General features: G+C 58.8%; 53 protein-coding genes, 4 tRNA genes and 1 riboswitch (2 of these 58 cut by a window edge). Of the genes, 27 read left to right on the forward strand and 30 right to left on the reverse strand.

Annotation, left to right across the window (positions count from 1 at the left end):
* On the reverse strand, positions 1-378 hold the 5' portion of the coding sequence (locus FXO12_RS28375; protein WP_057977556.1) for a GNAT family N-acetyltransferase. It extends 165 nt beyond the left edge of the window; only the first 378 of its 543 coding nucleotides appear in the window; it begins with the start codon at positions 376-378; its stop codon lies off the left edge, out of view.
* A gap of 160 nt (positions 379-538) precedes the next feature.
* Here FXO12_RS28375 and FXO12_RS28380 point away from each other — a divergent pair, with 160 nt between their 5' ends.
* Positions 539-772: a hypothetical protein gene (locus tag FXO12_RS28380; protein WP_057977558.1), complete on the forward strand. Its 234-nt coding sequence runs from the start codon at positions 539-541 to the stop codon at positions 770-772.
* A 6-nt stretch (positions 773-778) separates the two neighbouring features.
* Here the strand turns inward: FXO12_RS28380 and FXO12_RS28385 are convergent, their stop codons facing one another.
* Positions 779-1,273, reverse strand: a complete 495-nt coding sequence (locus FXO12_RS28385; protein WP_057977561.1) for a GNAT family N-acetyltransferase — start codon at positions 1,271-1,273, stop codon at positions 779-781.
* A 118-nt stretch (positions 1,274-1,391) separates the two neighbouring features.
* Between FXO12_RS28385 and FXO12_RS28390 the strand changes: the two genes are divergently transcribed.
* On the forward strand, positions 1,392-1,907 hold the full coding sequence (locus FXO12_RS28390) for a GNAT family N-acetyltransferase (protein ID WP_057977563.1): 516 nt from the start codon (positions 1,392-1,394) through the stop codon (positions 1,905-1,907).
* Between the two features lie 217 nt (positions 1,908-2,124).
* Here FXO12_RS28390 and FXO12_RS28395 read toward each other — a convergent pair whose 3' ends face one another.
* From FXO12_RS28395 to FXO12_RS28410, 4 genes are all read right to left on the reverse strand, one after another.
* Positions 2,125-3,048, reverse strand: coding sequence for a hypothetical protein (locus tag FXO12_RS28395; RefSeq protein ID WP_057977565.1), 924 nt, complete (start codon positions 3,046-3,048; stop codon positions 2,125-2,127).
* A 5-nt stretch (positions 3,049-3,053) separates the two neighbouring features.
* The gene (locus tag FXO12_RS28400; protein ID WP_060773051.1) at positions 3,054-4,994 is read right to left on the reverse strand and encodes an RNA-directed DNA polymerase; all 1,941 of its coding nucleotides are present in this window, start codon (positions 4,992-4,994) and stop codon (positions 3,054-3,056) included.
* Positions 4,995-5,290: 296 nt separating this feature from the next.
* A complete protein-coding gene (locus FXO12_RS28405) occupies positions 5,291-6,553 on the reverse strand; it encodes a reverse transcriptase domain-containing protein (protein ID WP_057977569.1) in 1,263 nt (420 codons plus the stop codon).
* A gap of 1,562 nt (positions 6,554-8,115) precedes the next feature.
* Entirely contained in the window at positions 8,116-8,349 is a 234-nt protein-coding gene (locus FXO12_RS28410) for a DUF6124 family protein (protein ID WP_034126203.1), read from the reverse strand.
* Positions 8,350-8,786: 437 nt separating this feature from the next.
* On the opposite strand from FXO12_RS28410, the gene FXO12_RS28415 reads away from it, so the two are divergent.
* Positions 8,787-9,236 (forward strand): GNAT family N-acetyltransferase, encoded by a 450-nt coding sequence (locus FXO12_RS28415; protein WP_057977571.1) that lies wholly within the window; start codon positions 8,787-8,789, stop codon positions 9,234-9,236.
* A 129-nt stretch (positions 9,237-9,365) separates the two neighbouring features.
* On the opposite strand, the gene FXO12_RS28420 is transcribed toward FXO12_RS28415, so the two are convergent.
* The 5 genes from FXO12_RS28420 to FXO12_RS28440 form a co-directional block, all read right to left on the reverse strand.
* A complete protein-coding gene (locus FXO12_RS28420; RefSeq protein ID WP_057977573.1) occupies positions 9,366-11,603 on the reverse strand; it encodes a GMC oxidoreductase in 2,238 nt (745 codons plus the stop codon).
* On the reverse strand, positions 11,600-12,091 hold the full coding sequence (locus FXO12_RS28425) for a sorbitol dehydrogenase (protein WP_057977574.1): 492 nt from the start codon (positions 12,089-12,091) through the stop codon (positions 11,600-11,602). Before FXO12_RS28425 ends, FXO12_RS28420 begins: the two co-directional genes overlap by 4 nt.
* Positions 12,092-12,095: 4 nt before the next feature.
* Positions 12,096-13,436, reverse strand: a complete 1,341-nt coding sequence (locus FXO12_RS28430; RefSeq protein ID WP_057977576.1) for a hypothetical protein — start codon at positions 13,434-13,436, stop codon at positions 12,096-12,098.
* Positions 13,437-13,609: 173 nt separating this feature from the next.
* A complete protein-coding gene (locus FXO12_RS28435) occupies positions 13,610-14,443 on the reverse strand; it encodes a hypothetical protein (protein ID WP_057977578.1) in 834 nt (277 codons plus the stop codon).
* Between the two features lie 137 nt (positions 14,444-14,580).
* A complete protein-coding gene (locus FXO12_RS28440) occupies positions 14,581-14,982 on the reverse strand; it encodes a GFA family protein (protein ID WP_082631566.1) in 402 nt (133 codons plus the stop codon).
* Between the two features lie 529 nt (positions 14,983-15,511).
* Here FXO12_RS28440 and FXO12_RS28445 point away from each other — a divergent pair.
* Both FXO12_RS28445 and FXO12_RS28450 read left to right on the forward strand, forming a co-directional pair.
* Complete coding sequence (locus tag FXO12_RS28445; RefSeq protein WP_240521356.1) at positions 15,512-15,985, forward strand: hypothetical protein; 474 nt, start codon at positions 15,512-15,514, stop codon at positions 15,983-15,985.
* A gap of 63 nt (positions 15,986-16,048) precedes the next feature.
* On the forward strand, positions 16,049-16,570 hold the full coding sequence (locus FXO12_RS28450; protein ID WP_014719182.1) for a DUF2846 domain-containing protein: 522 nt from the start codon (positions 16,049-16,051) through the stop codon (positions 16,568-16,570).
* 215 nt (positions 16,571-16,785) lie between these two features.
* Here FXO12_RS28450 and FXO12_RS28455 read toward each other — a convergent pair whose 3' ends face one another.
* From FXO12_RS28455 to FXO12_RS28495, 9 genes are all read right to left on the reverse strand, one after another.
* Complete coding sequence (locus FXO12_RS28455) at positions 16,786-17,223, reverse strand: hypothetical protein (protein ID WP_057977582.1); 438 nt, start codon at positions 17,221-17,223, stop codon at positions 16,786-16,788.
* Entirely contained in the window at positions 17,204-17,971 is a 768-nt protein-coding gene (locus FXO12_RS28460) for an SDR family oxidoreductase (protein WP_057977583.1), read from the reverse strand. Before FXO12_RS28460 ends, FXO12_RS28455 begins: the two co-directional genes overlap by 20 nt.
* Before the next feature lie 8 nt (positions 17,972-17,979).
* Positions 17,980-18,750 (reverse strand): SDR family NAD(P)-dependent oxidoreductase, encoded by a 771-nt coding sequence (locus FXO12_RS28465; protein WP_057977585.1) that lies wholly within the window; start codon positions 18,748-18,750, stop codon positions 17,980-17,982.
* Between the two features lies 1 nt (position 18,751).
* Positions 18,752-19,897, reverse strand: a complete 1,146-nt coding sequence (locus FXO12_RS28470; protein WP_057977587.1) for an NADPH dehydrogenase — start codon at positions 19,895-19,897, stop codon at positions 18,752-18,754.
* Positions 19,898-19,910: 13 nt separating this feature from the next.
* Positions 19,911-21,110 carry an AfsA-related hotdog domain-containing protein gene (locus FXO12_RS28475; RefSeq protein WP_057977589.1) on the reverse strand — a complete coding sequence of 400 codons (1,200 nt, stop codon included), beginning with the start codon at positions 21,108-21,110 and terminating at the stop codon, positions 19,911-19,913.
* Positions 21,107-21,637 (reverse strand): DUF2867 domain-containing protein, encoded by a 531-nt coding sequence (locus FXO12_RS28480; protein ID WP_054898587.1) that lies wholly within the window; start codon positions 21,635-21,637, stop codon positions 21,107-21,109. Before FXO12_RS28480 ends, FXO12_RS28475 begins: the two co-directional genes overlap by 4 nt.
* A 13-nt stretch (positions 21,638-21,650) precedes the next feature.
* Positions 21,651-22,244 carry an NAD(P)H-dependent oxidoreductase gene (locus tag FXO12_RS28485; RefSeq protein ID WP_160049787.1) on the reverse strand — a complete coding sequence of 198 codons (594 nt, stop codon included), beginning with the start codon at positions 22,242-22,244 and terminating at the stop codon, positions 21,651-21,653.
* 139 nt (positions 22,245-22,383) lie between these two features.
* Positions 22,384-22,959 (reverse strand): acyl-homoserine-lactone synthase, encoded by a 576-nt coding sequence (locus tag FXO12_RS28490; protein WP_057977594.1) that lies wholly within the window; start codon positions 22,957-22,959, stop codon positions 22,384-22,386.
* A 159-nt stretch (positions 22,960-23,118) separates the two neighbouring features.
* Positions 23,119-23,835: a LuxR family transcriptional regulator gene (locus FXO12_RS28495; RefSeq protein ID WP_054898586.1), complete on the reverse strand. Its 717-nt coding sequence runs from the start codon at positions 23,833-23,835 to the stop codon at positions 23,119-23,121.
* A 472-nt stretch (positions 23,836-24,307) separates the two neighbouring features.
* Here FXO12_RS28495 and FXO12_RS28500 point away from each other — a divergent pair, with 472 nt between their 5' ends.
* Entirely contained in the window at positions 24,308-24,871 is a 564-nt protein-coding gene (locus tag FXO12_RS28500; protein ID WP_034126216.1) for a nucleotidyltransferase family protein, read from the forward strand.
* 105 nt (positions 24,872-24,976) lie between these two features.
* On the opposite strand, the gene chrA is transcribed toward FXO12_RS28500, so the two are convergent.
* The gene (gene chrA, locus FXO12_RS28505) at positions 24,977-26,170 is read right to left on the reverse strand and encodes a chromate efflux transporter (protein ID WP_060773050.1); all 1,194 of its coding nucleotides are present in this window, start codon (positions 26,168-26,170) and stop codon (positions 24,977-24,979) included.
* A 164-nt stretch (positions 26,171-26,334) separates the two neighbouring features.
* Here chrA and FXO12_RS28510 point away from each other — a divergent pair, with 164 nt between their 5' ends.
* The 3 genes from FXO12_RS28510 to FXO12_RS28520 are packed head-to-tail and all read left to right on the forward strand — an operon-like array spanning position 26,335 to position 28,185.
* Complete coding sequence (locus tag FXO12_RS28510) at positions 26,335-26,775, forward strand: TspO/MBR family protein (protein ID WP_054898584.1); 441 nt, start codon at positions 26,335-26,337, stop codon at positions 26,773-26,775.
* Positions 26,775-27,704, forward strand: a complete 930-nt coding sequence (locus FXO12_RS28515; protein ID WP_057977598.1) for an alpha/beta hydrolase — start codon at positions 26,775-26,777, stop codon at positions 27,702-27,704. The genes FXO12_RS28510 and FXO12_RS28515 overlap by 1 nt, the downstream gene beginning before the upstream one ends.
* Positions 27,694-28,185 (forward strand): GNAT family N-acetyltransferase, encoded by a 492-nt coding sequence (locus tag FXO12_RS28520; protein ID WP_057977600.1) that lies wholly within the window; start codon positions 27,694-27,696, stop codon positions 28,183-28,185. The genes FXO12_RS28515 and FXO12_RS28520 overlap by 11 nt, the downstream gene beginning before the upstream one ends.
* Positions 28,186-28,629: 444 nt before the next feature.
* Here the strand turns inward: FXO12_RS28520 and FXO12_RS28525 are convergent, their stop codons facing one another.
* The 4 genes from FXO12_RS28525 to FXO12_RS28540 form a co-directional block, all read right to left on the reverse strand.
* Positions 28,630-29,394 (reverse strand): ABC transporter ATP-binding protein, encoded by a 765-nt coding sequence (locus FXO12_RS28525; protein WP_054898581.1) that lies wholly within the window; start codon positions 29,392-29,394, stop codon positions 28,630-28,632.
* Positions 29,391-30,395, reverse strand: coding sequence for an iron ABC transporter permease (locus FXO12_RS28530; protein WP_034126222.1), 1,005 nt, complete (start codon positions 30,393-30,395; stop codon positions 29,391-29,393). Before FXO12_RS28530 ends, FXO12_RS28525 begins: the two co-directional genes overlap by 4 nt.
* The gene (locus FXO12_RS28535) at positions 30,392-31,402 is read right to left on the reverse strand and encodes an ABC transporter substrate-binding protein (RefSeq protein WP_034126223.1); all 1,011 of its coding nucleotides are present in this window, start codon (positions 31,400-31,402) and stop codon (positions 30,392-30,394) included. The genes FXO12_RS28530 and FXO12_RS28535 overlap by 4 nt, the downstream gene beginning before the upstream one ends.
* A gap of 114 nt (positions 31,403-31,516) precedes the next feature.
* A riboswitch (cobalamin riboswitch) is annotated at positions 31,517-31,710 on the reverse strand.
* Between the two features lie 119 nt (positions 31,711-31,829).
* Positions 31,830-32,759 (reverse strand): DNA/RNA non-specific endonuclease, encoded by a 930-nt coding sequence (locus FXO12_RS28540; RefSeq protein ID WP_057977602.1) that lies wholly within the window; start codon positions 32,757-32,759, stop codon positions 31,830-31,832.
* 136 nt (positions 32,760-32,895) lie between these two features.
* On the opposite strand from FXO12_RS28540, the gene FXO12_RS28545 reads away from it, so the two are divergent.
* Positions 32,896-33,957, forward strand: coding sequence for a M4 family metallopeptidase (locus FXO12_RS28545; protein ID WP_054898578.1), 1,062 nt, complete (start codon positions 32,896-32,898; stop codon positions 33,955-33,957).
* Between the two features lie 29 nt (positions 33,958-33,986).
* Positions 33,987-34,292, forward strand: a complete 306-nt coding sequence (locus FXO12_RS28550; protein ID WP_034126226.1) for a protealysin inhibitor emfourin — start codon at positions 33,987-33,989, stop codon at positions 34,290-34,292.
* A gap of 18 nt (positions 34,293-34,310) precedes the next feature.
* Here FXO12_RS28550 and FXO12_RS28555 read toward each other — a convergent pair whose 3' ends face one another.
* Entirely contained in the window at positions 34,311-35,705 is a 1,395-nt protein-coding gene (locus tag FXO12_RS28555; protein ID WP_057977604.1) for an aldehyde dehydrogenase family protein, read from the reverse strand.
* A 247-nt stretch (positions 35,706-35,952) separates the two neighbouring features.
* On the opposite strand from FXO12_RS28555, the gene FXO12_RS28560 reads away from it, so the two are divergent.
* On the forward strand, positions 35,953-36,846 hold the full coding sequence (locus tag FXO12_RS28560) for a LysR family transcriptional regulator (RefSeq protein WP_057977606.1): 894 nt from the start codon (positions 35,953-35,955) through the stop codon (positions 36,844-36,846).
* Positions 36,847-36,923: 77 nt separating this feature from the next.
* Here the strand turns inward: FXO12_RS28560 and FXO12_RS28565 are convergent, their stop codons facing one another.
* Together FXO12_RS28565 and FXO12_RS28570 are read right to left on the reverse strand one after the other, a co-directional pair.
* Positions 36,924-37,133, reverse strand: a complete 210-nt coding sequence (locus FXO12_RS28565; protein WP_005789784.1) for a hypothetical protein — start codon at positions 37,131-37,133, stop codon at positions 36,924-36,926.
* A gap of 100 nt (positions 37,134-37,233) precedes the next feature.
* Complete coding sequence (locus FXO12_RS28570; protein WP_034116881.1) at positions 37,234-38,430, reverse strand: amino acid aminotransferase; 1,197 nt, start codon at positions 38,428-38,430, stop codon at positions 37,234-37,236.
* A 343-nt stretch (positions 38,431-38,773) separates the two neighbouring features.
* Between FXO12_RS28570 and uvrB the strand changes: the two genes are divergently transcribed.
* From uvrB to FXO12_RS28630, 12 genes are all read left to right on the forward strand, one after another.
* Positions 38,774-40,789, forward strand: a complete 2,016-nt coding sequence (gene uvrB, locus FXO12_RS28575) for an excinuclease ABC subunit UvrB (protein ID WP_057977608.1) — start codon at positions 38,774-38,776, stop codon at positions 40,787-40,789.
* Positions 40,790-40,975: 186 nt separating this feature from the next.
* Positions 40,976-42,457, forward strand: a complete 1,482-nt coding sequence (gene gltX / locus FXO12_RS28580) for a glutamate--tRNA ligase (RefSeq protein WP_032896132.1) — start codon at positions 40,976-40,978, stop codon at positions 42,455-42,457.
* Positions 42,458-42,604: 147 nt separating this feature from the next.
* Positions 42,605-42,680: transfer RNA gene (locus FXO12_RS28585), tRNA-Ala, on the forward strand.
* Between the two features lie 79 nt (positions 42,681-42,759).
* Positions 42,760-42,835: transfer RNA gene (locus tag FXO12_RS28590), tRNA-Glu, on the forward strand.
* Positions 42,836-42,885: 50 nt separating this feature from the next.
* Positions 42,886-42,961: transfer RNA gene (locus FXO12_RS28595), tRNA-Ala, on the forward strand.
* Positions 42,962-43,042: 81 nt separating this feature from the next.
* Positions 43,043-43,118, forward strand: a tRNA-Glu gene (locus FXO12_RS28600).
* Between the two features lie 183 nt (positions 43,119-43,301).
* Entirely contained in the window at positions 43,302-43,841 is a 540-nt protein-coding gene (locus tag FXO12_RS28605; RefSeq protein WP_054898574.1) for a TetR/AcrR family transcriptional regulator, read from the forward strand.
* A gap of 15 nt (positions 43,842-43,856) precedes the next feature.
* Entirely contained in the window at positions 43,857-44,690 is an 834-nt protein-coding gene (locus tag FXO12_RS28610) for an alpha/beta hydrolase (protein WP_054921654.1), read from the forward strand.
* Between the two features lie 38 nt (positions 44,691-44,728).
* Entirely contained in the window at positions 44,729-45,163 is a 435-nt protein-coding gene (locus tag FXO12_RS28615; protein ID WP_054921656.1) for a thioesterase family protein, read from the forward strand.
* 55 nt (positions 45,164-45,218) lie between these two features.
* Positions 45,219-46,184 (forward strand): tRNA-dihydrouridine synthase, encoded by a 966-nt coding sequence (locus FXO12_RS28620; RefSeq protein ID WP_054898571.1) that lies wholly within the window; start codon positions 45,219-45,221, stop codon positions 46,182-46,184.
* A 612-nt stretch (positions 46,185-46,796) separates the two neighbouring features.
* Entirely contained in the window at positions 46,797-48,293 is a 1,497-nt protein-coding gene (locus tag FXO12_RS29325) for a hypothetical protein (protein ID WP_160049788.1), read from the forward strand.
* Between the two features lie 87 nt (positions 48,294-48,380).
* Positions 48,381-49,313: a hypothetical protein gene (locus tag FXO12_RS28630; RefSeq protein WP_240678620.1), complete on the forward strand. Its 933-nt coding sequence runs from the start codon at positions 48,381-48,383 to the stop codon at positions 49,311-49,313.
* An 86-nt stretch (positions 49,314-49,399) separates the two neighbouring features.
* On the opposite strand, the gene FXO12_RS28635 is transcribed toward FXO12_RS28630, so the two are convergent.
* Both FXO12_RS28635 and FXO12_RS28640 read right to left on the reverse strand, forming a co-directional pair.
* Entirely contained in the window at positions 49,400-52,678 is a 3,279-nt protein-coding gene (locus FXO12_RS28635) for an EAL domain-containing protein (protein ID WP_160049789.1), read from the reverse strand.
* Positions 52,679-52,744: 66 nt separating this feature from the next.
* The gene (locus tag FXO12_RS28640) at positions 52,745-53,635 is read right to left on the reverse strand and encodes a LysR family transcriptional regulator (RefSeq protein WP_054922601.1); all 891 of its coding nucleotides are present in this window, start codon (positions 53,633-53,635) and stop codon (positions 52,745-52,747) included.
* 140 nt (positions 53,636-53,775) lie between these two features.
* On the opposite strand from FXO12_RS28640, the gene leuC reads away from it, so the two are divergent.
* From leuC to FXO12_RS28655, 3 genes are all read left to right on the forward strand, one after another.
* Positions 53,776-55,194 (forward strand): 3-isopropylmalate dehydratase large subunit, encoded by a 1,419-nt coding sequence (gene leuC, locus FXO12_RS28645; RefSeq protein ID WP_054922598.1) that lies wholly within the window; start codon positions 53,776-53,778, stop codon positions 55,192-55,194.
* A 10-nt stretch (positions 55,195-55,204) separates the two neighbouring features.
* On the forward strand, positions 55,205-55,849 hold the full coding sequence (gene leuD / locus FXO12_RS28650) for a 3-isopropylmalate dehydratase small subunit (RefSeq protein ID WP_057977611.1): 645 nt from the start codon (positions 55,205-55,207) through the stop codon (positions 55,847-55,849).
* Positions 55,850-55,996: 147 nt separating this feature from the next.
* Positions 55,997-56,419 carry the 5' portion of a class I SAM-dependent methyltransferase gene (locus FXO12_RS28655; protein ID WP_057977614.1) on the forward strand. The gene runs 342 nt beyond the window's last position, so only the first 423 of its 765 coding nucleotides appear in the window; the start codon lies at positions 55,997-55,999; its stop codon lies off the right edge, out of view.

Consider the following 56,419-nt stretch of genomic DNA (forward strand, 5'->3'; position numbering starts at 1 on the left):
CAACTGCTCAAAGCAATGACGGTTAGTGACCTGAAGTGTTTTTTTCATCAGGCCGCGACCCTGGGCAGACTCTGCCAGCGAGAAGCCAAGATGACAGGCCTGAAAAACGCCTCTCACAATGTTCGTGTAGTTACACCGCGCTAGAACCTCTCCGCTCTCAGGTTCAAGCAAGAGGAAACACAGAGCGTTGCCAGCGTGCATATTGTTCACCTGCTGCTCGACTCTGGCCTTGGCGTTGCCCGTGGTGAAATATTCCTCGTCCCGGAGCGGCTCCCAGGGTTGCAGATGCCTGCGGTTGACGCGTTCGTAACGGCTGATCCTCTCGAAATCGTCGCCCCACAATGGCCGAAGGCAGTAGCCCTCAACGTAATACTCCATAAGCCCCTCCAGATTGATCAATGCCCCAATCTGACTGCGTAACCGCAAAGAATAGCGCCGCTGCGCGTAAAGCGACCCCTTTCATGGCAAACAGGTCTACCATGCCAGCCCCGGCAGTGGTTCCACTCGCTCCCGAACTCAATTTTTCAAGGTAGCGATAATGTCCATCGACCAGATCTCCCTCCCCAAAGGCGTCGGCCCCCACGCCGCCAAGCTGCTTGACGCTATTACTGGCGCCTCCACCCATGAAGAACTCAACCGTGCTGGCGGTAAAGCCGAGGGTTTTGTGCTGGGGCTGGAGGCCACCAAGGCGATCAAAAGCCAAATTGCAGAGTCGCTGTATGTGGCGTATGACGACGCGGCGAGCAATCGGGCTAATGAGCTGAAGGGCTAGTGCCAGTCAGCCCATGGTTCCGGAATGAGCGCCAATCGCCGGACTAGGCTGACGAACATAATAATTGTCGAACTCACTGCTTTCGATGAACTGGAAGCCATGGCGGGTATAAAAGCGATTCGAAGCGCTTTCTTTGAGAGCCCCCACTTTGATAGGCAGCGCAGCCGCATCCGCCTCTTTGAAAATCTGAGAGAGAACAGCAGACCCTACCCCTGAACCTTGCGCGCCCGGCCTGACATACAAGTGGTCGAGCAAGAGTTCATTGGGGTGATGTTTGACCACTACGAAACCCACCCTCTCTCCAGACGCCTCGATATAGCGTGTGTCGCGAGCTTCAAAGCCGCCAAGAAACCGCTCCCGCGCACGCACTGGGTCAAATCGCCCAACACGCTCCAGGCTTTCGCGCATGGCCTCGATTCGAATGGCTACCAGATTATCCAAGTCGCTTTGTTGAACCGGGACCAAAATGATGGGGGAATTTTGATTGGGTGCGACGGGCATATTGGGTGCTCCAACTACCATCCTGGGGGCTCAGTATAGAGAGCCTGATACTGATGACGCGACCTGCATGGTATGTTCACGGCATATATGGAGTAACGGCCCTAGGAAGGAAATTGCTATGCCAGTGGACACCCACGCAATCCGCATTCTCTCGCAACGCCTGAGCATCGAGCCCTTCTGCGAGCAGGACGCTGTTGAGTCGTTCGCTTGTATCACTCCGGCACTGACTCGCTACATGTCCTGGGAACCGCCTGCCTCGCTGGAAGAGTACGCGCAAGTCTGGGGGCGGTGGCTGCCTGCGATAGCGGATGGCAGCGACATCGTGTTCACGGTCAGGGAGCGGGTAGGTGCTCGTTTTACTGGCTTGGTCGGGCTGCACCATACCGCCAGTGAAACACCGGAGTTGGGGATCTGGATCCGTGAAGATAAACATGGGCTGGGGTTTGGTGGTGAAGCGGTGCGGGCGGTTGTTCAGTGGGCTAGCCAGTGGGTGGTGGCGAAGAACTTTATCTATCCTGTTGCGACGCAGAATGGTGCGAGTCGGCGTATTGCTGAAGCTTTGGGGGGAGTGGTCATCGAAAGGCGGATGGCGGAGAAATATGATTCGGTTGTGTACCGGATACCGGGGGGTTAACTCTGGGTATCGGGTTTGCGATTGCTGGCCTGCACGAACGGCAGAAATCGGCCAAAGGCTGACGCTGGTAAACGGCATTTATCAACCATTCGCGGACACGTGTGTCTGGCCTCAAACCGGATGCATTGGGTGATTTTCCTCATCACCATCTGAAAACTGCTCCGGCTTTCCGCCTCAGGCATTGATAGTCACAGACTGCGTATCTGGCTGCTATTATCTATTTGCCAAGGTTAATGCGTGCATGGACCTCATTAATAGGAAAACCAGGGGGCGTGGGCTTGAACCCCTTTGAGGCCTTCTGCAAACCGTAACCTTTGCGCTGATGCGTCCTCAATGCGGTCAAGTCCAAGCTCATTGTAAGAAAAGTCAGGTTGTCTCCTCCTTTGATCCTCAACGGGTTCATCATTTCGGAACTTGAGGGGCTAACCACTCTGGAATCACCGAAGCTTGAATCGTTAACCTGTACAACATAGCAATGTAGATCTCGAGCCGCCGACTCAATAACATTTGAGAAGTAGTTGACGTCGCGATTGAACTCTGACGCAACAATGAAGTCAACTTTGCCTTTGAATAAAGACCTGTCCTCGATTGATGCTAGCTCAAAGCAGTTATATATCGTAAAGCTTGCGCCTCGCCATCTGAAGAGATGATATGGCTCTTTACTGACAGGGATTTTTAGTCCTTCGTTGAGTAGGATGAATTCTTCTTCCGGCGAGTAAAATCGTTTCAACCTGCGGATAGGTATACAAGCCCAGTGTCCTGACACCGTCTGATAAGGCAGCGCTGCCAGAACTTGATTTAACGCTTTTCCCCTTTTATCGACTTGGTGCTCAAGCCCGCATACGACCCCTATCCGGTGCTTGCGAGCCCATGCCACCAACATGGATTCCCAAGCATACGGAACGCTTACTTCTGGAAAAACCACGAGATCAATTTGACGGTCGCCTTTACCTCGGTAGCGTGATAAATCATTAAGGAGCTTATTAAGTGATTTCAGCCTTTCGCGGCTAAGGTTTGGATGGCCTAGGAAACTGGACTCAATATTCGTATTGAAGACTGGAATATTTGCTAGCGCAACTTGGATGGTGCTGTGTAAATCAGCGGTTTCTGCCCCAATGGCGATCGCTTCAAAATTTGCCATATTGATTATTCCTCATTGCTCATAGGTGCGGTCCAAATCACGCCAGCAACAGGGTGCCTATTAATGGCTTCAAAAATTTTAGATGCTTGCTCAAAAACTGTATTTGTTCCGCGAGGGAGAACACCGCTGTAAACTAACAGCATGCATTCGTCGAAATTGACGAACCTAGGAGAGTACTTGGTTTTACGTGGGTCTACTTTTACTGAAAGTTTTTTCGCTCTGTCGCTCAGCGGACCTTTGTAGGTTGTAAAGTTTAATAGAGGTCTGCGAACAAAATGGTGCCGCAGTAGGTTTGCATTACGCAGCGACTCTGAGTGGACTTCGTCAACAAGCTCAGAAAGGCCGACATCTTCTGCACTGACTGCGTCGGCCATGGCTATTGAAAGCTCAAGATGCATGTTGAGGTCAGCTATCAGGTGTTTAGTAACTATTGCGTCGCCGCCGCGTACTCGCGAAATTTCTGTCTTCAGTTGCTTGCTGAAAGCATTGAAAGTGATTCTGTCATTTGCAATGCCTAGCAGTGTGAGAACACGTTCCCATAAATCAAAAAACTCGATTGCGCTGCGACCTTTAAAAAATTTCTGAAGGCCTAGGCTAACCTTTCTGTCGGGTGGGTCATCCGTCATTAAATAAAGGATGGCCTGTTTTGCCAAGTGCTTAGCAAGTTCATACCGGTTCTCAGATACACTTTTAATGCTTCGGAACTTATTAGTTGAACCTTCATAAAGTAGTTCGTAGGCAACATCCTCCATGGAGTTATCCGTCTCGTCGACTGGAAGTAGTAAAAAGTCGCTTCCGTTATGTTCAAGCTTTTTTTGAAATTTTTCTAAGCCAGCAATTGAATGGCGGGCGTCAAAATATTGCAAGATACATTTAGATTGTTGCAATAGGAGGCCTGGACGCACGCAAATCTCATATGCGCCTTTTTCTGACTCGCGAAGAATACTTGTATTAACAAGCAAGGTCTCAATGAAGGCAGCGACCGGGTTTTCGCTGTTATCAGATGGGTCAGAGGGAAGAGGGACAACGAGCAGTATGTCATCAACATATCGACCATAATAGGCTGGGCGTACCTCTCTCATTATCGCAGAGTCAAAACCTTGTAAATACCAGTTGGCAAGAATTAGGGACGAACAAAGCCCGATTGGAAGTCCTACTACGCTGCCAGCAATGTCTGGATGCGTTAGGCTCAATACAGGCGAAATGCAATCACGATAGGATTCACCAATAGTTTTAATGCATGAAAGAAGTGGGCTGGATTTATTTTTATTTTTTGATGGTTTGCTCCTCGCGGTTTCAATGGAAGAGCTAACCTCGTCAAAGTCGATATTAACCCTGTAGTAATACTCCTGCACATCAAGGCCCAAAATTGCGACGTTACGCCGCTCTTCCACTAGCAGTTTCTTGGCTTTACGAATACCAGTGTCGCGCCACCGTGAATATTGCTCGTGGTATTTGGTGAACAGCGCTAGAGAATCGTCTTCCTTGTTACTAAGGTGACTCGACAACCGTGATCCGCAGCAATCATCATCGAGCGCCTCATCTAGAAGCCGCCCTTCGAGCATGATCCAAAGGACCGCGATGAGATGGAGTTCAATTGGCCCGTCAAAGAAAAAATTAACTTTATCAACGTCGATGGTCGGAGCGGTCGTCACGTTAGTGATAAATCGCCCTTTGTGAATTTGTGCATTGGGTAGGTCTTGTGGACTCAGCTTGAGCTTTTTTGGTACTAATCGGTACCCGACGTCTTTCAGCCACCTTTGAAACTTGGGGGAAGAGGATGGTTGGGCCGCGCTTACTACCTCATGCACGGCAGCGAGTTTTTTGTGGAAGTCTTTGCCGCATTCAAAGGCTGCAAGCCTGGCACGTAGCCTGAGGTCAGTTTTGTCAAAATAGACGAGGCTTTTCAGCTTCCGATAGGCAAGCTGGACTTGTTCTTCAGTCACACGCATTTCATTGAGTCTCACTCAAAGCAGGGGCTGATATGTTCGCTGGGTAAAAATTGCAAGTTTTAGCCGATTTTCGACGGAGCTATGCAGTTTCCATCGGCAAAAGATCTAATGGACGGCCCGCTCAGTTTTCATTAGTCGGCACAAGATACTACAGTGGAAAAGGGGACAGATTTATTTAGGAAAAAATAAATCTGTCCCCTTTTCGGTCCTTGTAATTTAGGTTTGGGAAAAACGTGCGGAGTGGGATAGTCATATGCTGCTCAAAGGTATACGGCTCTGCATTAGGCCCTTCAAATGCCCTGCGCTGGCTCAGGGTGCTCCGAGTGGACTGCTGCAAGCAGCCTTACCCCCAACATCCTACGCTGAGCTGTGCCATTTGTTTTTTGAAAGAGATTCGCTTTCTCTATTTCATACTGCGCCAATGTACTCGTGATGTAGTCATCCAAGCTCTTTATCCACTGGCCATTGCTGCAGAAGGAAAAAGCCTTTCCCCAACCCAGAATTACTCGGTCGAGATTCTGTAGCACACCAGAGTAGGTCCCCTTTGGGGATATATCGCCAGCGTCACCACTGAATTTCATCATGCGTATTGATGCGTCTAAATCGGATTTGATCCGTTTCTTGAATCGCTCCCTCGTGCCTGTAGATGGCTGGACCAATCCTGCCGAAACGAAGCAGCCCAGGAAATCAAATCCTTTAGCTGTAGGGCCCCTTGAAGCCTTGTCGCTCGCAACTGAGGGCCGGTATGCTTCGAGTGAGAGCTTTTTAAGCTCAGTCTGTGCTTTGCTAAAAGCACGGTCCACACAGCCCATGTCCTTGCCGAGGATCAGGAAGTCATCGATGTATCGAAGACATGTGACCTCCCCATCATTGATGGTTTTGTCGAAATCATGGAGGTACAAATTGGCTATGAGTGGCGACAGGGGAGACCCCTGGGCTACACCCTCTACCCCAATGGGAAAAATCTCATCGAGACCCTGTCGTCGAAGCACGTCAATGTTTGCAAGTTCTGTGGTTATAGCAGCTTGAAATAAAGCAACTGTGTCTGGGCATTTGATGTGAGGGGCCACTAGTTTCATCACGCGGGCCTTATCAATCCTAGTGAAGAACTCGGCAATATCTGACCTGATATGGAAGGCGGCTCCTTGGGCAATGGCACCTTTGGCGTCGGCTATCGCCATCGAGACCCGTTTGTTTTTTATGCCCCCATAGCTCGTAGGCGTAGCCAGCGTTTCTTTCACGAACTTAATACGGGACAAGGCGTCGAGTAGAGCCCGCTGGACGATTCGGTTCGGTATAGGTGAAAGCACAATCGGGCGAGAATTACCGTTGGCTTTGGTTTTTGCCACACCGGTCTGCTTTTGGAAGTTAAAGGTCTTCTTGGATAGCGCGCGCTGGATGTCGGAAAGCGACTTGGGGAGCTGGCTCTCGAAATCCTTGGCTTCGTTACGGATAGTTTCGGACGATGAAGAAAAGGCGCTTTCTTTGACCTTCCTCCAAGCCGAATACAGCGAATCGCCGCTGTAGATCCTACGGTAAAGCGACGAAGCCATAAAAACTCCTGTTTGTTGGGAGACACCAGTGAACTCTCACCCAACTGCTACAGAGGACCTCCAACCTTCGGGAGACCGCGAAGCCTTAACGGCGATCTTGGTCGCGACCCGGACAGCAACCTCCGAAGAGAGATGGCTGGCGTCTGTCAAACTTGGTTCAGTGCTGTGAGGCGGCTGCACCAGCAAGCAGGCGAGGCTGCTCGCAGTCACGAAACTCCGTGACGCGAGGAGCACCAAACTGGCACGTTTTTGCATGAACGCATGATCACCCCCAAAGACTCCATCAAAATACGATAAATCGCAGCTTTTTGGCGCTCGGGGTTAAGCTCGCGCTATGCGCCAGGTTGGCACGTTTTTGCACGACCGCATATTGTCCTCCGAAGGTCCCGCCAAAGTGCGAATCGTACCTTTTTGGGTTTCGCGGTCAAGCGCGCGCCGTGCGGCTGAACATCGAACAACGCGCTGAAAATAAAGCTGCTAACCGTCTGGTGACTCCAACGTACAGACAGAGTTACGGTTATTGACGCAGCAGTCGAGCGGTGTTCTTTACCTTCGGGAGACCGCGAAGCCTTAACGGCGATCTTGGTCGCGACCCGGACAGCAACCTCCGAAGAGAGATGGCTGGCGTCTGTCAAACTTGGTTCAGTGCTGTGAGGCGGCTGCACCAGCAAGCAGGCGAGGCATCGTGATATTAATCAGCCGTGCGGCCAAAAGCCATCTATTTGGTGGGTCGTCTATTGGAAAGCGATAGGATGAGCACTGATTTCATAAGACTGCGCGCTTGAAAATAACGCGAAAGTGAATGTTCCCAATCCGGCGTCAGCCTCTAAGGCTAGCGATAACTGTCTACAGCACAAGCTAAATACTTTTCGGATGGGGCGAAATCAGAAACGAATCGACTGTCTGCTCTTCGCCGAAAGCAGGGTGCTTTGTCCGCGATAGTCACCTTGGATGATACGTTTCATAGGCAATCCTGCGTTATCACTTTGGGCAATCGTAACAACGTTGGAAGACTCTTGATGTACTCTGATGCAAGAAAGTAATGCTAGTAAATTTGGAGCTTAAGGACCTGCCCATGGATGTGATTTCAGCGCACCTATTTTCTACAAATCACCGTACTCAAATTGAAGCAAGCGATCACTGTGGCTGTTTTTACTGTTTAAGTGTGTTTTCGCCCTCAGAAATCACTGAGTGGGTTGATCTAGATAGCACCGCTCTGTGTCCGAAGTGCGGGATCGACTCGGTCATCGGTTCAGCATCCAGTCTGCCGATTACCCCTGTATTTCTTTCGAAAATGCACGAACACTGGTTCTAGAAGATCCCGTCATTCGAGGGCATCCCTTCGGTTTGACATCTACAGACTAGCTTTACCTCAGTGCCGCACGTTCCTGCTAAGTATTTACACACTCTGGGCCGAAAGCAGTCGTCGCTCTCGTCATCGCAGAGGGCTTTGTGCCGAGGCTGAATCCCCCAATGCCATCAAGCGCCAAATTGCCGAGTCGTTGTATGTGACTTACAACGACGCGACGAGTCATCAGGCTAACGAGTTGACGAGATGATCATCAGCCAGGGCAGGCCGCTTCGCGGTCAAGGAGTCTGGCGGTGAGGAGTACGCCCAGTTCGCTCAGTTGGTGGATGGCGAGGGCGATGTCGCGGTGTTTGCCGTTGAGGTCTTCGGACAGGTCGAGCAGCAGGGTGCTGACGCTGGTGAAGGTTTCGTAGCTGTTGGTGATGAGGGTTTCGTTGCTGGCGTTGGGGGCGACGGTGAAGAGCGTTGTTGAATCTGCTTTTGACATGAGTAGACATCCTGAGTGATGCCACCACCTTTCCGCTACTAAACAGTGGGTGGCAGCTGTACGCAGGTTAGTAGACCGGTGGATATCTAAAGCCGGCGCGCCCGAAGACGCCCTACGCACAGCCACCATCGAGCACAGACGCACTGTCTGATTGGTGACGCTCATGCACTTATAGATACCCAAATTCAGGCTACTAAACCCGATCACTGAACAATTCAGCGACCGAGCCACCTTAGAGACGGCCACCTCAGCGCACAAGCCGGCGGATTCTGACGCAGGCGTAGGCAATGGAGCAAGGTGCAGCAGGGGAATCGGATTTTGCCTTCAGGCGCTGCGTTATCGTTTGGGGTTTTCGCGAGCAAGCTCGCTCCTACAGGCGTGTTCGTCACCTCAAACGAAATTGTTAGCATTGAACGAGTTTCATATTGGAGGCAGGGATGGATGAACGATATGAGGTTCAACGGATCACCCACCTTCCGCGCCAGATACTGGCGCTGGAAAAGGAAGCGATTGGCGAGGGTTTCAGGTTTCTCACGCGTCTGATTAACGAATGGCACTCCGGGGCAAACCGCTTTGATGCACCCGGCGAGTGTCTGATGGCGGCCTATTTAAACCAGCAATTGATAGGCATCGGCGGTCTTTCAGTTGATCCCTATGCTGACAATAACGTGGCCAGACTGCGGCGGGTGTACGTCGCAGCTTCGGCAAGGGGGCAACACGTCGGGCAGGCGCTGGTAAAGGCGCTTGTTGAACGTGCAGCTCTCAGGTTTCAGGTCGTGCGTCTTTTCACGGATACGGTTGAAGGAAGCGCCTTTTATGAGCGCTGTGGCTTCAAGCGGACAGATGAGGCTCAGGCGACTCATATCATGCGGCTTGGCGGTTTTTGAGGCGATGGCTGCAATGGCAATGGCTCACTGCGTTGGGCGTGGCCGATAGCTTGTAAGTGACGGGATTGGGAGAGCAACCCCACAGCACTGCAGCATCACCGCAGCACTGTGGGGTTGCTATGACAACGCCTACACCGACCCGAAACGTACCTCCACTGACAGACTGCCCTGGTTATCGCTCAGGCCAGCCCCGTAACGCCCGGCCAGGTCGTCATTGATGCACAACTGCAACTCCCCCTGCTGGCCACGCGGCAATTGCGCCTGGTTGCCGACCAGGAACGGCGCGCCGCTGGTGCCGATACGCCCGATCAATGCGCCTTCCGCTTGACCGGGCAAGGTATAGCCGGGCTTGGCGGTCAGGCCTGGGTGGCCCGCCGCGCCGACCATCCCGGTGCCCGGGTTGGCCGTCCACTGCCCACCGGTGCACACCGCCAGTTGCCAGCTCTGTCCGTTGATCTGCACGCCGGTGCCCTGCCAGGGGTCTCTGGCCTGCACCTGCACGGTACGCTTGAGCAGATCGCTGGCGACCACGTCGGCGGCCTGGAAGGTCAGCGCGGTGATGGTCAAGGTCGGGTTGGCGGTGCCGGTGGAGGGGAACACGCCGTCGCCCACCAGGAACAGGTTGGGGTGGTCCCAACTGCGTTGGTCCTTGTCCACCACTGAATATCTGCGGTCCGAGCCCATGCGGTAGGTGCCCATCAGGTGGCCAGCGCCGTAGAAGGCGTAGTTCTGACCGTCGTACTCGAACACGGTTTGCGAGCCGGGCTTGAGCTTGGGCTTCAGGTCGGTCAGCTCGGTGGCGCCCATCAGTTTGGTGATGATATGCGTGGCGGCCAGGCGCGCCTGCTTGAAGCCCTCCTTGGTGTAGTCGGACAGTTCGTAGGCGATCTCTGGCCGAGGCAGGCCCAAGCCGTCGGTGAAATGCTTGCTACTCTCCACCTGGCATAGCGCATGCTCGGGGTCTTTCTCCACTTGCTCAATCAAGAAGGCCAGGCGGAACTGGCGGGTCAGCACGCTGTTGAGCTTCTGCACCAGCGCCACGCCGGACAATGCCTCGCTCTTGTGGTCGGCGCCGCCATTGTTGGTGCCGCCATTGTTGTCGCCGTCGATAAAATCGCAGACCGTGGTGTACGGATCATTCGCCGACCAATTCCAGCCCTCGTTGCCGATCTCGATACGCCACGCGGCACGCTCGCTGCGGAACGGGCCATCGCGCATGTCTTCGATCCCCGAGGTGGACAGTGGCCCACGGAACGGGAACAACGGCTTGCCTTCAGGCATCAGGCCCCAGGCCAGGTACACCGGGTGGTCGGCCAATGACTTGCCGACCTGGCCGCTGCTGTTGGCCACGCCGTTGGGGCTGTGCGGGCTGATGGAGTTGAGCAGCAGCTTGGGCGTTTCGATCGCGTGGGCGGCGATCACGTAGCGCTTGCCCTGGGCCGTGCCGTTCTGTTGCGTGCCGTTGTTCTGGTACTGGATGAAATCGATACCCGTGACCCCATTGGCATCGACCTGCACCTTGCTCGCCACACACTGGTAAAGAATACGCACGTTGCCGGTATCCAGCGCCTTGGCCATGGTCACGGTGGCGTCGTATTTCGCCTGGATCGGGCAGATCGGCGTGCAGCTGGTGTTGCCGGCGCATACCCGGCGGCCGTTGTCGTTCTGCGAGTTACGCCCGGCTGGAGTTTGCCGCACGTTGAGGGTGAAGCCCTGGTACTGCGTGCCATTGATGGCCTTGCCCACGCCCTGGTCGACCAACGATGGAGGAATGCCGTGCATGCTGTATTGGTGGCCCTGGGGGAAGGTCACGCCCAGGTAGCTCTGCGACGCCACATCGGCGGACACGCACATCTCTTCCTCGGCGCGGCAGTAAGCGGTTTGCAGGTCGTCGTAGCTGATCGGCCAGTCGACCCCGACCTTGTACTTGGTCTGCATACGAAAGTCGTTGGGCAACAGGCGCAGAGCCGTGCCCATCCAGTGCCACATGGTACCGCCGCCCACCCGCTCGTAGGTGCTGGCGAACAGTTGCGGCCCGTTCTGTACCAGGTAGCTCTTCTGCACCTTGTCCTTGTCGTCGCTGCCGGCGGTGATCAAGTCCTGGATAGTCGCTCGCGGGGCGAACTGTTTGGCCGGGGTCTGCTCGGTCTGCTCCGGTGGGTAGGGCGACTCGGGCGCCTTGAGCACGGCGGTGTAGAAACGCTCCAGGTACTCGCTGCGGTTAGGCGGTATCGCCGGGCCCGACTCAAGCACCAGCACTTTCAAGCCGGCCAGGCCCAGCTGGTAGGCCATGACGCTGCCGGCCATGCCGGCGCCCACGACGATCACGTCGGCGGTTTCGATGTTCTGGGTGTTTAGAGTGCTCATGGCTGCTGCCCTTCCTTGGCGTCGACACCGGTGAATTGCTTGAGGGTCGGTGGCTGCTCGGCCCAGTAGCCGAAGTGGTACTCGCTGTAGCCCATGGGGTGGGATTGGGCGATTTTCCACGCCCAGCTTTCCTTGTAAGCCTCGTCGGAGACTACGCGGATGTCATGCTCGTTGGCGGTGCCCTGGTCATAAGGCTGGTACCAGCTGCCAAGCAGCCACAGCTTCATGATCGAGCGGGCGCCTTTGGCGATCTGCGGGTCCGAACTGCCGAGTATGGCGTTGGCGATCTGCTCATGGGGTTGGCCTTTGATAGGGACGTACAGGTTCAGCAGTTTGCTGAACGCTTCGGTGCCCATGCCTTGCTGGGCGGTGTCGAAAAACACCGGAGGTAGGTTGATCGGGTCGACGGCAGGCGCCAGCAGCTTGGCTGACAGGCCAGTGAGCTCGGCAGACAGGTCGATGAAGTCTTGCAGGTTCGGGTCGCTCATGGCATCACTCCTTGGCACCGGTGGATTGGGCACGTTCAAGCAGAAAGGTGAAATCGGCGAAGCTGGTGCGCGGTGACTGGGTCACCCGGGTGGTCGCGTTGTTGTGGCATTCCATGCAACTGGATGAAGCCTGCGGCGTAGTGCCCTGGTTGTAGGTTTCCAGCGTGGCGTTGGCCAGGAAGTTCGGCGCAGGCGTGCCCAGCGGGTTGGTTGGCGACGGCACCTGGCAGTCATCGGCGGGGGCGGTTGGCCATTGGGTGCTGATCAGTTGGTAGTTGGCCCACACCGTACCCTTGAGCGCGCCTTGCCATTGCGCGTTGAGTTGGTGGGTTGCGGCGGTGAGCGGAATTTCCCGCACGATCTGCGAGGGCGTGGCCTTTTTCGACGGGTCCCACGGCTGCGCGGGCGGCTCGTTCACCGGGCGGTCGCTGGCCTGGGCGTTGTAGAACAGGTAGGGGCCCTTGCGCTCGTTCATGGGGGTGGTCTTTTCCGGTACGTTGCGCACGTGCTCGAAGCTTGACCACACCCACTGCGGCGCATCTTTGGTCTTGTGCACGATGTGCAGGCCGACCAGCCCGACCTTCTGCACGTTGCACGATTCGGGGATCACCGCGCCCTTGCTCGGGTCGGCGTTGCCTGGGGTGTAGACCAGCGCGTCGACGGCGTGGAAGTCCTGCGAGTTGTCGTTGCCGCCGAGCACCTTCCAGGCCGATTTGACCATGATCGCGCCGACATGCTTGTCTTGCTGCGAGCCGCAGGAGAAGGCGATGCGGTTCTCGGCCTTGGTGAAGAAAGCCTGTTGGCCTTCCTTGCTGTAGAGGCCCTTATTAACGATGTCGTCGAACATCGGCTGGTTGACCATGATCGCGTTGCGCGTGTAAGTGCCGTTCTGGTCCACCAGTGGGCCGGTCTTGAACGGCTGGATGGTCTCGTCGAGCACACCAGCAACCTTACCCATCTGCTGCAGCACGGGCAGGTCACCCTTGCCTTGGCAGGCCGGGGGTAGCGGCGACTTCTGGTTCCAGGCGACAGGCTTCTGGCCTTGGGGCAGGAAAATCTCGTAGCTCTCCTTCCACGACTCCCACACCGTCTGCCCCGGCGCGCCGATCTGCGCCGAGGTATTGGCGCTGCCGTCGGCGTTGGCGGGCCAGTTCAGCGCGACGAAGGTCTGCCACGACAGCACGTCGAAATCGTGTTGCAGGTTGTCCAGGGTGAAGGGGGCATTGGCGGTGACGTCGAAGGGAATCGCAGGTGACAGCGGCGGCGGGCTGGCCGCATCGGCCATGGCGAGCACGCTGGTGAAGCTCGCACCCAGGCACGCCAACCGTTTCAAGGTTATTTTCATTATCGTCTCCTCAGCAGATAAAGCGTCGGGACGACGAGGCGTACTGGCCCTTCATGGACCGATAGTTCAGCGTTATCCCTTACGCTAGGCTGAAGGCTAGCCGTTGCGCTTGAACCTCCAGAAATATCCGACTAAAGGTATGGATAAGCAGGATCGCGCATAAAGTGCGGGCCTTACTCTGAATATCTCCCCACCTGTTTTTTCCAAGGCAAGTACTCCACAAAAACGACGCGGTGGGCTACTCCATCTTCCCTTACACGAAACCCTGACATTTGTTGCAGATCGAGTTGCAAGCATTGAGTTGCAAGTGCCTTTTGTAACGCCGGATCCGGGTGGAAATGTTCAGGGCGCAGATAGTTTTTTTTCAACGTGACATCGCAACGTGCGACTTGGCCCTTTGCGTTGGCAGTGAATTCGAAGCGTGCTTGGCCGAACGCATTTATTGATTGCTTGGCCACCACGTTGTCCCAGAAAAAACGGCTTTCAACAGCAGCCCTCTGGTGTCTGCGTTCGTAATCAGAAATGGGTGAGGTATTACCAGAAGCTATCAAAGGCGCGGTGACCTCAAAGGTGCCATCAACTGGATCCTGAAGACCTTCCGGAACGCTCTCCCAGATACTGCTCCAGCACACATCCGTGACGAGATTCGTAAAGCCTGGTGGACTTCCAGCGTCCATTGGCTGCGCCTCGCAGCGCAATACGTCGCCTTGTCGATCAAGCTTCATACGTAGCTTCACGCTGCCTCGCAGTCCCTCGCCATTCGCCCAGAACACATTTTGAGCCAAGGTAGTGCCTAAAACCCTGCCATAACGCCTCTCTTCTATGCGCTTGATTTCTTCTGAGGTGAGATAAGTTGGAGCGGACTTACCACCGCTATCAACCCAGGCATCCACTCGCTGGTCGGGTGTCAACCGATGGCAACCAGAGAGGGGCATTGAACCTGCCAATAACAGCAGCATGGAGATGAGCCGACAATCGGCCCGTGATTTCATTTTAATGATGGACACTCTTGCCTTCCTTGAAATGACACAAATCGATATTTTGCCTTGAGTGCTAATGAGCGTCTTGTGCTGGTCGAGACTGTGTAAAGCGCTCTGTATCGTTTGCTGCCTACCGTAACTAACTGAATAGGGACTGAAAGCCGTCACCCTCCCTGGGAACATGATTTGGACGGCGCGTACCAATAGACTGCAGAGTCGACGTGAACGTGTTTTTGCTTTTCAGGTATGAATGTCGTGTCGAGGGTGCCCAACGCTATCGACACCCAATCGGCAAACTCGCCTTGAGAGCGTGACCAGAACAATGTCGAGCCGCAGTGCGTGCAAAATTCGCGTGACACCGCCTGTGAGGATGCATAGGTTCTGATGCTCGTGGCGCCGGAAAGTATTCGTAGTGCGTTACGGGGAACACTGCCGTAAGACGCGAATGCGGCTCCATGGCCTTTGCGGCATTGGCGGCAATGGCAATGGCTCACTGTTGTCGGCGTGGCGGATAGCTCGTAAGTGACGGCTGCGCATAAGCAGCTTCCTTGGTACACCTTTGTCATGCGCTTTCCAGCCATACGAAAACTTCAGCGTAACCGTCCCACTCCAGTCAGTCGACCGATAGCTGCTGGTCGATGACGCTCGTGCACATGGTGTGGACAAACCCTCAGGCTACTAAACCCGATCACTGAACAATTCAGCGCCCGAGCCACCTTAGGGGCGCACAAGCTGGCACGATGGCGCAAGGCGCGGCAGGGGAATCGGATTTTGCCTTCAGGCGCTGCGTGATCGTTTGAGTTTTTCGCGAGCAAGCTCGCTCCTACAGGAGTGGGTTGTTATCAAGGTGCGGGTAGCTGGACAATAGAGGCCGACGAGCCAGCAACGAAGCACCAGATGTGCGAACGTTTGGTTCGCTCGGCTGGGCTCTACGAACTGCAAGATTACTGATCGGAAAAAAAACCAATGCTAGGGAAAGTCAGCAGTAAACATCTTGTCTGGGCCGCAGTCGCACTTTGCGCGACGCTTCTATCCGGGTGCGCTACGTCACGCTACGACGGCAAGCACGCACCGGACCCGAGTAAGGCGATCATCGTGGGTTCGGTTGGTGAGAGCTTTCCGATGATGCAGCCCCATGGGCTGGTGGTTGAGATCAAGCAACAGGGAGCCCCCGGCACCGCAATACGGCTGACGACGCTGGGCAATGAAGATGATCAGCCATCCCCCTCTGTGCTGGGCCATTACTTCATGTATGAAGTGCCACCGGGTGAGTATGAGTACACGCAGTGGCATTACGTGTATTACGCGGGTAAGTCGATGCCGCGCCCGGTGCCTGCGGTTTTCTCAGTGAAGGCCGGGGAAACTCTCTATATCGGTGATCTGCGCGTCGATGCCCTGCGCTTTTGCCTGTCAAACGTGAACAATGCCGATGACACGGTGCAGGCGCTCAAGCGCAAGTACCCGATGCTCAAGGACCGGAACATCGTGAATCTGACACCGAAGAGTGGTTTTGCGCCTTGGCCGAGTTCTGATGCCACTGACTTCGGTAAAGGGTTGTGCACGATTTGAAGCCGGTACCGGTAACAGTCATCAAACCCGACGCCCATTGATCCACGTTCAAGGAATTCATGCATGAAGCGCTCTACGCTACTTTGGGCCAGCCTGTTCGCAGGCCTGGTCTCACTGACCGGTTGCATCAGCGGTCCGGACCTCAAAGGCCAACCGTTCTTCACGTCACCGGCTGAACCTCGTGCGGATGAGGCCACGGTTTACTTTTATCGCACGGCGGCGAGCATCGGTGGCGGGGTCGCCCCGACTATTCAGGTCGATGGCCGCACCATCGGCAGCTTGCCTTCCGGTAGTTTTTTCAAGGCCGGCATTCCCGCCGGCAAGCACAGCGTCGCCTCCACCTCGCCACCGATCATCAGCGGTATGGTTAACCAGCGTTTCGATATCACCGTCGAGAATGGCAAGGTGTATTACATCGCCGACCAACTCAGCACCTCTGACTACAAGGATGGGCAGACCTTGGGTGAAGTCGACGGCCGTCGTTTCAGCGGGACAATGTTTTACTCGCGCTACGCGCTTGTGCCTGCCGAGGAAGCGCTGCGTTCTATCAAGTGGTGCCAGGAGTTGCCGGCAACCGCACGGTAACCACGCGTCCAACATCATCTAAAGCCAACTTGCCGACAGAGAACAACCCCACACTACCGCGGCACTGTGGGGTTGTTAGCTGGCGCGCTTGACCCCCCAGAAATATCCGACTAAAGCTAGGGGTAAGCAGGAACGCTCAGTGGGTGATGGTCCGGGGCGATGTCGAGGAGAAGAGGGCGGGCCTTCATCAAGCGCCAGGTTGGCCCCCGGAGGCATCAGTAAGCGCGTGCCTCTTCTCGGCTGGATGGGGCAGCGTTGCGCTCGAATAACCTATGCGAAAACTCCAGCACCGCCAGCAACAATTGAACGGCACCCAGCACCAGCAGGAAAGGTGAAGCGCCACTGCTGACGGCCACTACCTGCACTACCACTACGATCACGCGTAGCAGGGCGCTGAGACGGGCATGTTCGCGGGTAGGGGCTCGCCAACGTACAACGCCCCACACAAGGTATGCCCAAGCGCCGATGTTGAGCAGGAACATAGCCGTGGGGTCGAGCGCCGAGAAGTGGCTGTCGAAGCCCAGTTGCAAATCAACCCATTGGATCAGTGCATAGGCCCAGACGGACACGATCGGCAAGGCGAAGGGAGCCATCGCGAGAATGTCGTATGCAGCGCCGACACGTACGATTTTTTCATGGGTGGATTGGGGCATTGCGGGTCTCCTCCTGGAGTGGCTGGTTCAACAAGTCGCGGATTTCCTGGAACTCACCCGATTTCAGTCCAAGATGATGGCGCTCGGCCAAGACCTGAACGATATGCGCAGCGCGGGATTCTGCGTCGACGATGTAGCCGGGCACTGCCGCCCGTTGGCGGAGTGCGACAAGATCACCGAAGCGTTCATCCGCCGCCATGATGGTCTTCGCCACCGCCGTCTGGACGTTGCAGAGCCCCAGCACGGCAAAGAATGTGTGTGGGTTTTCCAGGTGATAGATCTTTGCCAGAGCGTTCAACGCCGCCTTGGAAACCGAATATGAGAGCATCCCGGCACGTTGGCGCACGGCCGAAATCGATGATGAAAACACCACGGTGCTGGGAGGCTGCGTCGTACTCAACAGGATATCCAGGACCATTTTTACCGCGCCCAGGTTAAGTGCCAGGACGCTGTTGAACTCCTGCATCGAGGTTTGCGTGGCCAGTTGTGGAGGGCTGCCGAACCGACCCGCATTCAGGTAGACGGTGTCTACCGGAGCAGGGGAGCGCGACAGCAACGCCTGCAAGATTGCCGGGGCGCGGTCGATATCGGTCAAATCGCACCTGAGGAAGTGAAAGCGCTCCTGTGACGGGATGTTGGCCGCAGGATTGCGTGATACCGCGAGCACCTCGTCGCCCCTGGCCAAGTGATAACGCGCCAGAGCGTTGCCGATACCGGTGCTCACACCGGTGATCAATATGCTAGCCATGATTGCCCCTAGAATTTGCCGATGTGATAGCCGCCATCGGCACTGAGCACCGAGCCGGTGATGTAGCTGGATCTGCGGCTCAACAAAAACACGATCGCGTCGGCGATTTCCTCTGGGTGGGCAAAGCGTTTCATGGCGGTCACGTCACGCTTGCGCTGGGTGTTCTCCGGATGGGCCGCCAGCCGTTCCGCAGAGTTCATACCGCCCAGTGTCGGCCCGGGCGCTACGGCGTTGACGCGTACGGCAAAACCGGATTCGCTGTCGCAGGCATTCTCCATCGCGGCGACCTGCGTCAAGGCATTGAGCGCGGTCTTGCTGGCGACGTAGGCGGCCTGATTGGCCATAGGCATCACGCCCGCGCACGAAGACACATTGACGATCGCACCATCGGGGTACCGGCTGATCAGTTCCAGTTCTCTTTGCAGGCAGTAAAAAGGGCCGTTCAGGTTGGTGTGGATGACCCTGTCCCAATCCTGCGGTGCGCTGGTCGCGATCGGCGCGTAGGGGGCGGTAATGCCTGCGTTGTTGATTGCAAAGTGCAACTGATCCACCTCGCCAGCCACCGTAGCGAATGCCTCGGCGACCGAGGTGTGCGACGCCACATCGCAAAAGATGAACTGCGCCGAAGCCCCCAGTATCTCTAGAGCGGCGTCGGCCTTTTGCTGGTTCCTGCTCATCAGGAACAGGCGTGCGCCCGCTTTGGCCAGTTGTTTTGCCACCGCCAGGCCGATGCCGCTGGCACCGCCGGTAATGACGATGTTCTTGTCTTGAAATTCCATGTTATTGATTTCCGTAGTGGATGTGAGCGGGACGCTTGTAGTGCTCATTCACGCAGCAATACACCCGGTCGAGTTGCGGGTTGCTCTTGTCCCGAAAGCAGTTACCGTCAAACCGGCATTGCTGAACCTTGTCTTCATGGCCGGCGAGCGATTTGTTGATCAGGCCGTTATCGGCAAAAAGGGCTCGGCTCATACCGATCAGGTCACAGTGACCCAGCTGCAGTTGATTTTCTGCTTCCTGCAGGGAGCCAATGAAACCGGCATAGCCGACCGGCAGCGAGGTGAATGACTTGATCAGGCGTACCCCTTCGACGAACTGTTGCTGAATCGTCGGATGGGCAGACAGCATGTAGCGGAAGGTTTCCTTGATGGTGATCGAGCACATGATTGCCGAGGTCCCGGCGTTTTCCAGGGCCGCCACCACATCCTGGAGCAGTTCCGGTTGCTGCCCGTTGGCGCCTACGCAATCATCAATGCCCAGGCGCACGGAAACCTCCAGCTCTCCTGCGGTAACCCTGTGAATGCGGTCGATGACTTCCAACAGAAACCGCGCTCGCTTGAGCGGGCTGCCGCCGTAAGCGTCATGGCGATGGTTGGTCCAGGGCGATAGAAAACTGCTCAGCAGGTAGCCGTTGGAGGCCTGAAGCTGGACCATCCTGGCGCCGGCCTGTCTGGCTCGCAGAGCCGCTTGAGCAAACTGATCGCAAACGGCGTCGATGTCCTCGACACTCATCTCCAATGCCTCGGCGCCGCGGCTGCCGGATAACGCACTGCGGCTCGGGCAAAGCAGCGGTTGGCCGCTGATCTGTGTGCCACCTTGGGCGCCGTAATGCTGAAGCTGCACCACCACTGGACAGTCCCGCTGGCGACCGTACTCCACCAGCGGCGCGAGCTTTTCCACGTTGGCATGGCTGTGCAGGCACAGGCCACGCGCATGCAGACGCGTGGAGGGCGCTATGGAGGAGTTGCCCAGCACCACCATGGCGCAGCCACCGTCGATCACATGGTGATAGAAACTGAGCATTTCCTCGGACAGCGAACCGTCCGAGGTGGCCAGGTCGATGCCCATCGGCGCGAAATACATGCGGTTTTTCAGCGAAACGCCCTGACCGATCATCAGTGGGCGTCGTGATAACTCATAGCTCATGGCCGCAGGATCCTCATGCCACGATTTGCTCGGGGGCCAGAGGGTCAGGTGAAGAGCCAGCGTTCCATTGCATCTGCCCGGCAAAGAAGCAGTGGCACTTGATCGTTTCACGCAGTTCGCTGGCCTGGCTCTTGGACAGTTTGTCGAACACCAGCACGCGCTGGTCGGGTTCGCCGGTGGAGCAAGTCGAAGCAACGGGCAGGCTGAGGAAGCCGCCCCCTTCGATATACAGCGATACGGTCGTGACTGTGCTCCAATTGATGCCTTCGGCCTGGTGAGTCACCAGCACGCCCAGTACCGAGAGCAGGCTCAGCCTGGCTTGCAGCGCACTGTCGGCGTGATGCACGAGGATGTTCTTGGGCAAGCGATCGGAAGGGGTGAACCAGTGATCCTGAGGGTAGTTCAACGAACGCATGCGTTTGAACAGCGGTAACTTGATCACTGCGCCTTGCAGCCAGAGACGCGATACCAGCCGGCCGTTCTGATAGAAGTTTGCGCACTTGTCGATGGACTTGGGTTGTGATCGCTTCAGGCCGTGGGTCTGTTGCACCACGACTTCGACCTCGTAAGCCGATTCGGTGTAGGCGTTGAAGGAAATGCGCAAGTCTTCGATGGAAATGGAAACCGCACCGCGCTGATGGCCCAAGTAGTTGTAGACGTAGTGGTACATGGCTTGCCTGGCCACTTCGATCAACATCAGGCCCGGTACATGTTCGTGCTGTTTGTTGTAGAAGTAGTAATTCTTGGTGTCGTTGATCAACAGGTAAGAGCCCTGCCTGGCCTTGTCCCACTGCGCGAGCGCCTCAAGGCATTCGATCATGCGCATTACCTGGTCGGGCGGTATGTGGGCATCACCGCCTTGAAAATGCTGGGCCAGGTAGCGTTGGGCCTGGTGGGGGATGAATTCAGCCGTGAGGATGAAGTGGTCGTCGCACTCGGTATAGAAGTCAGCCAGGCGGACCTCGAAGGTGGAGAGTGTGCCGGCCTGTTCCGCACTGAGGGTCAGGGGCAGATGGCGCAGCACATACCGGCCGTCTTGGGCACGGTACAGCTGTTTGAACAGGTCCTGATCCTGGGGGTTGCCAGCCAGTATGTCGGCACCGATCGAAGCACTGAGAAAGCTGGGCAGAATCAGCCTGGGTCGACCGATCAATACATCCCTGGGTGTGTCTTTGTGCAACAGATGAGGGTCAATTGAGTCTGCGCTGTTCATGAGTTGCGATCTCCAAGTGAGCGAGTTGGGGAATGTAGGGGGAGACGGGACAGCAAACGCTTGATGATGAGCCCGTGCACCGGCGCCACCGGCAGCATGTACAGGCGGCCGAACGTGTTGTAGGTCTTGACGGAGGTGGTGATATGCAGGCAGCGCGGTTGCGTGAGAGGTGTATCGATCGAGACCATGACCGCCAGGTGGGTATCGCGTGAGGTCAGTACCAGCTTCTGTGCGCTGATGGCTTCGATGGTGAAGAAATCGAGCTTTTCGCCGACCACCGGGGCGCACTGGGGTGTGACACCCGAGAACCCGCCGATCCGCTCGACGTGAAAGTGCTGTGAGATGCTGTCGCGCAACCTGAACGCGCCTTTGAGCCAGGCGGGCGTCGCGGCGGTCATCTGGCAGTACAGTTCCAGTGGCGTGGCTTGGGTGTCGATGAGTGCGCTGGCAGAGTGCAGAAAACCCAGCTCGTTGCGCGCGGCCACCAGGCTGGCGCACGGGGGGATCTGGTTATTTGACGTCTTCATGCGTGAGGGCACCTTATTGCAGCAGCGCGATTTGTGCCTGCTCGGCCTGCAACAGCATGTTCTCGTAGAGTTGGTCGGCGCTGGCCTGGTCCTCAATCACTTGTGCGGCGACATTCCGAGCGGTGACGTCGATTGATTCGTCATCGATGAACACCGATTCGTAAATCCCGACCACAGGCAGGTAGATGCCTTTGACGTACGCCACCGTCTGCTGCAACGGCCTGAGCAATTCATCCAGGGTGTAACGGTTGAACCCGCCAGCGCGGTAGCCGGAGGAGGGCGCACCCACCGTGGTGATGATCATGAATTCCTTGTCTTTGAGCTTGTCGCCGCCGCGTGCGTAGGCATAGCCGGGGGTGAAGACTTCATCGATCCACTGTTTCATGATTGCCGGGCAGGAATACCAGTACAACGGGAACAGCAACACGATGCGGTCATGGGCATTGAGCAATGCATGCTCTGCACCCATATCGAACCCGGTGGGCGTCACCGCGCTGGCCAGACTATGGACCTTGACGCCACGCTGGCTGATCTTGCCCATGATCGCGGTATTGACGCGGGAAACCGAAAGATCAGGATGGCCAGAAATGACAATGACTTTTTTCATGTAGATCGTGTGTCCCATTTATAGTCGGTTGGAATGCCGATGCAGCGTTATTTAAGAGCAGGCGCCTGAGGTTGTAACCTAACCTTTTGGGGAGTCGGCTCGGCCGACTTGCCCGCAGCGGCAGGCCATTTGCGCTGCTTCAGGCCACTTCTCGATCAGCCAGGCAGGGCGGCACACTGATCCAGTTGGCCATGATCTTGTGCCCTTCGATCACGGTGAGCTTGCCCTCGCAATGAGCGTCGAAACCCGCGTTGCGCAACAAGCGGGTAATTCCCGGCGGCGATACCGTGATCAATTGGCGAACCTTGTGGCAAGCGGCGACCGTGAGCACTTCGTGCAGCAGCGCCACGGCGTTGGGCGATGACAGGGAGTGGCCCGTGAAGGTCTGTTGTTGCAGGTCGACGGCGGCAAACCGGGAGATTTCCCAGATGTGCGCAGAATGAGGGAGTACCTGGCCACCCAGCACCTGGGGGAACACTTCCTTGAGCAGATAGGGCTTGTGCGTGGGCAGCAGCCGCGCCACACCGACGATGTGTGGGCCTTGACGGGCGATTACGTACACCGTGTCGTCGCGGTCAAATTGGTCCAGTTCCTCACCGACCGCACAGTCCAGATGCCACCCAAGTTTTTCGACAAATACGCGATAGCGATACAGCAACAGGGCCTGCCACAGTTCGGTCGGTAATGTCAGGCGCGTACCCGTGGTTATATACATGAGGAACCCTCGGCAAAAAAACGAGGGGCCATTCGGCAGAATAATCGAACACTTAGGTACTGCTCTTTTGGGCAGGTGTGTCGTGAGGGTGCGCGTATTATTGTTGTTGTTCACACTGAGCGGCATTAACGCATCAGGGGTGCGCCAATCAGGTATGTGTCAGACGAGCAAGCCCAGTGAAGTGGCGCGCACGACGGTAGCGGTGCAGTTATGCACGCCCAGTTTCGAGCCTGCATTGCGCAGGTGAAACTTGATGGTTTCCCGCGATAGCGAGAGGATCAAACCGATCTCGTGGGCGGTCTTGCCGTCGGCTGCCCACTTGAGCACTTCACATTCACGCTGCGACAGGGTTTTTTCCTGCGGTAACTGCCAGTGCGGCGTCAGCACGCGCAAGAACCCCTGATGAGCGACATGCACCAAAAACCGCATGTATTTTTGATTGGCGGCAAGCTCTTGGGCCGTAATAGGGTCATTGGAGCGCGCCAGTGTCAGCATGCCGCCGCTGCCGCGGCCGTCCAGGCAGGATTGCGCCCAACCATGGGCCAGCCCGGCGCCACGGGCTTCTTCCCACATCTGCGGGTTTTGCCGGGTCATTTGCTCGTCCCAGACAATCGGTATCGTCGATTTCGTGCAGTGCTGTACCGTCGGGTCCACGGCGATGTATTTGCAGTGGGCGTAGCGTTGTCGCCATGAAGGCAAAAAATTATTGCTCATAACGATTTTGGGGCGGGTGACGGGGATAGGGATTCGGATTCCATAGGCGCAATAGTCGAACCCCAGGTGTTTTGCCGTGCTGACGATCCGAGCCAACAATTCAGCTTCGGTTCGGGCATTGTCGATCGTGTCCAGCACATCATCCATCCACTTCACTGTCATTCTCCTTGAATTGACCTTTACGCTCTATCTGCGCCGAAAACGATGACGGCACTACGCCGGTGTCATCAACGGTGTGGGTTTAGATGCTCGGCGTTAAAGTTAGACACATTTATGCAGCGCACTCGGCCTTCATACTTTTGGCGCGAGAAGGCGTTGCAGGTATCGCGATACGCACCTTTAAGAGTGAGCAGTGGAGCGTGCAAGGGGCGAACTCCATTTAGCCGGTGTTCTGATCAATTTCAGCGGGGGTAGCTGAGGTAAGACGTGTAAGGGTAGTGCTGCGTAAAGTTGCTTTACAAGCAGCCGGGGCCATTCTTCATGTTGGTTTCATTTGTTCGGCTTCGCGCCGAGTTGTACGCAGGGCGCGAGGTGATTTCGTCAAACTTCTGATTCGTTTCGGTGTGAAAAGCCCGCGCCTACAGCAGTGACATGTTGGGGTGGTATTGTTGCGCCAGATTATGGAGGACTGAACATGACATTGACGGTCGACACCCTGCTCGAATTGGCCATGGCCAACCCTATCAATGCGCAACTCACCGCGCGCTTGCCGGATCTTGGTGTGCAGCAGTGCATGCTCACGGCGGGCTGTTTGTTCCAGGCCGTGTGGAACCATCAGGCGAATCTGCCGGCGGCTCAGGGCGTGAAGGATTACGACGTTTTTTACTTTGACGAGGACCTGTCCTACGAGGCGGAAGACGCGGTAATTCGTGCGGCGCAGGGGCTGTTCCAAGACCTGGGGGTGAATGTGGAGGTCAGGAATCAGGCGCGGGTGCACCTTTGGTATGGTCAGCGGTTTGGCCGGCCTTACCCGCAGTTGCATTCGGCTCGGCAGGGCGTTGACCGTTACCTGGTGGCGGGCACGTGCATTGCGCTGGATATCGCTTGCGGTGAGGTGTATGCGCCTTATGGATTGGAAGATGTGGAGCAGGGGGTGTTGCGTATCAACCCTTTGCATCCGGAGCCGGAGCTGTTTTTGCACAAGGCCAGGAGTTATCAGGCGCGTTGGCCGTGGCTCAAGATAGTCGAGCCGGGCTGAGCCCCAATGCTGTAGGAGCGAGCTTGCTCGCGAAAATCGTTAACGATAACGCGTGCCTTCAGATTAAACGCGGCGCCTGTGAGTTTTTCGCGAGCAAGCTCGCTCCTACAGTAACGTGCCGAGTAGGCCGCAACTTATCACTACCAGCCATGGCGGCAGTTTCCACACCATCAGCGCGACCAGTGCTAGTAGCGCCAACGCCACGTCATACCCGTTGAAAATCGCGCTGGTCCACACCGGCTGGTACAGCGCCGCCAACAACAGGCCAACCACCGCCGCGTTCACCCCGGCGAGTGCGGCCTGGGTACGTGGGCTTCTGCGCAGGTTGGCCCAGAAGGGCAAAGCGCCGAAGATCAGCAGGAACGACGGGGCGAAGATCGCCAGCAGCGCGATTACTCCGCCAAGCCAACCGCTCGGGGCGTGGGTCATCGAGGCGCCGAGGAAGGCGGCGAAGGTGAACAGCGGGCCGGGCACGGCCTGGGTGGCGCCGTAACCGGCGAGGAACACATCGTTGTTGACCCATTGGCTGGGCACCACTTCGGCTTGCAGTAGCGGCAACACTACGTGGCCGCCGCCGAATACCAGTGCGCCGGTGCGGTAGAAGGCGTCCACCAGCGCCAGTGTGGGGTTGAGCGCCCATGCGGCGAGGATCGGCAAACCCACCAGCAACAGCAAAAACAGCATCAACCACAGGGCTCCGGCACGGCGGCTGATGGCGATGGGCAGGGCGTCGGGCTCGGCACTGCTCTCGGGCTTGAACAACAGCAGGCCAGCCACGCCTGCGACCACCATGACCCCGACCTGAGCCCAGGCGGAGGGTTGCAGCACCACCACGCAGGCGGCGATCAACATCAACGCCACCCGTAAAACACCTCGGCACAGGTTACGCGCCATGCCCCACACGGCCTGGGCCACCACGGCTACGGCGACCACCTTAAGGCCGTGCAGCGCGCCAGGGGGCAGGGCGCTGCCGTAGTGGGCCAGCCCCAGGGCAAACAGGATCAGGGCGATGGCCGACGGCAAGGTGAACCCGGCCCAGGCTGCCGCCGCGCCCCGGTAACCTGCGCGGGACAGGCCCAACGCGATACCGACCTGGCTGCTGGCCGGGCCTGGGAGGAACTGGCACAGCGCGACCAGTTCGGCATAGCTGCGCTCGCTGAGCCAGCGGCGGCGGGTGACGAACTCTTGGCGAAAATAACCCAGGTGCGCAATCGGCCCGCCGAAGGAGGTGAGGCCCAGGCGCAGGAAGATCAGGAACACTGACCAGGGGCGGCTGCGGTGATCGGCAAGCTGGGGCAAGGGGATGTCTCGGGCAACGGTGCTGGATGTTGCCGACCATAACCAATTTTCATGACGCGTAGAAGCGCGGGTATTTTGCCGCCCCCATTGAATTTATCCGCGGTTGTTCGAGTCACTTAAAAGCAGTGTACTGTTTTCCATCCACTGGACCTCAAGGACCGACCATGATCTTTTTCATCTTCCTGCTCGCCTGCGGCGCCGCCGCCAGCACTGGCGTGATCTTCAAACCCGGCGCCTGGTACGAATCCCTGGTCAAGCCCAGCTTCACCCCGCCTAATTGGCTGTTCCCGGTGGCATGGACGATCATCTACCTGCTGTTGGCCTGGGCCGGTTACCGCTTGACCCTGATCCCCGGCAGCGAAATGGTGTTGGCCCTGTGGGCGGCGCAGATTGCGTTGAATACCCTGTGGACGCCGGTGTTCTTTGGTGCCCATCGCTTGTTCGCCGGGATGGTAATTATCGTGCTCTTGTGGCTCACCGTGGCAGCGATGGTGGTGCTGGCCGTGCGTCTGGATTTGATCACCGGCCTGATTCTGTTCCCGTATCTGGCATGGCTGTGCGTGGCCGCGGCGTTGAACTTCTCGATCCTGCGTAATAATCGCTGATGGCTTACCAGCATTGGCCTGCCAGCGAGCCCGAGCTGGCCCAGATGCGCCGCTTCAATCGCAAACTGGCGTGGATGCCGCGCTTCAAGGTCCGCAACCGCGTGATGCCGCGTCTGATCCAGGCGCTGCTGCGTGCCAGCCAGACCTTCAAGAAGGCGCCCCTGGCGGAACGCAAAATGCTCGGGGCGATCCCCTTGCGCATCCTGCGGCCCGCTGGCCCGCCAAGAGGCGTGGTGCTGGATATCCACGGCGGTGGCTGGGTGATCGGTAATGCGCAAATGGATGACGACCTTAACCTTGGCATGGTCAACGCGTGCGACGTGGCGGTGGTGTCGGTGGATTATCGGCTGGCGGTGGATACGCCGATCGAAGGGCTGCTGGATGACTGCCTGACGGCTGCGCGCTGGCTGTTGGCGGACTGCCCGGAGTTTGCCGGCCTGCCGGTGTTTTTTGTCGGTGAATCGGCCGGCGGGCACCTGGCGGCGGCCACTTTGTTGGCGCTCAAGCAATGGCCCGAGTTGCTCCAGCGGGTAAGCGGCGCGGTGTTGTATTACGGCGTCTACGATTTGACCGGCACCCCCAGCGTGCGCACGGCCGGGCCGGACACCTTGTTGCTGGACGGGCCGGGCATGGTTCAGGCGCTGCGCCTGCTGACGCCGGGGATCAGCGACGAGACGCGCCGACAGCCACCATTGTCGCCCTTGTATGGGGACTTTGAGGGGCTGCCGCCAGCGTTGATGTTCGTGGGCGAACTGGACCCGCTCAAGGATGACACCCTGCTGATTGCCGAGCGATGGCCAACGGTGGAGGCTCATTTGCTGCCGGAAGCGGCCCATGGGTTTATTCACTTTCCGGTGGCGATGGCCGATCGCGTGTTGGCTTACGCTCGCCAGTGGATAACGGGCCGGATCCTTGGCGATGAGCGTTAGCATCGAGGCGGTGCAGGCCGCTGACATTCCCGAGGTGCTGAGCTTCGCTTTGCAGGCGCGGGATGAACTGTTTCCTACGCTCAGTGCCACCGGTATCCCCCACGATCTGGCGCAGTTTGAAGCCATCTACCTTGAGGGCGGCGGGCGGTTTTTGATTGCTCGTGCCGAAGGCCGGATCGTTGCCTCGGTGGCTTATCGGCCCTACGACGGCCGCTTCCCGCAGTTGAACTACCAGGGGCGCAAGACGGTGGAAGTGGTGCGCCTGTATGTGCTCCCGGCTGTGCGACGCTTGGGCCTGGCGGGCCGGTTATACCGCTCGCTGCAAGCGCTGGCGCGGGCCGATGGCGTAGAGGTGATGTACCTGCACACCCATCCGTTTCTGCCCGGTGCGATTGATTTCTGGCGCAGGCAGGGGTTTGAGGTGGTGGATGTCGAGGCCGACCCGATATGGCAAACCACCCACATGCACCTGCCTCTGTAGAACCAATGTGGGAGGGGGCTTGCCCCCGATGGCGGCGCCCCCCCCAAAAATCACTGACGGATTACGGGCACACCGAGCCTGGGCGAGGTGCCGAGTGGTGGGGCAAGAGCGTTTTGCTTACTTTGCCGCTTTTGCAAAGTGAGCCGCCGTCAGGGCGGCACCCTAAGTGGCCGCTACCGCAGGAATGGATATGTACACGGTCCAACTGTGTTGACTGTCAAGCCGTCTTCGCAGGCAAGCCAGCTCTCACAGTTGGATCGCGGTGCGTCAGTTAGATCAGCGTCGGCTGCCAGGCCTTCGCGGGAGCAAGCTCCCTCGCCACAGGTTTAGCGTCGTACCGAAGTTGTGTAGATACCTATGCTCATCGGGGGCAAGCCCCTCCCACATTTGGACCACAGTTGGCAGTCAGACCGTCACCAGAGCAAGATGCCCCAACCTACGGATTCAGTTGGAGCGCAGGCGCAGGATTTGCGCGCCGTCGAACGGGTCCGTCAGGTAATGCCCCTGCACCCCGAATGTCTCCTGCAAGCGCTGTGGCGTCAGCACCTCTAGCGGCGCGCCCAGCGCCACCAGTTGCCCGCGATCCAGCACGGCCAGGCGATCACAGGTCAACGCCTGGTTCAGATCATGCAGCGCAATCAAGGTGGTCACGGGCAAGCCTTGCACGCCTTTGAGAATTGCCAGTTGATGCTGGATATCCAGGTGGTTGGTCGGCTCATCCAGCAACAAAATCTGTGGGCGTTGCGCCAGGGCGCGGGCGATGTGCACGCGCTGGCGTTCGCCACCCGAGAGGCTGCGCCAGGCGCGTTGGCTCAGGTGGGTGGCGTCTACGTCATGCAGGGCCTGGTGCACGATGGCGTCGTCTTCACGCGACCACGGGCTCAATGCCGACAGCCACGGTGTGCGGCCCAGGGCCACGGCGTCGAACACGCGGATGGCGTCGTCGGTGTCGGCCTGTTGCTCCACAACCGCCAATTGCTGCGCGATGGTGCGGCGCGACAACTCACCGAGCCGCTTGCCACCCAGGCGAACTTCGCCGCTGGCCGGCACACGTAATCCGGCCAGCAATTTGAGCAGGGTGGATTTGCCTGAACCATTGGGTCCGACGATACCGAGGGTTTCACCCAACTGCACGTCGAGGTCAATGTCACGCAGCAACTGCGCGTCACGCACTTTGAAGCCCAGGCCGCGGCAACTGAGTACGCTCATCGGGCATTCCTCCGGCCGATCAGGATCAGCGCAAACACCGGCGCGCCCACCAATGCGGTGACCACACCCACCGGAATCACCTGGCCCTTGATCAAGGTGCGCGACAGCACGTCTGCAGCGATCAAAAACAGCGCGCCACCCAAGGCACTGGCTGGCAGCAAACGCGAATGCCCGGTGCCAAGCAACAGGCGCACCGCATGGGGAATCACCAGGCCGACAAACCCGATGGAGCCGACGATAGACACCATCACCGCCGTCACCAACGCGGCGCAGGCCACCAGCACAAATTGCACGCGGCGCACCGGGATGCCGAGGGAGGCTGCCGAGTCGCTGCCGAAGGTGAACGCATCCAGTGCACGCCGGTGCCACAGGCACACGGCGAGCCCCACGACCGCCACCGGCACCGCCAACCACACCGACGGCCAGCGCACGCCGCTGAGGTTGCCCAGCAGCCAGAACATAATGCCGCGGGCTTGTTCGGAGCTGGCCGACTTGGTGATCAGGAACGCGGTCAGGGCATTGAACAACTGTGAACCGGCGATGCCCGCGAGGATAATCTGCCCGGTGCCGCTGGACGATCCGCTGGCCCGCGCCAGCAGAGTCACCAGCGCAAAGGCCGCCATCGCCCCCACAAACGCGCCCGCCGACAACGACACCAGGCCACCGCCCACGCCGATCAAGGCCACGAGTACCGCACCGGTTGACGCGCCGGCGCTGATGCCCAGCAGGTACGGGTCGGCCAGCGGGTTACGCAGCAGCGATTGCAGGATCACGCCGCACGTCGCCAACCCTGCGCCGCAAGCTGCGGCCACCAATGCACGGGTGAGGCGGTAGTTCCACACCACGCCTTCGTCGATGGGGTCCAGTGCATAGCTGGCGCCCCAGAGTTTATTGGCGAGCACCTGCAGCACCACCTGCGGTTCTATGGCGGTTTCACCGATGGCGACGCCAGCGAGCAGGGCGAGCAGCAGCAACGCCAGGGCGAGTAGGGTGCGCATCATTGGCCCAGGTGGTAGCCGTCAATGGCGGCCGCCAGTTGTTCAAGGCCCTCGAAGGTGCGCAGGCTCGCCTGCAAGGCCAGAGCGTCGAGGATGATGATGCGGTTGTTCTTCACCGCGTCCATGTTGCGGGTCACGGGGTCGCTGCGCAGGAAGGCGAGTTTCTTTTCATGGTCGTCGGCCGGGTAGCGACGGCGATCCATGCGTGCGATCACCAGGAAGGTGGGATTGGCCTTGGCGATGGTTTCCCAGCCGACGGCAGGCCACTCCTCATCGGACTGCACCACGTTACGCAAGCCAAGGGTTTGCAGCATGAATTGCGGCACGCCTTTGTGGCCGGCTACGTAAGGGTCGCTGGCCATTTCGGCGCTGGAAAACCACACCAGTGCGCTGGCTTGCTGCAAGCCCTTGCCCTGGGCCGTGGCGACGGACTTGGCCAGGCGCGCCTTGAGTTCGTCGGTCAGTTGTTGGCCGCGATCCTGCACGTCGAAAATCTGCGCCAGTTGCTGGAGGCTCTGGTAGATCGTCTCGATGCGAAAGGGCTCCAATCGCGTGCCGTCGGCGCCGACCAGGTTGTCCTTGCCTTCGCAATCGGACGGCAACAGGTAGGTGGGGATCTTCAGTTCATGAAACTGCTCACGGGTACCGACCACGCCTTGGGGGCCCACCACCCATTCCAGCTCGGCGGCCACCAGTTGCGGGCGCTTGGCGAGTACGGCTTCGAAGCTGGGCTCGTTGTTGGCCAGGCGCTCGATGTGATCGTCCTGGGCCTTGTACTGCGCCGCCACGTTGTTGAACCACAGCGAAGTGCCGACCACCTTGTCGCCCACGCCCAGGGCATACAGCATCTCGGTGGCGGCCTGGCCGATGGTAACGCTGCGGGCGGGGGCGTGCTGGAAGGTCAGGGTGCTGCCGCAGTTTTGCAGGGTCAGCGGGTACTGAGTGGGCGCGGCTTGCGCCAGGGCACACATACCCAAGCCTGCGATCAGGGCGGTAACGCGTGGCAGCATGAGGCGATCTCCTTGTGAACCGTAGGTGCAGCAGGGGAGGTACGGCTCGGAAATACGCCCATGGAGGCTGCTGATGCGCAGGGCCAGGATGTCCTTCCCGGACACCCCGCCGGTTAGTGAGTTAGCTGGGCCGGCAGGTCTCCTGACTGATGCGTCGTCGCCATGCCCCGCCTTCCCGGACGTGGTCCAGTGGCATTCAAGGGCAGGCTCGGCATCTACAGTTGCGGGGGCAGTTTCGTTTCACGTCGCGTGCGGCGTTTCGAATTCCCTGTTAGTCCCATACGGGAACCGGCGGCGGTATGGTAAGCGATCACCCCCTGTAGGAGCGAGCTTGCTCGCGAAGGTCGTCAACGATAACGCGGGGAGCCTGATGCGCCGCGGCGTTCTCAGGTGCTTCGCGAGCAAGCTCGCTCCTACAAAAGAAGCGTCAGAGCCGAATATCCTGGGGGCCGCGGATCAGCGCTTCGATCCGGGTGCCTGTGGCGCGCTCTTCGTTGCTGAAGCCGTCGTAGTCGGCCAGGTTGGCGAAGCGGATGCCGGTCAGTTGTTCGATCGCAATCACACTGCGCTGGTAGGTTCGAAGCGGGCCGAATACCAGGTCGAGTTGGCCCAGTTCGCGGCTCTGGTCAATCATGTAGGCGCTGGCGGACGGCTTGCCATCGTCGCTGAGGTAGGCCACTACTTTCCAGAACGCCTTGGGGATTTTCACGCCACGGTACAGTCGGTCGTCATCGGCGAACACTGGCCCGGTAAACACCGTGGCTCGGGCTTTCCAGCGCTGGGTGTTGTCGAGAATGTAGTCTTCGAGCTCCAGCCAGGTCTTCTGGTTGAAGCCGCTCATCTGTGGCGAGCAGTTGGTGAAGTGAAAGGTGTCGAAGTTGGCGGTGTTGGCCTCATCGCCCCAGTTGGGGTCCTGGCGCCGCACCAGGTGGCCGCGGTCCAGGCCATTGCCGGCATAAAGGTCTTCACCTACCTGCGCCTCCAGGGGCAGGCGACCATCGTAGGCCCAGGTGTCGTTGCTGCGCGTGATGTCCACATGCTTGGCGCCATCGATATTCACCCCCACGTACAGCGCCAGTCGTCGAGCGCGTGACATTGTGATGGAGAAGTGCGTGTAGTCCAGGCGCTTGGGTTGCACATCGCCCGCCAGTGGCTGGTCAACCGTGGGCCATGGCACCACGAAGTCGCTGAGGAAGTCGTCGGCATAGCCAGCGCGGTTTTTGAGGTCCTTGGCCGCGGTGACGCGCGGCGTCGCGGCTCTGGCTTCCAGCAGGGTGGGGCTGGCCGCGACCAATGGGCGCAGGTCGGCAAGCCTTGGACGGTGGGAAAGGTCGATGTTGGCTGCGCGGGCGGGCATGGGCATGTTCCTTATGGGCCTGGGATAAACACCACTGAAACACAAAACCATGACAATTTGGCCCAGGTGGCTAACTCAGGACTATCCTGAAAACCGTTACCCGGACGTTCATCACACGCCAAAAAGGAGCCAGCTCATGTGTGTTCGCCAACCGCGCAACCCGATTTTTTGCCTGATCCCGCCGTACATGCTCGACCAGATCGCCCGCCACGGCGACAAAGCCCAACGGGAAGTCGCATTACGCACGCGTGCCAAGGACAGCACGTTCCGCTCGTTGCGCATGGTCGCGGTACCCGCCAAGGGCCCGGCCCGCATGGCACTGGCCGTGGGCGCCGAGAAGCAACGCTCGATCTACAGCGCCGAAAACACCGACAGCCTGCCCGGCAAGCTGATTCGCGGTGAAGGGCAGCCCGCCAGTGGCGATGCCGCAGTAGACGAAGCCTATGACGGCCTGGGCGCAACCTTCGATTTTTTTGACCAGGTATTCGATCGCAATTCCATCGACGATGCGGGCATGGCGCTGGACGCCACGGTGCACTTCGGCCAGGACTACAACAATGCCTTCTGGAACTCAACCCAGATGGTGTTCGGCGATGGCGACCAGCAGTTGTTCAACCGCTTTACCGTGGCACTCGACGTCATTGGCCATGAGTTGGCCCATGGCGTGACCGAGGATGAAGCCAAGCTGATGTATTTCAATCAATCCGGTGCGCTGAACGAGTCGTTGTCGGATGTGTTTGGCTCGTTGATCAAGCAGTACGCGCTGAAGCAAACGGCCGAGGACGCCGACTGGTTGATCGGCAAGGGGCTGTTTACCAAAAAGATCAAGGGCACGGCGCTGCGCTCGATGAAGGCGCCAGGCACTGCGTTTGATGACAAGCTGCTGGGCAAAGACCCACAGCCTGGGCACATGGATGATTTTGTGCAAACTTACGAGGACAATGGCGGGGTGCATATCAATTCCGGCATTCCCAACCACGCGTTCTATCAGGTGGCCACCCGGATTGGCGGGTTCGCCTGGGAGCGTGCCGGGCGTATCTGGTATGACGCACTGCGCGATTCGCGGCTGCGGCCCAATTCCGGGTTTTTGCGTTTTGCGCGCATTACCCACGATATTGCCGGTCAGCTTTATGGTGTGAACAAAGCTGAGCACAAGGCAGTCAAGGAAGGCTGGAAAGCGGTAGGTATAAACGTTTGACGAAGCCGCCTGCGCGGCGAGGAACAGCCATGCGAATTTCAATCAAGGAAAGCGGCGGACCGGCGTTTTTTCCGGGGTTGGCCAAGCCGCGCACGGTAGAGTTGGACGCGTTGCCCGAGCCCGACCAGCAGGAGTTGCGGCAACTGATTGAAGCGTGCGATTTTTTCCAGTTGCCGCAAAGCACCGATCCCGAGCCTGGCAACCCAGGCCGAGTGCATTACACCCTGACAGTAGCGGAGGGCGAGCGCGAGCACACAGTCTGTGTACTCGCGCCGGTGAATCCCCCGGCACTGGACGGTTTGGTGCAGTGCGTGCGACGGCATATTAATTGTTGAAGCGCCAATGCTGGCAGGCTACTTACGATCCAGCCATACCGTCTGCGCATTGCAGAACTCGCGTACGCCGAAGTGCGACAGCTCGCGGCCGAACCCGCTTTTCTTCACGCCGCCAAATGCCACCCGCGGGTCTGAGACGCTGAACGCGTTGACAAAGACCCCGCCGGTTTCCAACTGATCGGCAATCGCCCGCGCCTTTGCGGAATCGGCCGTGAAGATGCTCGCGGTCAGGCCAAACTCGCTGTCATTGGCCAGCGCCACGGCGTGCTCGGCGTCGCGGGCGGTGATGATCGAGGCCACGGGGCCAAACAGTTCCTGTTTGAACGACGTCATGTGGTCGGTGACGTCGGCCAGGATGGTCGGTTCATAGTAATTGCCCGCGCCCGCGACTTTATGGCCGCCCAGCAGCAGCGTGGCGCCTTCTTCCAGGGTCGCCTGGACCTGGCCGTGCAGTTCGTCACGCAGATCAAAGCGCGCCATGGGGCCGATATAGGTGGTGTCGGAGGTGGGCTCGCCCATCACCAGGGCGCGGCTGGCTTCAAGGAACTTGGCGGTGAAGGCTTCAACCACTCCCGCTTCGATGATCAAGCGCTTGGCGGCGGCGCAGACTTGGCCGCTGTTCTGGAAACGGCCGATGACGGCGGCTTGTACGGCAGCGTCGAGGTCGGCGTCGTTGAGCACGATAAACGGGTCGGAGCCGCCCAGTTCCAGCACGCATTTCTTCAATGCGGCCCCGGCCTGTGAGCCGATGGCGATGCCGGCGCGCACGCTGCCGGTGAGAGTCACAGCGGCGATGCGTGGGTCGGCGATGGCGGTGGACACGCCATCTTGGGTCACGTTGATGACTTCAAACACGCCTTCGGCAAAACCGGCTTTGCGCAATGCTTGCTGGATCAGGTAGGCGCTGCCCATTACGTTGGGCGCATGTTTGAGCACGTAGGTGTTGCCGGCGAGCAGGGTCGGCACTGCACCACGCAGCACTTGCCACACCGGGAAATTCCACGGCATTACCGCGAGGATCGGGCCCAGTGGGCGGTATTCGATCCGGGCGCTGCCGTTGTCCACCAGGGTGGGCTCCGGGGCGAGCATGGCAGGCCCGTGGGCGGCGTACCATTCGCTCAGTTGCGCGCATTTTTCGATTTCGGCCCGGGACTGGACGATGGGTTTGCCCATTTCCAGGGTGATCATTTGCGCCATGTCTTCAGCTTGCTCACGCAGGGCGGCAGCCAGGGCCAGCAGGTATTCGGCGCGCTGGCTCACAGGCGTGCGGCGCCAGGTGCGGAAGGCATCGGTCGAGCGGGCGAGGGCGGCGTTCAGCTGTTCCGCGCTTTCATAGGGGTAGCTGCCGACTGTTTCGCCGTTGGCGGGGTTGATCGACAGGGCGTGGGTCTGGTGGGAGATAACATTGTTCATGGCACCGTCCGGCTGAATGAGTGGAATGGGACCAGCGTACGGGGCTGTATGTTTTCTGGAAACTGAATAATAATAAGTAATATGTTCTCAATTCGAGAATGTTATATCGTCCCCACGCTCTGCGTGGGAATGCATCCCATGACGCTCCGCGTCAAAGACCTATGCGCCAACGATCGGACGCGGAGCGTCCGAGGCAGCGTTCCCACGCAGAGCGTGGGAACGATCATGTACATGATTGGAGAATGATTTGGATCTGGTGCAGCTGGAAATCTTCAAGGCCGTTGCCGAGCAAGGCAGCATCAGCGCTGCCGCCCAGTTGATTCATCGGGTGCCGTCGAACCTCACCACGCGCATCAAGCAACTGGAGCAGGATTTGGGCGTGGAGTTGTTTATCCGCGAGAAGAGCCGCTTGCGGTTGTCCCCGGCCGGGTGGAATTTCCTCGGCTATACGCGGCGTATTCTCGATCTGGTACAGGAAGCCCGCGCCACGGTGGCGGGGGAGGAGCCCCAGGGCGCGTTTGCCTTGGGTTCGCTGGAGAGCACGGCGGCGGTGCGTATCCCGGCATTATTGGCGGCGTATAACCAGCAATACACCAAGGTCGAGCTGGACCTGAGCACGGGCCCCTCGGGCACCATGATCGAAGGCGTGCTGTCGGGTCGGTTGACGGCGGCCTTTGTCGACGGGCCGGTGCTGCATTCCACGCTGGAGGGTGTGGCGGTGTTCGAGGAAGAGATGGTGGTGATTGCGCCGCTGCATCACGCGCCGATCACCCGCGGCCAGGATGTGAATGGCGAGAACATCTATACGTTCCGTTCGAACTGCTCGTACCGGCATCACTTTGAACGTTGGTTCTCACAGGATGGCGCGGTGCCGGGCAGGATCTTCGAGATCGAGTCGTACCACGGCATGTTGGCCTGTGTCAGCGCCGGGGCCGGGCTGGCGCTGATGCCGCGCAGTATGCTGGAGAGTATGCCGGGGTGTGCGGCGGTGAGCGTGTGGCCGCTGCCCGACACGTTCCGTATCTTGAATACCTGGCTGATCTGGCGGCGGGGCACGGTGTCGCAGAGTTTGAACAGTTTCGTAAAACTGCTGCAAGAACGCGGGTTTTGTAGGAGCGAGCTTGCTCGCGAAGACCGTTAACGATAACGCGGGCATTCTGGATGAACGCGGTGTCTTTGGGTTTTTCGCGAGCAAGCTCGCTCCTACAGGAGAGCGGGTCAGCCACCAAATTGCAGGGTGCCCATGGCCAGTTTGGCCATGATTGCCGTGGCGCCCAGTTGTACCAGCCATAACGCCAACCCACCGAGGAATACTCCCAGCGCTACCTGCAGCACCAAGCTCTTCTGCCGCTTGGCTTGCGGTGCGCGTGGGGCGTAGTCGTGCAGTTCGTCGCGGTCGGCGCGCAGATCCAGGTCGTCGTTTCTCATAAAGCTCTCACAGCAAGGGGCAGTCGGTGTTCAGTCTAGTGCGTTCGCCAATAAAAAGGGGGAAGCCATTGGCTTCCCCCTTCGTATAACGTGTGTCCGCTTACAGCACTTGGACAATCGCCTTGGTCACTGCACCAATGTTCGACTGGTTCAGCGCCGCCACGCAGATGCGACCGGTATCCAGCGCATAGATGCCGAATTCGGTGCGCAGGCGGGTGACTTGCTCAACGGTCAGGCCGGAGTAGGAGAACATCCCACGCTGGCGGCCGACGAAGCTGAAGTCATGGCCTGGAGCAGCCTTGGCCAGTTCGGCCACCATCTGCTCGCGCATGCCACGGATGCGCAGGCGCATCTCGGCCAGTTCGGCTTCCCACTGGGCGCGCAGTTCCGGGTTGTTGAGTACGGCGGCGACGATGGCTGCGCCGTGGGTCGGCGGGTTGGAGTAGTTGGTGCGGATCACACGCTTGACCTGGGACAGGATGCGCGCGCTTTCTTCCTTGGACTCGCTGACGATCGACAGCGCGCCTACGCGTTCGCCATACAGCGAGAACGACTTGGAGAACGAGCTGGATACAAAGAAGGTCAGGCCCGACTCAGCGAACAGGCGCACCGCGGCGGCGTCTTCGTGGATGCCATCGCCGAAGCCCTGGTAGGCCATGTCGAGGAACGGCACCAGGTTCTTGGCCTTGACCACGTCCAGCACGTTTTGCCAGTCGGCCGGGCTGAGGTCGACGCCGGTCGGGTTATGGCAGCAAGCGTGCAGCACCACGATGGACTGTGGCGGCAGGGCGTTGAGGTCTTCGAGCAGGCCGGCACGGTTCACGTCGTGGGTGGCGGCGTCGTAGTAGCGGTAGGTCTGCACCGGGAAACCGGCTTTTTCAAACAGCGCCTGGTGGTTTTCCCAGCTTGGGTCGCTGATGGCGACGACGGCGTTGGGCAGCAGTTGCTTGAGGAAGTCGGCGCCGATTTTCAGCGCGCCAGTGCCGCCCACGGCCTGGGCGGTAATCACACGGCCTGCGCTCAACAGTGGCGACTCAGCGCCAAACAGCAGCTTTTGCACAGCCTGGTCGTACGCCACGATGCCGTCGATTGGCAAGTAGCCACGGGCGGCATGTTGCGCCACACGAATGGCTTCCGCTTCGGCAACGGCACGCAAGAGTGGAATCTTCCCCTCCTCGTTGCAGTAAACGCCCACGCCAAGGTTCACCTTGGTGGTTCGTGTGTCGGCGTTGAATGCTTCGTTGAGGCCCAGGATTGGATCGCGTGGTGCCATTTCGACAGCGGAGAACAGGCTCATTTTTGCGGCAGCTCTATGGGGGGTAGGAGGGACGTGTCGCGCTCCAGCCGAATGCACTAGAGCGGTGCACAAACGGGGAGCTAGTATAGAGGCCATCACGGCTGAGAGCGACAACGGAAACGGCTTTTCGGCCAAGTTTTTCGGTTTATTTGCTGACCGTTAGTCTTATTGCAACATTGACGATAAAGGTCGTGTAGGAAGACGGCCTTGAAACCCGTCACATTCGACACCACTTCTACAGCTATCATGGTTTTTTCCTGCAACCTGCGATGACTAATCGCGGGTTGCTGAGCTATTTCGTCCCTGGCGGTGTCGAGTCTGGGGTGACTTCACGAGGTACGTTATGTCGGATTTCCAGCTCGTTACCCGTTTTGAACCCGCCGGCGATCAACCGGAAGCCATTCGTCAGATGGTCGAAGGCATCGAGGCCGGCCTGGCGCACCAGACGCTGCTTGGGGTGACCGGTTCTGGCAAGACCTTCAGCATCGCCAATGTGATCGCCCAGACCAACCGCCCGACCCTGGTGCTGGCGCCAAACAAAACCCTGGCGGCGCAGCTCTACGGCGAGTTCAAGGCGTTCTTCCCCAACAACGCGGTGGAGTACTTCGTTTCCTACTACGACTACTACCAGCCCGAAGCCTATGTGCCATCCTCCGATACCTTCATCGAGAAGGATGCGTCGATCAACGACCACATCGAGCAGATGCGGCTGTCGGCCACCAAGGCACTGCTGGAGCGCAAAGACGCGATCATCGTCACCACGGTGTCGTGCATCTACGGCTTGGGCAGCCCGGAAACCTATTTGAAGATGGTGCTGCACGTCGACCGTGGCGACAAACTCGACCAGCGCGAACTGTTGCGCCGCCTGGCGAGCCTGCAGTACACCCGTAACGACATGGATTTTGCCCGCGCCACCTTCCGGGTGCGCGGCGATGTGATCGACATCTACCCGGCCGAATCCGACCTGGAAGCGATCCGCATCGAACTGTTCGATGATGAGGTCGAAAGCCTGTCAGCCTTCGACCCATTGACCGGCGAGGTGATCCGCAAGCTGCCACGCTTCACCTTCTACCCGAAAAGCCACTACGTGACCCCGCGCGAAACCCTGATGAGCGCCATCGAGGGTATCAAGGTCGAGCTGGCCGAGCGCCTGGAATACCTGCGTTCAAACAATAAGCTGGTGGAAGCCCAGCGCCTGGAGCAGCGCACTCGCTTCGACCTGGAGATGATCCTGGAACTGGGTTACTGCAACGGCATCGAAAACTACTCGCGCTACCTGTCGGGCCGTGACTCCGGGGCGCCGCCACCGACCCTCTATGACTACCTGCCGCCCGACGCCTTGCTGGTGATCGACGAATCCCACGTCAGCGTGCCGCAGGTGGGGGCCATGTACAAGGGTGACCGTTCGCGCAAGGAAACCCTGGTGGAATACGGTTTCCGCCTGCCGTCGGCGCTGGACAACCGACCAATGCGCTTTGACGAGTGGGAAGCCATCAGCCCGCAGACCATCTTCGTCTCCGCTACGCCCGGCAACTATGAAGCCGAGCACGCGGGCCGCGTCATCGAGCAACTGGTACGTCCCACTGGCCTGGTGGACCCGGAAATCGAAATTCGCCCGGCGCTGACCCAGGTCGACGACTTGCTCTCGGAAATCAACAAGCGCGTGGCCCTGGAAGAGCGGGTGCTGGTCACCACCCTGACCAAGCGCATGTCCGAAGATTTGACTGATTACCTGGCCGACCACGGCGTGCGCGTGCGTTACCTGCACTCGGACATCGACACCGTAGAACGCGTGGAAATCATCCGCGACCTGCGCCTGGGCACCTTCGATGTGCTGGTGGGGATCAACCTGCTGCGTGAAGGCCTGGACATGCCGGAAGTGTCGCTGGTGGCGATCCTGGATGCGGACAAGGAGGGCTTCCTGCGCTCCGAACGCTCGCTGATCCAGACCATCGGCCGAGCGGCGCGTAACCTCAATGGGCGGGCGATCCTGTATGCGGACCGCATTACCGGTTCCATGGAGCGGGCGATCGGCGAGACCCAGCGTCGTCGCGACAAGCAGATCGCGTTCAACCTGGAACACGGCATTACCCCCAAAGGTGTGTTCAAGGACGTTGCCGACATCATGGAAGGCGCCACCGTGCCGGGCTCGCGCAGCAAGAAGCGCAAGGGCATGGCCAAGGCCGCCGAGGAGAGCGCCAAGTACGAGAACGAACTGCGCTCACCGAGTGAGATCACCAAGCGGATTCGACAGCTGGAAGAGAAGATGTACCAGTTGGCGCGGGATCTGGAGTTTGAAGCGGCGGCGCAGACGCGTGATGAGATTGGCAAGTTGCGTGAGCGCCTGCTGGCTGTTTGATTTGCGTTGATTGGGCTGGCCCCATCGCGTGCAAGCCCGGCTCCCACATTGATCTGTGAACGCGGTCAAGATGTGGGAGCTGGCTTGCCTGCGATGGCCGCGCCTCGGTTTTCCAGATATCCCCCAGGCTGTTACCATTCGCCCCTTGTTTCAATTTTCAGTTTTATCGCCCATTCGAGACCTGCCATGACCACCGTCCGCACGCGCATTGCGCCATCGCCTACTGGGGATCCCCACGTCGGTACTGCTTACATCGCCCTGTTCAACTACTGCTTTGCCAAGCAGCATGGTGGTGAATTCATCCTGCGGATCGAAGATACCGATCAACTGCGTTCCACCCGTGAGTCGGAACAGCAGATTTTCGATGCCTTGCGCTGGTTGGGCATTACCTGGGCTGAAGGCCCGGATGTCGGCGGCCCGCATGGCCCGTATCGCCAGAGCGAGCGCAGCGACATCTACAAGCAATACACCCAGCAACTGGTTGACATGGGCCATGCCTTCCCGTGCTTCTGCACCGCCGAAGAACTGGACCAGATGCGCGCCGAGCAGCAGGCCCGTGGCGAGACCCCGCGTTACGATGGTCGTGCGTTGCTGTTGTCCAAGGAAGAAGTGGCTGCGCGCCTGGCCGCCGGTGAGCCTCACGTCATTCGTATGAAAGTGCCAAGCGAAGGCGTTTGCGTGGTGCCGGACATGCTGCGCGGTGACGTCGAGATCCCGTGGGACCGCATGGACATGCAGGTGCTGATGAAGACCGACGGCTTGCCGACGTACTTCCTGGCGAACGTGGTCGATGACCACCTGATGGGCATCACCCATGTGCTGCGCGGCGAAGAGTGGCTGCCATCGGCGCCGAAACTGATCCTGCTGTACGAATACTTCGGCTGGGAGCAACCGCAGCTGTGCTACATGCCGCTGCTGCGTAACCCGGACAAGAGCAAGCTGTCCAAGCGCAAGAACCCCACGTCGGTGACCTTCTACGAGCGCATGGGCTTCATGCCCGAGGCGATGCTCAACTACCTGGGCCGCATGGGCTGGTCGATGCCGGACGAGCGCGAGAAGTTCTCGTTGCAGGAAATGGTCGACAACTTCGACCTGTCCCGCGTCTCCCTCGGCGGCCCGATCTTCGATATCGAGAAGCTTTCGTGGCTCAACGGCCAGTGGCTGCGTGACCTGCCGGTGCAAGAGTTCGCCAGCCGTGTGCAGCAGTGGGCGTTGAACCCCGAGTACATGATGAAGATAGCGCCACTGGTGCAGGGCAGGGTAGAGACGTTCAGCCAGGTCGCGCCCTTGGCCAGTTTCTTCTTTGCTGGCGGCGTGAATCCCGATCCCAAGCTGTTCGAGTCGAAGAAGCTCTCCGGTGACCAGGTTCGCCAGTTGATGCAGTTGATCCTGTGGAAGCTTGAAAGCCTGCGTCAGTGGGAGAAGGATGCGATCACCGCGACCATCCAGGCGGTGGTGGAATCCCTGGAGCTTAAACTGCGCGATGCCATGCCGCTGATGTTTGCCGCCATCACCGGGCAGGCCAGTTCGGTGTCGGTGCTCGATGCGATGGAAATTCTCGGCCCGGACCTGACCCGTTTCCGTCTGCGCCAAGCCCTTGATTTGCTTGGTGGTGTGTCGAAGAAAGAAAACAAGGAATGGGAAAAGCTGCTGGGCGCTATCGCCTAAGCAGGCCGCTTAGGGCACGAAACCCCGGTTTTCCGGGGTTTCGTCGGTAAGTGATTGTTATCCCGGCAAAAAATTTTGGAAATTGTTGAAAATAAATTTGACACGTTTCCAAACCGCCATTAAGATTCGCCCCGTCCTCACCGATGAGGGGCTATAGCTCAGCTGGGAGAGCGCTTGCATGGCATGCAAGAGGTCAACGGTTCGATCCCGTTTAGCTCCACCAATTTACAGGTTCAAGGTTCCGGCCACACCGTCCTTGAATTGATCAGGTCTCAGCTCTGATCAGATGTACAGAAGGTTTTGTCCCCTTCGTCTAGTGGCCTAGGACACCGCCCTTTCACGGCGGTAACAGGGGTTCGAGTCCCCTAGGGGACGCCAGTTTCAACAAGCAGCTCGAAAGGTCTGCTGCGTCGCGAGACGAAAAATCCGGGGCTATAGCTCAGCTGGGAGAGCGCTTGCATGGCATGCAAGAGGTCAACGGTTCGATCCCGTTTAGCTCCACCAATTTTACAGGTTCAAGGTTCCGGCCACACCGTCCTTGGATCGATCAGTTCTCAGCGCTGATCTGTTGTATAGAAGGTTTGTGTCCCCTTCGTCTAGTGGCCTAGGACACCGCCCTTTCACGGCGGTAACAGGGGTTCGAGTCCCCTAGGGGACGCCACGATTACCCGCTCTGCGGGATTTTTAAGGGTCATTCAATTATTGAATGGCCCTTTTGTTTGTCTGGCGTTTGGCCAATTCCCTCCTTTATCACCCATTTTCTGTTCTGACCGGCGGTCGTGCTTATCGCTTGCCAAATATTATTATAGTAATAATATTCAACCCATGAAAGACGGAGGCTTCGATGAGCGATAAAAAAGCGCAAACCCGCGAACGTATTTTGCAGGCTGCCAGCGCGGCATTGATCCAGCGTGGCCCGGCTGAGCCCAGTGTGGGCGAAGTAATGGGGGCGGCGGGGCTGACAGTCGGCGGCTTCTACGCGCACTTTGAAAGCAAGGACGCGCTGATGCTGGAAGCGTTCAGCCAGTTGCTGGCGCAGCGTCGCGCCTCCATCGATGACTTGGACGAACAACTGACCGGCGAAGAGCGCCGCACGTTGGTCGCAGCGTTTTATCTGTCGCGCAAGCACCGCGACTCCACGACCCAGGCCTGCCCGTTGCCCGCGACGGTGGGGGAGATGGGGCGCTTGCCGGACGCTTTTCGCGAGGTTTTGAACGAGCACGTCGAGTTGATGGCCGCGCAATTGGCCGGCAGCCCCGAAGACATCGACAAGGCCCTGGCGGACATGGCCTTGATGGTAGGGGGGCTGACCCTGGCGCGGGCACTCGGGCCCGGCGAGTTATCAGATCGGGTTATACGTGCGGCCAAGTCGGCGGTACGCTGAAAAAGGGGATGCAAGATGGGCGCATTGACCTGGGTTCGTGGTTTCAATGGCACGGTGGGGCGCCTTGCGCCGCATGCTGTCGCCAGCAAGATGCGTCGCACCTTCATGACCCCGCGCGATCTGCCGCCGCGTGACTGGGAGTTGCCGCTGTTAGCCCAGTCGGAGCGCATCACTCTGCGTTTCGGCCTGTCGGCATTGCGTTGGGGGCATGGCCCGGCGGTGCTGCTGATGCATGGCTGGGAAGGCCGCCCGACTCAATTCGCCAGTTTGATCACGGCGTTGGTCGACAACGGCTATTCGGTGATAGCCTTGGACGGTCCCGCCCACGGTCGTTCGCCAGGGCGTGAAGCCCATGTGCTGCTGTTTGCCCGCGCCATGCTTGAGGCGGCGGCCGAGCTGCCACCGCTGTATGCGGTGGTCGGCCATTCCATGGGCGGCGCCAGTGCGATGTTGGCGGTGCAGTTGGGGTTGCGTACGCAGGCATTGGTCAGCATTGCCGCACCGTCGCGCTTTCTGGATGTGCTACGCGGGTTCACCCGCATGGTCGGCTTGCCGCCACGGGCGCGCTCAGCCTTTATCCAAGAGGTGGAGTTGAGCATGGGCATGCCGCTCAAGCATCTGGACGTGGCCCACTACCAGCTGAACATTCCCGGCCTGATCGTGCACGCCGAAGACGACACCTTCGTTCCGGTCAGGGCGGCTCAAGCCATTCACGAAGCCTGGTTCGACAGCCGCCTGCTGCGCCTGGAGCAGGGTGGCCACCAGAAAGTGCTGGCCGACCCGCAGGTCATCGACGCTGTACTCGCCCTATTGGCCGGCTGCCGTCTACAGGAGCGCCAAAGCGCCTGATACACTGCCCCGCCGACATCAATCGACTGGAGCAAGGCATGGGCTGGGATTTGGCAACGCCGTTCATCATTGATCTGCAGGTTACGGCTGAGGACATCGACGGCCTGGGGCACGCCAATAATGCGGTGTACGTCTCATGGCTGGAGCGTTGCGCCTGGCGCCATTCCCAGCGCCTGGGGCTGGACCTCACCGAATACCGCCGCCTCGACCGCGCCATGGCCGTGGTGCGCCATGAGATCGACTACCTGGCCGCAGGCTATGAGGGCGATGAGTTACAACTTGCCACCTGGATCGTCGATTGGGACCAACGCCTGAAAATGACCCGTCGTTTCCAGCTTGTGCGCCCCCGTGACGGCGCGACCCTGCTGCGTGCGCAAACAACCTTCGTATGTATTGAGTTGTCCAGCGGCAAGCCCAAGCGTATGCCCGCCGAGTTTATTGAAGGTTACGGCCCCGCCCTGACAGGGGGTTAACGGTTGCCGCAGGAAACCCAGTAAACTGCGCCACGATTTTTGTTGAGTGTTTTCCATGCAAATTGCTTTGGCGCCCATGGAGGGGTTGGTCGACAACATCCTGCGGGACGTGTTGACCCACGTGGGCGGTATCGACTGGTGCGTGACCGAGTTCATCCGGGTCAACGACCGCCTGCTCACACCTGCCTATTTCCACAAGCTCGCCCCGGAACTGCTGCACGGTGCGCACACCGCTGCGGGCGTGCCGTTGCGTGTGCAATTGCTGGGCTCCGACCCGGTTTGCCTGGCGGAGAACGCCGCCTTGGCCTGCGAGCTGGGTTCGCAAGTCATCGACCTGAACTTCGGCTGCCCAGCCAAGACCGTCAACAAGTCCCGCGGCGGTGCGGTGCTGCTCAAGGAGCCGGAGCTGCTCAACCAGATCGTCGAACATGTGCGCCGTGCCGTACCTGCCCATATCCCGGTGACCGCCAAGATGCGTCTGGGCTTCGACAGCCCGGATGGCGCGTTGGTGTGTGCAACGGCCCTGGCAGAAGGTGGTGCGGCGCATATCGTGGTACATGCGCGTACCAAAACCGATGGCTATAAGCCCCCCGCCCATTGGGAGTGGATCCCGCGTGTGCAAGACGTGGTGAAGGTGCCAGTGTTTGCCAATGGTGATATATGGAGTGTTGAAGATTGGCGGCGGTGCCGGGAAATCAGCGGCGTAGAAGACATCATGTTGGGACGCGGCTTGGTCGCGCGGCCTGACCTGGCCCGGCAAATCGCTGCTGCGCGCGCTGGCGAAGAAGTAGTGGAGATGACCTGGGCGCAGATGCAACCCATGCTCCACGAGTTCTGGCGTCAATCGGTAGCCCAGTTGACTGAAAAGCAGGCGCCGGGCCGTTTGAAGCAATGGCTGGCGATGTTGACGCGTAATTACCCGGAGGCGGTCGAACTGTTTACGGCCCTGCGTCGTGAAACCGCATTGGAACAGGTTAGCCGCTTGCTTGGCATGCCTCACCCACAACCGGCAACGTTATGAGTTGTAACGCTTCAATGTCCGTTGATGGTGGGTGCAACATTATTTGAGTCGGCGTCCTGTTTCAAAAAATGCCCCATATTGAGAGATATGGGGCATTTTTTTGTTTGTTGGGATTATCTATGGCTGAACTTGACGCCCTTTATAGAGCGCTCGCAGTTTGTTCTCACATAGGTTGAATGTTGCTCGGTAATAAACAGGCACGTTATAGGTTTTTTAAATTCAAAAGTTTCTCTGTGTAAGTTTATTTATAAATATATGTCTTCGGTGCGTGGTTCTGGTTGTGTCTTATATGTTCGCGCGAAATATCAAAGTGGGCGGTTACGCGGCGTTTTGAATTGTATCGACAAGTTGCGTTTCAGGTGAGTTATTAATCTGTATTTCTGCCACGCACACATTCGGGGGCGGCAAATCGAGGTGTTCTTTAAAAAGCACGAGGCAAAGTCTGAAAATTTGGTTTGGTTTCTTTATATGACGCGCGATTTTAGGAACTGGTCAGCGTTAACTCCCACAAATTAGCAGCTGTCAGGCAGTGTTGTTGCTTGCAGTTCATTAAGGCTATTGCTTCCCTGGCCATTTAACGGAGTCAGGTGGCGCCGATTAAGGAGTTTATGAATGTCTCTATCTGTCAATAATTCGCCCTTTGTCAAAGTTGATACATCACCTCTGAGCGGGCAGTTGCCGACGCCGTTGAAAGTCGACATGCAACCTAAACCTCCGACGAGCCATTTCAACCTCAACCCCGCATCTGCACGCAATGAAAACAGTGAGGTCATGGTGAGTGCGACGGCGCTCACCAGAGTATTTGACATGCTCGAGCAGTTCTTCAAATCCATGCGGGAGATGCTTTTGGGAAAAAGTGTTACGCCTGATCTGGAGGCAAAAGACCAGCCCGTGAAGCCAGCTACAACTGATCAAGCGGTGAAGCTGAATGCAAAAGACCAGCCGGTGAAACCAGGTACGACTGATCACGCGGTGAAACCGGATGCAAAAGACCAGCCGGTGAAGCCAGGTAAGACTGATCAAGCGGTGAAGCCGGATGCAAAAGACCAGCCCGTGAAGCCAGGTACGACTGATCAAGCGGTGAAGCCGGATGCAAAAGACCAGCCGGTGAAGCCAGGTAAGACTGATCAAGCGGTGAAGCCGGATGCAAAAGACCAGCCCGTGAAGCCAGGTACGACTGATCAAGCGGTGAAGCCGAATGCAAAAGACCAGCCGGTGAAGCCAGGTACGACTGATCAACCGGTGAGGCCGGATGCAAAAGGTCCGGGGGTGTTAATAGATCACGGCGGATTGACGCCGAAACCGGGTAGAAACGATCATCCAGTGAAGCCGTCAGTGCCGATGCCTTCAGTGAGTGTCACTAATGATGCTGAAGCAAATGTGCATGTGAACATCAATGTCGCTCACTGTCACTGCCCTGATACAAAGGACGGGCCAACCCCGGACTTAAATCCCAGGCAAGGTCCGAAGCCGGAATCGAACCCCGTGCCACAGCCGGGTCCGAAGCCGGAATCGAACCCCGTGCCCCAGCCGGGTCCAAAGCCGGAATCGAACCCCGTGCCACAGCCGGGTCCAAAGCCGGAATCGAACCCCGTGCCCCAGCCGGGTCCAAAGCCGGAATCGAACCCCGTGCCCCAGCCCGGTCTAAGGCCGGAATCGAACCCCGTGCCACAGCCCGGTCCGAAGCCTGAATCGAACCCCGTGCCCCAGCCCGGTCCGAAGCCTGAATCGAACCCCGTGCCCCAGCCCGGTCCAAAGCCTGAATCGAACCCCGTGCCGCAGCCGGGTCCGAAGCCTGAATCGAACCCCGTGCCGCAGCCCGGTCCAAAGCCTGAATCGAACCCCGTGCCGCAGCCGGGTCCGAAGCCTGAATCGAACCCCGTGCCGCAGCCCGGTCCAAAGCCTGAATCGAACCCCGTGCCACAGCCGGGTCCGAAGCCGGAATCGAACCCGATGCCACAGCCAGGCCCGAAACCGGATACCAACCCGATACCTACACCCGCGCCGCAGCCCGATAAGTTTGTTCCTGATTTGACCAGCCCAGGTCCTGCTGAGAATAAATTCGACAAAAACTGGCGCTTCAATGCTCGACTTTCGTCCAGATCTTGAAACCCGCTGGCTCATAAGAACGCTTGAATAAAACGGGGGCTTCTCCGAGGCATACCACTCGGAGAAGTACTGTTTAAGGAGAAACTTGTGTCGTGCTGTTCGATTAATAATATTGCGCGCGTGATAGATGTCCGTCAGGTGGCACCTGTTGATACGTTAAAACCCATTAATGACACTCTTCAGTGCACTCCGGTTAATTACGGGGCTGTCGAGACAGCTGAAAATAGCATTGGTACTAATACGGAATTAGTCACTACATTGTCGGGGCTATTTGCGTCTTTTTTTTCACAGCTGATTTCTCTGTTGTCCGGTAAAAAAGATACTACAGTTCCTGATACTCCTCCTCAGCCCAGGGTTCTGCCTGAGGTTCCGCCTCGGGTCATACCTGAACCGCTGCCACCAAAGCCTGAGGTCGCCGCAAATATTCCGGGTCTTTCGATAAAGCGTAATGGGGCTAAGCCGGACAACATCTGGAGTGGCTTTCGCCAAGGGCCAGATGGCAACTGCGTTACCGTATCGGCCATCAAGGCAGCCATGTACCGATTTGGTCAAAGCCCTACGGACATTTTTCGCTCAGTGAGAAAAGAGCCTGGCGGTTATCACGTGGTCATGCGCGACGATTTTCAGCTGAGATTGACCGACTCGGAGTTGGCGCAAGCAGCACAAGGTTCGCGGTTCATAGGTCCCGATAAAGAGATGCTCAAGGATGCGCAGTTTCTTTTTGCCGTCAGCGCCAAGCGCGCGCAAATGGAAGACAACGATGGTACGGCGAGCAGGAGTTTTCATGCTGCCATTCGCAGCCTGAACAATGGGGAGGATGAGTGGGGGCCGGGGGAGGGGTTTCTGCGCCTGGGGTTGAGGAAACACATGAGAACGGTGCCCGTCAGTGCGCTCGCCGGTGGGCAAGTGGGTATGTGCAATCGGGATAAGCATTCGGTAGCGGTTATCAATGGTCGTGAAGAGTTGTGGGGGCGCCGAGGCTCGGCCCCTACCTACGGCCATGCTGTAGCGCTTATGTAATTGAACAGGCACCCAGGCGGGCGGCTCCGTTGACGGCAGTGGCGCTTGGCTGCATCTTTTGCAACCTCGCGTGATCAGGCGCGGCCCTATTCCAGCAACCGCCTGAAACCCTCGATCGGCAATGGCCGGCTGTGTAAATACCCCTGGAACAAATGGCAGCCCAGCTTTTGCAGGAACGCCAGCTGTTCCAGGGTTTCCACCCCCTCGGCGATGACTTCCAGGTTCAGGCTGCGCGCCATCGCCACAATGGCGCGGATGATTTCTGCATCATTGGGGTCGTGGGTCGCATCGCGCACGAACGACTGATCGATCTTCAGTGCGTCCACCGGCAAGCGCTTGAGATAGGTCAGGGATGAGTAGCCGGTGCCGAAATCATCCATCGCAAAGCTCACGCCGAGTTTTTTAAGGCGGCGCATCTTCATCACGGTGTCGTCCAGGTTCTGGATCACGATGCCTTCGGTGATTTCCAGTTTCAGCAGGCTGAACGGCAGGCCGTGTTGCTTGAGGCTGTGCTCCACCCGTTCCACAAAGTCGTTCTGGCGGAACTGCCGCGGGCTGATATTCACGCACAGGCTGAAATTGAGCGGGTCCACCAGGCCGTCGGCAATCAACTGGGCAAAGGCGCCGCAGGCTTCATCGAGAATCCAGGTGCCGACCTCCAGGATCAGGCCGCTGTCTTCCAATACCTTGATAAATTCCGCCGGCGACTGCGCACCCAATTGTGGATGCTGCCAGCGCACCAGGGCTTCGGCGCCGATTATCCGGTTGCCTCGCGCATCCACCTGGGGCTGGTAATGCACGCTGAATTCGCCGCGTGACAAAGCCAGGCGCAAGTCGGTTTCCATGCGCAGGCGCTCGCTGGCGGTTTTTTGCATGCTGTTGTGGAACATCTGCGTGGTGTTGCGCCCGGAGTCCTTGGCGCGGTACAGGGCGATGTCGGCACGCTTGAGCAGATCGGCGGGTGTGGTGCCGTGGTCGGGGATCAGCGCCACGCCGATGCTGGGCGTGACCTGCAACCGGTGACCGTCGAGAAACATGGGTTCCGAGAGCAATTCGCGCAGGGTATCGGCCAGCGCTTGCACCTGGCTGCTGACCGTCTGGCGGGTGCCCTCCAGGCCGCTGAGCAATACCACAAACTCGTCGCCGCCCAGGCGCGCCACGGTGTCCTCTGTGCGCACGCTGGCTTCCAGGCGCGCGGTGACGATTTTCAGCACAGTGTCGCCAACGGGGTGGCCGAGGGAGTCGTTGATGTGCTTGAAGTGATCCAGGTCCAGAAACAGCAGGGCGCCGCGCAGGTTGTGGCGCTTGAGCAGGGCGATCTGCTGGCTCAGGCGGTCCATCAGCAGTGCCCGGTTCGGCAGGTTGGTCAGCGGGTCGTGATAGGCCAGGTGCCGGATCTGCGCCTGGGCGTTCTTCAATAGGCTCACATCCCGCGCGGTCAGCAGCAGGCAGGGGGTTTCATTCAAGGTGATCGGCTCCACCGAGACCTCCACCGCCAGAACCTCGCCACGCTTGTTGCGCCAGAGCATTTCCAGGTGGTGAATGCGCCCCTTGATGTGCAACTCGGCCAACAGTGCGGCGCGTTGGTTTTCATCGGCCCAGATGCCGATCTGGTACAGCGTCAGGCCGATGGCTTCTTCGGTGCGGTAACCGGTCAGGCGGCAAAAACCGTCGTTGACCTCCACGTAACGGCCGGTGTCGCGTTCGGTGATGGATATCGCATCGGGGCTGGAATGGAACGCCTTGGCAAACTTCTCTTCACTGGCCTTGAGTGCGGCTTCCGAGCGTTGCTGTTGGGTAATATCGCGCAGCGTGGTGACGATGCACGGCTGGTCGCTGACCTTGATCAAGCGGCTGGAAATCATGCAGGTCAGGCTTTGGCCGTCCTTGTGATGCACCACTATGGCCACATTGCTCAGGGCCTGTTCGCGTATCACCTGCTCGATGCGCTGCAGGCGCTTGCTGGAGTCGTCCCACAAGCCGATTTGTTCGGCGCTTTTGTCGAGCACTTCGGCGGCTGTCCAGCCAAACGTCTGGGTAAACGCCGGGTTGATCTCGATAAAGGCGCCGCTGTCCAGGCAGGTCACGCAGATCGGGTCGGGGCTGGCCTGGAACAGGCTGGCGAACTTTTCTTCCGAGGCGGTCAGCCGTTGCTCGCGCTCGACCTGGTCGGTGATATCCAGCAAGGTCCCTGCCATGCGCAGGGGCTTGCCTGACTCATCGCGATACAGGCGTGCGCGGCTCTCCAGGTAGCGCGGGCTGCCGTCTTCCATTTGCACGCGGTAGGTCAGCTGATAGTTGCCGTCCGGGCCTTCGCGCAAACTGCGGTACGCATGGCGCATGCCCTCGCGGTCCTCATCGGACATGCCCTCAAAAAACGCATCGAAGGATTCATGGAACGGCGCGGGTTCCAGCCCGTGCAACTGGGCGGCACGCGCCGAGCCGTAGAGCATGCCGCTGGGGATGTGCCAATCCCAGGTACCCAGTTGCGCGGAATCCAGAGCCAGGTCCAGGCGCTCCTGGCTTTCCTTGAGCGCTTGCTCGGCGTTTTTGCGTTCGGTGGTGTCCAGAAAGGTGCTGATCAGGTACGCCTCGCCGTCCAGTCCCACTTTTTGTGCGCTGAGGGTGCCGTCATGAATCTGACCGTTGCTGGCGCAGAACTGCACTTCCATGGTGATCGGTTCACCCTTGCGCTGCGTGGCCTTGACCAGCAGCGCCCGCTGTTCCGGGTGGCGCCACAGGCCCAGCTCCAATGTGGTGCGGCCGATGGCATCGGCCACCGGCCAGCCGAACAGCATCTCGAAGTACTGGTTGGCTTCGCTGATCAAGCCGTCGGCCTGGCGCGTCAGCAGTACCATGTTCGGGCACAGGTGGAACAGGGTGGCGAAGCGCTTTTCCGAATGGCTGAGGGCGTGTTCACGGTCGCGTTGGTGGGTGATTTCGCGGATGACCCCGATCATGCGACGCCGTCCGGCTTTATCGGGAACCAGGCTGCCGCTGATTTCCAGCCAGTGCACGCTGCCATCGGGCCATTGGATGCGGTGGTGCATGGCGCGGTCGAACGGCTCTCCGGCGAGCACCGCATGAAAGCCGCGCACCACCCGCGCACTGTCTTGCGGGGCCAGCAGGTCTAGGTAATCGAGGTCCTTGGGCAGAGGCTGGCGCGGGTCAAAGCCGAATAGCGCCTGGGTGCCCCGTGACCAACTGATTCTTCCTGTGTCGATTTCCCAGCACCAGGCACCCAGCCGCGCGGCATTGAGGGCCGTCAGCAGTTGCGGGGCACTGTCCCAGCTTTGTTCCGCCGCTTGAGGGTCCAGGGCGTAGATGCGGGGCAGGGGTGGAATCGGGTCAAGGGGGTTGCGCATTATCAAAGGGCCTTGGCTCATGGAGAAAACCGCGCGGTTTGACCTAAACCCCTGGCCCGCACGGTGTCATGCCGGTAACCCTGGCAGATCGACCTGTGCATCCAACAGACTCATGAAAGCCCGCGCAGCGTTCGACAGCGTCCTTTCGGTGTGCACGATATAGCCTAGCTGGCGACTGAGCTGTATGCCCGGCAAAGCGATACTTGCCACCTGATCGTCAAGCATGGTGCGCGGCAACACGCTCCAGGCCAGGCCGATGGAGACCATCATCTTGATGGTTTCCAGGTAGTTAGTGCTCATCGCGATATTGGGCGTAAGGCCCTGGGCCTCGAACAGGCGGCTGACAATATGGTGGGTAAAGGTGTTGCCACCGGGAAACACGGCCGGATGCCCGGCGATATCAGCCAGGCTGACGGAACCGTTGCTGATCAGGCTGTGTTCCGGCGCCACCACAAAATCCAGCGGGTCGTCCCACACCCGGGTTGCACGTACCAGGTTGTGGGGCTCAGGCGCCAGGGTGATTACCGCGACTTCCGCACGGCCATGGAGGATTTCTTCGTAGGCCACTTCTGAATCGAGAAACTGAATATCCAGCGCCACCTTCGGATATTGCCGGGTGAAGGTGCGCAGGATCGGCGGTAGGCGATGCAGACCGATATGGTGGCTAGTGGCCAGAGTGAGGCGCCCGCTGACTTCGCCGGTGAGGTTGGTCAGGGCCCGGCGGGTGTCGTCCAGCACGTTGAGGATTTGATAGGCGCGGGGCAGCAAAGCCCGCCCGGCCTCGGTCAAGCCGACTTCGCGGCCCAGGCGGTCGAACAGCCGTACCTTCAATTGTTGTTCCAAACCGGCGATGCGCTTGCTGATGGCCGGCTGGGTCAGGTGCAGGCGTTCGCCGGCGCCAGAGAAGCTGCCGGTCTCGGCGATGGCGATAAAGGCGTTGAGGTTGGCCAGGTCCATGGTGCTATTCCAGTTGGTAATCCAAAGCATAAAAAATATGAATTTGAGTTATTTAATGTAGCGCCATACCATCAGCCTCACAAGCCAAAGGGTTATTGAAAAGCCCGGCGTATAGAAGCACCGCTGATGAGGACCGACTGATGGCCGGCAAAACGCTTTACGACAAGCTTTGGGATTCCCACGAAGTGAAACGTCGCGATGATGGATCGTCGCTGATCTACATCGACCGTCACATCATCCATGAAGTGACCTCGCCCCAAGCGTTCGAAGGCCTGCGACTGGCCGGGCGCAAGCCTTGGCGCGTCGACTCCATCATCGCCACGCCGGACCACAACGTGCCGACCACTCCTGAGCGCAAGGGCGGCATCGAAGCCATTGCCGACCAGGTTTCGCGGTTGCAGGTGCAGACCCTCGACGACTATTGCGACGAATACGGCATCACCGAATTCAAGATGAACGACGTGCGCCAAGGCATCGTCCACGTGATCGGCCCGGAGCAGGGTGCGACCTTGCCGGGCATGACCGTGGTCTGCGGCGACTCCCACACCTCCACCCACGGTGCGTTCGGCGCCCTGGCCCATGGCATCGGCACGTCTGAGGTGGAACATGTGTTCGCCACCCAGTGCCTGGTGGCCAAGAAAATGAAGAACATGCTGGTACGCGTCGAAGGCCAATTGCCGTTTGGCGTGACCGCCAAAGACATCGTGCTCGCCGTGATCGGCAAGATCGGCACCGCCGGCGGCAACGGCCATGCCATCGAGTTCGCCGGCAGTGCTATCCGCGAGCTGTCCATTGAAGGCCGCATGACCATTTGCAACATGTCCATCGAAGCCGGTGCCCGCGTGGGCATGGTGGCGGCGGACGAAAAAACCGTCGAATACGTCAAGGGCCGCCCGTTCGCGCCGCAAGGCGCCGATTGGGATGCCGCCGTCGAAGCGTGGAAAGACCTGGTGTCCGACGCCGATGCGGTGTTCGACACTGTGGTCGAACTTGACGCCGCGCAGATCAAGCCGCAAGTCAGCTGGGGCACTTCGCCCGAAATGGTTTTGGCCGTCGACCAGAACGTGCCGGACCCGGCCAAAGAGGCCGACCTGGTCAAGCGTGGCTCCATCGAGCGCGCCTTGAAATACATGGGGTTGACTGCCAACCAGGCGATCACCGACATCCAGTTGGACCGTGTGTTTATCGGTTCCTGCACCAACTCGCGTATCGAAGACCTGCGCGCCGCGGCGGTGATCGCCAAAGGCCGCAAGGTGGCCTCTACCATCAAACAAGCCATTGTGGTGCCAGGTTCCGGGCTGGTTAAAGCCCAGGCGGAAGCCGAAGGGCTGGACAAGATCTTCCTCGAAGCCGGTTTTGAATGGCGTGAGCCGGGCTGCTCGATGTGCCTGGCGATGAACCCGGATCGCCTGGAGTCGGGCGAGCATTGCGCGTCGACCTCCAACCGTAACTTCGAAGGGCGCCAAGGCGCGGGTGGGCGTACTCACCTGGTGAGCCCGGCCATGGCCGCCGCTGCTGCCGTCAACGGTCGTTTCATCGACGTTCGCGAATTGATCTGAGGAAAACCCGATGAGAGCTTTTACCCAACACACAGGCCTTGTAGCGCCGTTGGACCGTGCCAATGTGGACACCGACCAGATCATCCCAAAGCAATTCCTGAAGTCGATCAAGCGCACCGGTTTCGGCCCCAACCTGTTCGATGAGTGGCGCTACCTGGACGTGGGCTACGCCTACCAGGACAACTCCAAGCGCCCTCTGAACAAGGACTTTGTGCTCAACGCCGAGCGTTACCAAGGCGCCAGCGTATTGCTGGCCCGGGAAAACTTCGGCTGCGGCTCCAGCCGCGAGCACGCGCCGTGGGCCCTGGAAGAGTACGGCTTTCGCAGCATCATCGCGCCGAGCTACGCCGATATCTTCTTCAACAACAGCTTCAAGAACGGCCTGTTGCCGATCATCTTGAGCGACGCTGAAGTGGACGAGTTGTTCCAGCAAGTGGAGGCCAATATCGGCTACCAGTTGACGGTGGACCTGGCCGCGCAAACCGTGACCCGCCCGGATGGCAAGGTGTACCACTTTGAAGTGGATGCCTTCCGTAAGCACTGCCTGATCAACGGCCTGGACGACATTGGCCTGACCTTGCAGGACGGCGATGCGATTGCTGCGTTTGAAACCAGGCACCGGGCGAGCCAGCCCTGGCTGTTTCGCGATGCCTGACGTTATGTAGGCCGCACTGGCCCCTTCGCGAGCAAGCCCGCTCCCACATTCGAACGAGTTTCTTCAGTTGAAATGCAATCAAATGTGGGAGCGGGCTTGCTCGCGAAGGCGGCAGTACAAGCAACACAACTCTCAAGGAAAGCCACCATGACCACCACCGCCCACACCCAAGTCGTGCAAAAACAATTCGGCGAGCAAGCCTCGGCCTACCTGAGCAGCGCCGTACACGCCCAGGGCACCGAATTCGCACTGCTACAGGCCGAACTGGCCGGGCAGGGCGCTGCACGCCTGCTGGACCTGGGCTGCGGTGCCGGTCATGTCAGCTTTCATGTAGCGCCTCTGGTCAAAGAAGTGGTGGCCTACGACTTGTCCCAGCCTATGCTCGACGTGGTGGCCGCCGCCGCCAAAGACCGCAACCTGGACAACATCCGCACCGTGCACGGCGCCGCCGAGCGCCTGCCGTTCGCCGATGGCGAATTCGACTTCGTGTTCAGCCGTTATTCGGCCCATCACTGGAGCGACCTCGGCCTGGCCCTGCGTGAAGTGCGCCGGGTGCTCAAGCCGGGTGGC

Origin of the sequence: Pseudomonas sp. J380, from assembly GCF_009827115.1 — a bacterium.
GTDB classification, from domain to species: domain Bacteria; phylum Pseudomonadota; class Gammaproteobacteria; order Pseudomonadales; family Pseudomonadaceae; genus Aquipseudomonas; species Aquipseudomonas paracarnis.

What these genes read in the sequence shown, in the direction of transcription:
- FXO12_RS28380 (WP_057977558.1), top strand. Translation starts at nt 539, where the DNA reads ATGTCCATCGACCAGATCTCCCTCCCCAAAGGCGTCGGCCCCCACGCC.
- FXO12_RS28385 (WP_057977561.1), bottom strand. Translation starts at nt 1,273, where the DNA reads ATGCCCGTCGCACCCAATCAAAATTCCCCCATCATTTTGGTCCCGGTT.
- FXO12_RS28390 (WP_057977563.1), top strand. Translation starts at nt 1,392, where the DNA reads ATGCCAGTGGACACCCACGCAATCCGCATTCTCTCGCAACGCCTGAGC.
- FXO12_RS28395 (WP_057977565.1), bottom strand. Translation starts at nt 3,048, where the DNA reads ATGGCAAATTTTGAAGCGATCGCCATTGGGGCAGAAACCGCTGATTTA.
- FXO12_RS28405 (WP_057977569.1), bottom strand. Translation starts at nt 6,553, where the DNA reads ATGGCTTCGTCGCTTTACCGTAGGATCTACAGCGGCGATTCGCTGTAT.
- FXO12_RS28410 (WP_034126203.1), bottom strand. Translation starts at nt 8,349, where the DNA reads ATGTCAAAAGCAGATTCAACAACGCTCTTCACCGTCGCCCCCAACGCC.
- FXO12_RS28415 (WP_057977571.1), top strand. Translation starts at nt 8,787, where the DNA reads ATGGATGAACGATATGAGGTTCAACGGATCACCCACCTTCCGCGCCAG.
- FXO12_RS28420 (WP_057977573.1), bottom strand. Translation starts at nt 11,603, where the DNA reads ATGAGCACTCTAAACACCCAGAACATCGAAACCGCCGACGTGATCGTC.
- FXO12_RS28425 (WP_057977574.1), bottom strand. Translation starts at nt 12,091, where the DNA reads ATGAGCGACCCGAACCTGCAAGACTTCATCGACCTGTCTGCCGAGCTC.
- FXO12_RS28430 (WP_057977576.1), bottom strand. Translation starts at nt 13,436, where the DNA reads ATGAAAATAACCTTGAAACGGTTGGCGTGCCTGGGTGCGAGCTTCACC.
- FXO12_RS28440 (WP_082631566.1), bottom strand. Translation starts at nt 14,982, where the DNA reads ATGACAAAGGTGTACCAAGGAAGCTGCTTATGCGCAGCCGTCACTTAC.
- FXO12_RS28450 (WP_014719182.1), top strand. Translation starts at nt 16,049, where the DNA reads ATGAAGCGCTCTACGCTACTTTGGGCCAGCCTGTTCGCAGGCCTGGTC.
- FXO12_RS28455 (WP_057977582.1), bottom strand. Translation starts at nt 17,223, where the DNA reads ATGCCCCAATCCACCCATGAAAAAATCGTACGTGTCGGCGCTGCATAC.
- FXO12_RS28460 (WP_057977583.1), bottom strand. Translation starts at nt 17,971, where the DNA reads ATGGCTAGCATATTGATCACCGGTGTGAGCACCGGTATCGGCAACGCT.
- FXO12_RS28465 (WP_057977585.1), bottom strand. Translation starts at nt 18,750, where the DNA reads ATGGAATTTCAAGACAAGAACATCGTCATTACCGGCGGTGCCAGCGGC.
- FXO12_RS28470 (WP_057977587.1), bottom strand. Translation starts at nt 19,897, where the DNA reads ATGAGCTATGAGTTATCACGACGCCCACTGATGATCGGTCAGGGCGTT.
- FXO12_RS28475 (WP_057977589.1), bottom strand. Translation starts at nt 21,110, where the DNA reads ATGAACAGCGCAGACTCAATTGACCCTCATCTGTTGCACAAAGACACA.
- FXO12_RS28480 (WP_054898587.1), bottom strand. Translation starts at nt 21,637, where the DNA reads ATGAAGACGTCAAATAACCAGATCCCCCCGTGCGCCAGCCTGGTGGCC.
- FXO12_RS28485 (WP_160049787.1), bottom strand. Translation starts at nt 22,244, where the DNA reads ATGAAAAAAGTCATTGTCATTTCTGGCCATCCTGATCTTTCGGTTTCC.
- FXO12_RS28490 (WP_057977594.1), bottom strand. Translation starts at nt 22,959, where the DNA reads ATGTATATAACCACGGGTACGCGCCTGACATTACCGACCGAACTGTGG.
- FXO12_RS28495 (WP_054898586.1), bottom strand. Translation starts at nt 23,835, where the DNA reads ATGACAGTGAAGTGGATGGATGATGTGCTGGACACGATCGACAATGCC.
- FXO12_RS28500 (WP_034126216.1), top strand. Translation starts at nt 24,308, where the DNA reads ATGACATTGACGGTCGACACCCTGCTCGAATTGGCCATGGCCAACCCT.
- FXO12_RS28510 (WP_054898584.1), top strand. Translation starts at nt 26,335, where the DNA reads ATGATCTTTTTCATCTTCCTGCTCGCCTGCGGCGCCGCCGCCAGCACT.
- FXO12_RS28515 (WP_057977598.1), top strand. Translation starts at nt 26,775, where the DNA reads ATGGCTTACCAGCATTGGCCTGCCAGCGAGCCCGAGCTGGCCCAGATG.
- FXO12_RS28520 (WP_057977600.1), top strand. Translation starts at nt 27,694, where the DNA reads ATGAGCGTTAGCATCGAGGCGGTGCAGGCCGCTGACATTCCCGAGGTG.
- FXO12_RS28525 (WP_054898581.1), bottom strand. Translation starts at nt 29,394, where the DNA reads ATGAGCGTACTCAGTTGCCGCGGCCTGGGCTTCAAAGTGCGTGACGCG.
- FXO12_RS28530 (WP_034126222.1), bottom strand. Translation starts at nt 30,395, where the DNA reads ATGATGCGCACCCTACTCGCCCTGGCGTTGCTGCTGCTCGCCCTGCTC.
- FXO12_RS28535 (WP_034126223.1), bottom strand. Translation starts at nt 31,402, where the DNA reads ATGCTGCCACGCGTTACCGCCCTGATCGCAGGCTTGGGTATGTGTGCC.
- FXO12_RS28540 (WP_057977602.1), bottom strand. Translation starts at nt 32,759, where the DNA reads ATGCCCGCCCGCGCAGCCAACATCGACCTTTCCCACCGTCCAAGGCTT.
- FXO12_RS28545 (WP_054898578.1), top strand. Translation starts at nt 32,896, where the DNA reads ATGTGTGTTCGCCAACCGCGCAACCCGATTTTTTGCCTGATCCCGCCG.
- FXO12_RS28550 (WP_034126226.1), top strand. Translation starts at nt 33,987, where the DNA reads ATGCGAATTTCAATCAAGGAAAGCGGCGGACCGGCGTTTTTTCCGGGG.
- FXO12_RS28555 (WP_057977604.1), bottom strand. Translation starts at nt 35,705, where the DNA reads ATGAACAATGTTATCTCCCACCAGACCCACGCCCTGTCGATCAACCCC.
- FXO12_RS28565 (WP_005789784.1), bottom strand. Translation starts at nt 37,133, where the DNA reads ATGAGAAACGACGACCTGGATCTGCGCGCCGACCGCGACGAACTGCAC.
- FXO12_RS28570 (WP_034116881.1), bottom strand. Translation starts at nt 38,430, where the DNA reads ATGAGCCTGTTCTCCGCTGTCGAAATGGCACCACGCGATCCAATCCTG.
- uvrB (WP_057977608.1), top strand. Translation starts at nt 38,774, where the DNA reads ATGTCGGATTTCCAGCTCGTTACCCGTTTTGAACCCGCCGGCGATCAA.
- gltX (WP_032896132.1), top strand. Translation starts at nt 40,976, where the DNA reads ATGACCACCGTCCGCACGCGCATTGCGCCATCGCCTACTGGGGATCCC.
- FXO12_RS28605 (WP_054898574.1), top strand. Translation starts at nt 43,302, where the DNA reads ATGAGCGATAAAAAAGCGCAAACCCGCGAACGTATTTTGCAGGCTGCC.
- FXO12_RS28610 (WP_054921654.1), top strand. Translation starts at nt 43,857, where the DNA reads ATGGGCGCATTGACCTGGGTTCGTGGTTTCAATGGCACGGTGGGGCGC.
- FXO12_RS28615 (WP_054921656.1), top strand. Translation starts at nt 44,729, where the DNA reads ATGGGCTGGGATTTGGCAACGCCGTTCATCATTGATCTGCAGGTTACG.
- FXO12_RS28620 (WP_054898571.1), top strand. Translation starts at nt 45,219, where the DNA reads ATGCAAATTGCTTTGGCGCCCATGGAGGGGTTGGTCGACAACATCCTG.
- FXO12_RS29325 (WP_160049788.1), top strand. Translation starts at nt 46,797, where the DNA reads ATGTCTCTATCTGTCAATAATTCGCCCTTTGTCAAAGTTGATACATCA.
- FXO12_RS28635 (WP_160049789.1), bottom strand. Translation starts at nt 52,678, where the DNA reads ATGCGCAACCCCCTTGACCCGATTCCACCCCTGCCCCGCATCTACGCC.
- FXO12_RS28640 (WP_054922601.1), bottom strand. Translation starts at nt 53,635, where the DNA reads ATGGACCTGGCCAACCTCAACGCCTTTATCGCCATCGCCGAGACCGGC.
- leuC (WP_054922598.1), top strand. Translation starts at nt 53,776, where the DNA reads ATGGCCGGCAAAACGCTTTACGACAAGCTTTGGGATTCCCACGAAGTG.
- leuD (WP_057977611.1), top strand. Translation starts at nt 55,205, where the DNA reads ATGAGAGCTTTTACCCAACACACAGGCCTTGTAGCGCCGTTGGACCGT.